This is a genomic window from Legionella stuttgartensis (genome assembly GCF_977063405.2).
Map to the genome: position 1 here is coordinate 173,015 of NZ_CDRUHA020000033.1, position 56,996 is coordinate 230,010.

The following is a 56,996-nucleotide window of genomic DNA, read 5'->3' on the forward strand; positions in this document are numbered from 1 at the left end:
ATGGACCGTGAGTGTGAAAAACATTTAAATCGATTACGTTATCATAATGACATCCTGGCCTATCATATTTGTGATCAAGTTGAGCTTTCTCCACCCAAACCACAGCAATATGCCATCACTAATGGGCAACAAGAGCTAATCCTTGATACCAGCTTGCGCTCTGTGAGCGCAGCCTATGAGCAGTATTGTCAACAACGAATAGAGCACTTGCAAACTCAATTGCAACGCTTACACATCCAGTATGTGCAGGTTACAGCAGATGTTGATTTAGCGCCACTCGTGCGCCAAACGTTTCCCAGGAGGTCCCGTGGTTAATACCGCTCCCCTGGCGCAGTTAAAAGACATTCACCTCCCCCCTCCAATTGGTTGGTGGCCAATGGCTCCGGGGTGGTATATTTTGACTGGGGTTATCTTATTTTTAGCAACGGTACTCGCATATGTTTTTTATAAAAAGCATCGAAATACTCTGGCTAAAAAGCAAGCCTTGCTTTTATTAAATCACTATCAGCATCAATATGAGCAAGAACAAAATGGCGCCCAGGCCAGTGCACATATTTCAGAATTATTACGCCGAGTTGCCCTTGTCTATTATCCAAGAGAGCAAGTTGCTAGTTTACATGGGGAAGAATGGCTTAAATTTTTAAATGAAACGAGCAAAAATATTGATTTCAATTTGGTAAAGGAATTACTACTTGATGCCCCGTTTAAAACACAAGAAAAGATGGATCTCAACCCCTTATTTAACGCAGCACAGCTTTGGATTAAACAAAGAGGAGTGCCATGTTCGAATTAGCTAACCCTTGGGTTTTAATTCTCATCCCTTTACCTTTGATCTTCTGGTTTTTAATGCCAAGAGCTAAAGTACAATTGCCTGCCGCGTTGAAGGTACCTTTCTTTGCTGACATGGTTCACATTGCAGATCAAGAAAAGCGTTCTGTTTCTGCCCAATATTCATTGCTCATCCCCGCCATAATATGGTTATTATTGGTGGTTGCTTTAGCAGGTCCTCGCTGGATTGGTGCTCCCAAACCCATCTCGCGTGAGGGGTTTAACATTATGATGGCTTTAGATTTATCTGGGAGTATGGAAATTCCTGATATGCTTTTCCACGGACGTCCCGTAAGTCGTTTAAGTGTTGTAAAAAGTGCTGCTGAACAATTTGTCCAAGACCGTACCGGTGACAAAATTGGTTTAATCCTCTTCGGTACTCGTGCTTATTTACAAACCCCTCTTACCTATGATCGACACAGCATTCTCTTAAGGCTTGAAGATGCTACTGCAGGACTTGCAGGTAAAACAACTTCTATTGGAGACGCCGTGGGTCTTGCTGTAAAGCGATTAAATAATGTTCCCAAAAAAGGAAGAATTCTTATTTTATTGACCGATGGGGCAAATAATTCTGGTGTACTCGCTCCGTTAAAAGCGGCTGAATTGGCTAAAGAAGAAGGAATCAAAATCTATACCATAGGTTTAGGATCTGAAGCAGATTCAAGAGCGCTTATTAGTGATTTTATGATGCAGAATGCTTCAGCAGATTTGGATGAAGAAACCTTAAGAAAAATGGCCGACATGACTGATGGTCGCTATTTCCGTGCTACAGATACTGAAACATTAAATTCAATTTATCAAACAATTAATCAGTTGGAAACTATAAATCAGGAACAAGCCACCGTTCGTCCCCAAAAGGAATATTATCCTTGGTTTGTCGGTCTTGCATTATTACTTTGTTTCTCTTGGCTACTGAGAAAAGCCGATTTGAGCTTCAGCATACGAGCTAGGATGACCGATCGGGAGGTCTTAAAGTCATGATTGCAACGTTTCATTTTTTAAGACCTTGGTGGCTGTTAGTGATCGTACCCCTACTAGGATTAATTTTGATTTTATGGCGACAGAAACCAAAACTACATGCCTGGTCGGAGGTGTGCGATCAACATTTGTTGAGTCATCTTCTGCAAAAAAAAGGGCAGGGACAACGGATGGGTTCCATGCTCTGTTTGTTTTTAAGTATTCTGTTTATGATTTTTAGTATTGCCGGTCCTGCTTGGTATAGGCTGCCTGTAGCAACCTATAAACCAATACAACCTAGAGTTCTAGTTCTGGATATGTCTGATAATATGATGGCTAATGATTTAACTCCTAATCGTCTAAGTCGTGCCAAATTTAAATTGCATGATTTATTTGCCCACAAAGATGTGGGTCAATTTGGCCTTGTGGTCTTTACTAGCGAGCCGTTTGTAGTTTCTCCGTTGACTGATGATGGGCATACTATTTCCTCATTACTTTCTTCATTAACTCCAGATATTCTGCCAGTTACAGGACAAAACCTTGATAGCGCCTTGGATGAAGCCAGTAACTTAATCAAACAAGCAGGTTATAACCAAGGACGAATTCTGGTGTTAACGGCAGACGCCCCCTCCAGCGCATCGATAGCTCTTGCGAAAAAATTGGCTGAATCAGGGATTTACTCATCTATTATCCCAGTCAAAGCAGATAAAAATTTAAATCCACTTTTTGAGCAATTTGCCGATGCAGGTAGTGGACAATTAGTCAAATACTCCCCCGATTCAAGTGATTTGGAGCAGTGGCTTAAATCCAGTAATAACAATGAATTTGCTCTAAGTGAAGAAAAAGATATCCCTCTTTGGCGTGATGAAGGTCGTTGGCTTTTAATACCTGCGTTGCTGTTACTCTTGCCGGTGTTTCGACGTGGTTGGATACAGAGGGTAGTTGTATGATACGTTTTTTTATTCTTTTATTCGTCTCATTTTTATCGTGTACTACTCATGCCTTTAGTTGGCAAGACTTATGGTCTACACCAGATCAACAAGGGCAAGAGTTGATGAAAAAAAATCAATTTAAACAAGCTAAAGAAACATTTACACGTAGCGATTGGAGCGCAGCCGCAGCATATCGTGCAGGCGATTATCAAAAAGCAGCCGAGTTATATCAAGATTTAAAAAATGAACAAGGTTATTATAACCAAGGCAATGCTTTGGCTCATATGGGACAATACGAAGAAGCAATCAAAGCCTATGATAAGGCACTGGCAATCAATTCAGCTAATCAAGATGCCATTTATAATCGTAAGTTAGTTGAAGACCTTTTGAAAAAAGATAAAGAAAAAAATCAAAACAAAGATCAGCAAAATAAAGATCAGCAAAACAAAGATCAACAAAACAAAGATCAACAAAACAACGATCAACAAAACAAAGATCAACAAAACAAAGATCAACAGAACAAAGATCAACAAAACAAAGATCAACAGAACAAAGATCAACAAAACAAAGATCAACAAAACAAAGATCAACAAAACAAAGATCAACAAAACAAAGATCAACAAAACAAAGATCAACAAAACAAAGATCAACAAAACAAAGATCAACAAAACAAAGATCAGCAAAACAAAGATCAGCAAAACAAAGATCAACAGAACAAAGATCAACAGAACAAAGATCAACAGAACAAAGATCAGCAAAACAAAGATCAACAAAATAGTGAAGCTCAATCTGAAGCAGAACGAGAAAAACAACAAGCTAAAGAACAGTGGTTGCGTTTGATTCCGGATGATCCAGGCGGATTGATGCGAGAAAAATTTTTACGTGACCATTTAAGAAGAGAACGCGGGTGGTATCAATGAAAAAAATAATAATTATTGGTTTCTTTTGTTTATTCAGTTCATTAGTTAATGCTGAAGTACAGGTACAAGTTAATCCTTCTCAAATAAGCATTGATGATTCATTCAGGTTAATTCTAACTCAAGATAATTTACAAAATGGGGGCATTCCGGATCTGACCCCACTACAAAAGAATTTTATGATTCTTGGCACTGAACGTCGTATGAATTATTCGATCATCAATGGCCAAGCCCAATCATCTAGCGAATGGACTATAACTTTAAAGCCACAAAAAGAAGGTAAAGTAACAATTCCTGCGATTAGAATAGGCAGGGACTATACTAAACCAGTGACAATAGAAGTCAGCTCAAGTACCACATCGCAAAATACACCTAGAAATGATTTCGCCAATCAGAACAATCAAAATCTTTATTTAACCACCGAAGTTATCCCCAAAAAACCTTATGTGAATCAGCAAATTATTTATAAAGTGACTTTATACTATTCAAAACATTTCTTAGATGCAGATTATAAAGGCCCCCAAGTCGAAAATGCCCTACTCGTTCCTTTAGGTGAGGAAAAACGATCTCAAATTCAAAAAAATAATATGACTTATCTTGTAGAAGAACAAAATTATGCCATTTTTCCACAAAAGAGTGGTACTTTAAAAATAAAATCACCTGTATTTACAGCAGTGATTTATGATTTTAATCCCGAACGAGTAAAAGCTCAGGACAAAACCACGAGCATCGATGTACAACCCATTCCTAAAGAGTTTTCCGGTAAAACATGGTTACCAGCCAAACAAGTTAAGTTAATGGAACAATATGAAAACTCCGAGAAAACTATTGCTCAAGGCAACACCTTAATTCGTACCGTAATTCTTGAAGGAGTAGGAATTCCAGCGCAACTCTTACCTACACTCAATTTTGCAGAAACAGATGGAGTAAATGTTTATCCAGAGAAAGGAAAAGATAAAAACCGGGTTACCTATGGTGAATTGATTGGCCGCACAGAAATCAAGGTGACCTATTTATTTAATAAAGCAGGAAAAATAACAATTCCAGAACTAAAACTCCCTTGGTTTAATACTGAAACAGGAAAAGAAGAAATAGCAACTTTACCTGCAAAAACTTTTGAAGTAACTCCTTCAAACACTGCACCAGCAACAAATACCACCCCCCAACCCACTATCTCTCAAAATCAGCCTATCACTCAACCCACCAAAGAAGGAAGCGAGCCTATTACTTCTTCAACCAAATTTAATTGGGGTTGGATAGTGGCCGCACTTTTCGCCTTGGCGTGGATCATTACTATTGCCTTATGGGGATGGCAAAAACGCAATAAAAATACGGGAAAAGGTCAATATAAAACCGCTTTAAATAATCTCCATAAAGCGTGTGCGCAAGCTAATCCACAACAAGCACGCGATGCCTTATTGAAGTGGGCAAATCTTTACTGGCCAGATGCACCCATACTAAATTTAACTGATTTAACGCGCCTAACGACCGACGTAACGTTCAAAAAACAAGTGCAAATTCTTTCGCAAGTTTTATATAAAAGCAAAGAAAAAATCTTGTGGCGAGGTGATGAATTATGGCGCAGTGTTCAGCAACTGAAAAAAAATCATCCGCGTAAAAAGGAAAATGAAAATGCTCTGCCGCCCATGAACCCCGCTTGATAAGTCAGTTGATTAAGATATCGTCAAAGTCGAGAAATAAGAACAGAGCACATCAACTTAATTGTAGCCTGGGTGTAGCGAAGCGAAACCCGGGTTTTCGGGACAAAGATTTCACGGGTTACGGCGTACGCCTCCACCCAGGCTACGCGGACACAGTACGTCCCGAACGCAGTGCTTCCAATTCACCTAAGTTTTACCTGACTTAAAGCCATACCCACGTCACGCGGCTTGTCCGCGGGATCCAGGGTTTGAGGCACTAAGCTCGCTTTTTCCTGGATGCTGCGAACAAGTCGCAGCACGTAGGCTCATTGGCGGTCAAGAAAAACTTAAGGTGAGTTGGAAGACGAAGTGAAGGATCTTCTGTAAATGGGATAACATTCTATGATTTTTTAGACTCACAATACTGCGTCGCAAACTCTTCAGATGCCAATCGGGAAACGATTAGATGCTTCTATGCTATGCTAGAATAAAAAGAAAATTGCTCTACTGCATTGATGGATGTTCATCATCTTCTTGTAGTTCCTCATCACTGTTTTTCTTTTTAGCGCCTGTAATTTTTAAACTGGGGGCTTGAGCAGTTGCTTCTGGTCGTTTGGGTGTTTCAATAATTGGAAAATCTGCGACGATTTGTTCTAATCGTTTTGCATCTTTTTTTATTTTATCCATATCATGTTTAACCTTCATAGACGAAGTCTCAAACTCTGTTTCAATCAAAACGTCTTCTACTCCTTTCTCTTCACTTTCTTTTTTAGCGGATTCTGGTTTTCTTGTAATAAGATTAGCTATTTTTCCCGCAAGAAACTTAAATAAAGGATAGGTAACACGTCCAACAACATAAACAACAGCCAATGAAGCAGCGGCTGCAAGTATTGGAAATCCTGCAGGAGGGAATACCAAACTGACTATAGCACCAATTAATGCCAGCGAAGCGAATGCAACACCTGCAGATTTATCCCAAGTAGCGATTGTACCCAGCTTTGCTAATTTTTGCTTACCAAGCTCTTGATCATCATATAGTTTTTGCAACTCGTTTAATTGTTTCTTAATTTCCTGTCGTCCCGTTTTGATGTTGTCCTCTAAGAGTTTAATGTTATCTCTTTGGCCTGCAACCTTCATCTTTTTTGCTTCGGCTTCTAATTGCTCCAAGTTATCAATTAAATGAGCTAGCTGATTTTTTTTAATATCAATATCTTTTTCTAATTGTGCTAACTTATCTTTTACCTCATAACGTTTGTAATAAAGCTTAGCGAGCGTGACGACACTTAAACCTAATGTAGCGATTGAAATAACCAAAGCAATAATAGGAGCTGAGGGAGGAAATGCTACTGCAGTTATCGTAAGACCTAAGAGCACTGCCGAATATAAAAAACGGGCATTACGTGACAAAGTAATCGGTGATTCTTGATTCGCTATATAGGCTGCAATGTAAATACCTGGAATTCGGATAAAATCAATGGCCGCATTCACGAATCTAATGATTAGAAAAGCACTACCTGCTACGTCTGAAGCATGAGTTAGATGTCCTTTGATTTGTACCATGCTGGTAATAGCACTCCCAGCTACCTCTGCAGACTCAATAAACCTGTTAAAAAACGGGAGCGTTTTCAGTATAGATTGCGTAATAGATTTTTTGGACGCTGTAGTCCCTTTCATTAGTTTTAATCTTTTTCTTAAATGCGTTATCGAAAAATCTTCGAGTTCAATTTCATTTTCATTTTCATCAAAAAACATCGCTTATCTCAAAAAAATTATCTATCTATGCATAGTATAACAATTTATTATGATTTAAATATGAACAACAGATATGAATTAATTTCGGTTTGCTTTTCCCATCCCTGCATCAGTTGTATGAGATGCAGTGAATGGTTGCAATTTTTCCACTTCCAAGTAGTTTTGTACAAAGGGTTGCTCCTCAGCCCAAGCAAAATACTCTTTTAGAGGAATAAAATTGCTAGGTACCCGTGTTCCTTCTGTATAAGGTAGAGGTCGCAAGAAATCTGCAACTTGGGTAAAATTATTAACCACACCTTTCTCATGAAGAAAACGAATCAACTGATAAAAATGCAGTGTATCCGGTTTATAGTGCCCGCTGCTGTTACTAATCATCGCCACTATCCCATCTTGGACCAACCACATTCCGGCACAACGCACCTTACGCCCATTAAAAAGTGACGAGTGATGGAAAATTCCAGCCTTATGTGGATGGACATGGAATAAATTGTCATTATATTTATCCCATACAAAAGCCACACCCCCAAATGCCATACCCTTTTTATAAGAAATATTTTTTAAGCGAATTGTATTTAGGGGAAGCAATTCTGCTGAAGTATCTTTGGGAATAATTTTCAATTTCTCATCATCTGTCTTAACGTGAACTTTGTCTCGTAACTCATAATCGACGGAAGTTATCTTCGTTTTATAAGAGTCTCGCCAATTATCACTTACCCCTTCTAATGCCGTTGTCAATGGATGCTCTTCTAACCACAAAAAAAAGGGCGGAGGATCGGTTTCTCTGACCCACTCATAGAATGCAGTATTCATCGGATATTCGGCACGATTTAAACCCTTTTCAATATCACTATAATTAAATTCGATTGTACGATGAGCAGGATCTAATCGCTCAATTAAAGTTGAACCAAAAAGACTTAATAAAGGGTTCTCTCCATGTGTTTTTTCTCGCTGCCTAATTGTTTCCAACATCGCATTTTTTGATAAGTGACGTGGTTTAACATCTTTATAATGATTTTTTAACTTCTCTAGATAGAGTATTTTATTTTCAGCTAGCTTTTGAATAACGCCTAGTGGTTCTACCGCTTTGGGTAATACCTTCATTAATTGAATGCTCATCTCATTTATCTGAGAAAGTAGTTCCATTCTTTTATCCAAGAACTCTAATTTGGTTTTTGGAATTGCATGATAGTCTTGCAAAACTTGGGTAATAGCTACAAGCAGCGTATTAACCTCAATTGCAGTTAGTCCATTCTTCCCACATAATTTTTCCCAATCTTCGAGACTAGGGACGTCGCGCCACATAAGAAAAAACCACAAAAAGTACAATTATTATGATCATAGGACATTATTTGAACAACTAACAAATTTTATGGTATTGAGTGGAAATAAAAATTGATCCACGGAAACGTACACAATGAATGAGTTTGTAAAACTTCAGAGATTATATGGGGTTGATAATGCTGAACTAATTCAGCAAATAATCGATGTGTCCCCATAGAACATCTGCATCTCATTCTTTAATATTGGGACAATGCACAAAAAAGTGTATAATTCCTCTTTTTGTTATACAAATATTGATCAGTCATGAATCTTGAAAAATTATATGATGTTATTGTAGTAGGTGGCGGACATGCAGGCACAGAAGCTGCTCTAGCAGCAGCGCGAATGGGGGCCCAGACGTTATTACTTACTCATAATATGGATTTGCTCGGTCAAATGTCATGTAATCCTGCCATAGGCGGGATAGGGAAAGGCCATTTGGTGAAAGAAATTGATGCCTTAGATGGAGCTATGGCCAAAGCTGCGGATAAGGCGGGAATTCAATTTCGTACTCTTAACGCCTCCAAAGGTCCTGCAGTCCGTGCTACGCGCGCACAAGCAGACCGAGTACTCTATCGCCAAGCCATTAGAGAACAATTACAAACACAACCCAACTTGACGCTGTTTCAACAGGCTGTTGATGATTTATTGATTGAAGGGGAACGAGTAACTGCGGTGGTTACCCAAATGGGCTTGGTCTTAAGAGCACGTGCGGTAGTACTGACTGTTGGTACCTTTTTGGGTGGAAAAATTCACGTAGGTATGAATCAATATGCCGGAGGTCGCGCAGGAGATCCACCTTCAGTAGCCCTAGCAAAAAGTTTACGTGATCTGGATTTACCCGTTGGCCGTTTAAAAACGGGAACACCTCCACGAATCGATCGTCGATCTTTAGATTATAGCCAAATGACGGTACAACCAGGTGATACACCGATACCTGTTTTTTCCTATTTAGGTCATGTGAGTGATCATCCCCAACAAGTACCTTGCCATATTACCCATACAACTGAAGCAACACACGAAATTATTCGTAATAATTTGCACCAATCACCGATGTATGCTGGCGTTATTGAAGGTGTAGGGCCACGTTATTGTCCCTCAATAGAAGATAAAATTGTTCGTTTTGCTGATAAATTATCCCACCAAATCTTTGTTGAACCGGAGGGATTAACTACTGAAGAAATCTATCCTAATGGCATTTCTACAAGCCTTCCTTTTGAGGTACAGGTGCAGTTTGTTCGCACGATTAAAGGTTTTGAAAATGCTCATATTACCCGACCAGGCTATGCCATAGAATATGATTACTTTGACCCTCGTGGACTCACTTCATTTTTACAAACCAAACCAATACCCAACTTGTTTTTTGCAGGGCAAATCAATGGCACAACAGGCTATGAAGAAGCTGCTGCACAAGGAATCATCGCCGGAATGAATGCGGCGCTGCAAGTACAAGATAAAGAACTTTGGTGTCCACGACGTGATGAAGCGTATATTGGTGTATTAATTGATGATCTGATTACATGCGGCACTCAAGAACCTTATCGAATGTTCACTTCGCGTGCGGAGTATCGCTTACTTTTACGTGAAGATAATGCAGATTTACGCTTAACCGCTAAAGGTAGAGAATTAGGCTTAGTTGGTGACGAGCGTTGGCAACATTTTGCTACAAAAAGTGAAGCAATAGAGTCCACGCAAGCATTGCTGCACCAAACTTGGGTTCGTGTAGGACATAATGAGATCTTAAAGGATGTATTACTCAATCCAATGCAGCATGATAATAGAGCCTCAGAATTCTTGAAACGTCCAGAGATTAATTATCAACACTTATTAATGCTCGAGGATTTAAATTTACCTGAACTAGTACCAGAAGTTAGCGAACAAATAGAAATTCAAAATAAATATGCAGGTTATATCGATAGACAACAACAAGATATAGAAAAAATGCGTAAACAAGAAAACACGGCTCTCCCCGAATCTCTCGATTATAGCGATGTCACAGGATTATCTAATGAAGTGATTCAAAAGTTAACGAAGATAAGGCCATCTACTTTAGCCCAGGCTGGCCGTATTTCGGGTGTTACTCCTGCCGCCTTGTCCCTACTTTTGGTGCATTTGAAAAAACAGCGAATTGAGGTATGAAGGAACAAATAACGCGAATACAATCGCAGCTTAAAGAAGGTTTGCACCAATTTGATCTGGATGCGCTTAGTGCTTCTTTGGCGGATTATTTATTCTTACTTAACAAGTGGAACTTAGCTTATAATCTCACGGCAATCCGTGACCTTGAGTCAATGGTTGGTAAACATATTTTAGATAGCCTGGCTATTTTACCTTGGCTTAAAGGCAAACAAATTATAGATGTAGGAACAGGGGCCGGCTTACCGGGAATCCCTCTCGCTATAGCTAGGCCTGATTTTAACTTTGTACTATTAGATTCTAATGGTAAAAAAACTCGATTCTTGAATGAGGTAAAGCGACAGCTCAGTTTAAAAAATGTAGAAATTGTACAATTTAGGGCCGAAAACTACCACCCAACTCAAGGTTTTGATACAGTAGTAAGTCGCGCTTTTAGTAGCCTGGAACAAATGGTTCAGTGGACGCAACATCTTATTGCCGATGATGGAATTTGGTTGGCAATGAAGGGACGTTATCCTGATACCGAATTAAATGAGATAAAGCAGGACTGCTCGATTGAGCGTTATACTGTCGCAGGTATTGAAGGCGAGCGTTGTTGCGTCATTATTGAAAATCAACCGAGAAAAAGTAGTTAACAAGAGCTGTTTAATTTCTCTGACTTGAGCGAAAATTAGAATAGTTTAGCCAATATAGTGAAATTTAATCAGTATTTACTGCTTATTCGGGTTTAACCAAGGAATAAATCATGGCAAAAGTTATAGCCATTGCCAATCAAAAAGGTGGAGTAGGCAAAACCACTACCGCGATTAATTTAGCTGCTTCTTTAGCAGCAAATCGACAACAGGTTTTACTGATTGACTTGGATCCTCAAGGCAATGCCACTATGGGTAGCGGTGTCGATAAAAGCCAATTGGTTCATACAACCAATGATGTGTTACTGCATGATTGTCTTGCAGGACAAGCATGCCTCGCCACAACCAGTGGTTATGATTTAATTCCAGGCAATGATGATTTAACCGTGGCTGAAGTAAGTTTAATGGAGCGTAATCACCGTGAAACCTTTTTGTTTAAAGCACTGCAGCCTATTCAAAATAATTATGATTTTATCTTGATTGATTGCCCACCCGCTTTGAATACGCTGACTATTAATGCTTTTGTTGCTGCTGATTCTGTGTTGATTCCTATGCAATGTGAATATTATGCACTGGAAGGGTTAGCTGCTCTTCTTTCAACAATTGAGCAAGTTAAAGCCTCTGTAAATCCTCGTTTACATCTTGAGGGTCTGTTACGAACCATGTACGATGCTCGTAACCGATTGTGTTCTGAGGTATCAAAGCAACTCATAGAACACTTTCCAAGTAAGGTCTACAGAACCGTAATACCGCGTAATGTCAGACTTGCTGAAGCACCAAGCCATGGATTGCCAGCTTTACATTATGATAAAACATCACCAGGTGCAGCAGCCTATATGGTACTCGCTTCCGAGTTGATAAATAAACAGACTGTAGCAGGATAAATGGGGTAATTTATGACAACAAAACGTAGTAGTTTAGGGCGTAACTTATCCGCGTTATTAAGCCAATCAAGCAGCACGCTTTTAAATGAGAAACCGCAAGTCGAAAGTCTCAAGCTCGCGGTCGACTGTCTGCAGCCTGGAAAATATCAACCCCGTGGTGAAATGGAAGAAGCGCCGCTAATGGAGCTTGCTCAATCAATTAAAAAACAGGGCTTGCTACAACCTCTTTTGGTCCGCGAACTAAGTGATGGCCGCTATGAAATCATTGCCGGTGAACGTCGTTGGCGTGCCAGCCAATTAGCTGGCCTGACAGAAGTTCCAGTGATTTTGAAGCAAGTTGATGATGAAACAGCGATGGCTATGGCATTAGTTGAAAATTTACAACGTGAAGATCTGAATGCTATGGATCAAGCACGTGCCATGCATAGGCTCACGAACGAGTTTTCTTTGACACATCAGCAGGTGGCCGATCTTTTATGTAAATCAAGAGCCGCTGTAAGCAATTTCTTGCGATTATTGGCTCTATCAGCTGGAGTCAAAAAGCTTTTAGAACATGGTGATTTGGACATGGGACATGCTCGCGCTTTACTCATGTTAGAAGAAGAACAACAAAATCAAGTGGCTCAGCTTATCATTGCCAAAAACTTATCTGTACGTGAAACTGAGAAATTGGTTGAGCGCATTAAATTAGGTAAAACAAAAGAACAACAACCTCATAGCGATCTTTCGCTCGTTTATCATGATCAATTAAAAAATATCTCCCAACATTTACAAGCTGCAATTAAACTTAAACCTGGAAAAGCGGGTAAAGGTTCATTAGTTATTCACTATGATAATGAACACAGTTTACAAAACATCATTGAACAGTTAATCGGTGCATCTTAATCATTTTACCTCAATTTGACGTTATGCCCCGGATGTAGCGAAGTAAATTTCCGGGGCAACAAGAACAATTCGATTGTGATGAGTATTTCTATAGCAACCAATTAAGTTATCCGGATCTCGCTTTCAATTCTTATTTTAAATTTAATCTATTGCTTTTTTTGATTTAACCAATAAGAATACACTGTACTTTCGATCACTACAGGAACTAATGATGAAATTAGAAAAAAAGGATTTTCCAAAAGAACTGCAAAAAAATAAATTTTTTACAGCTATTCCAGAAGATAAGGTAGCAAAGTCTATTCCTACTATGAGAGCGGTCATTATTGCTGATATCGAGGACCTAGAAGAAGTTGAATCAATCACTAACCGTTGCCCCTAATTTTGGAACATATTTCGATTTCGAAGGATATAGATTGGAGCGCTTTATCTGCTATTCCAGAGGATGGTGTAGCAGAAAAATTACAACAAGCGTATCAAAACCGATTTATTAATAACTTTCTTGCAGTTATTGACTATGCAGAGCAAGTGCTTGCTGAAGAGTATAACGACACTAAACAGCAATTTTTTTCACTCAAAAAAGAACCGCCTCGATTCATATCCCCGAAACTGTATATGTCCTATTTTAAATTACGTCAAGCAATGGAACAGGATGATGTATATACAGTAAAAACCATCATTTCTTCATTAAATGGGATAAACGCTCGAATTTCAACGTGCGCAATTGAAGCCGGACTTACCAATAAATTGGAGCTTGAGCTTTTTAATGAAGAAGTTCTGGTGTCCTTCGGACTGGATAAGTTTAAGGCATCAACTCCAAATACGCTAAGTCTTAATACGTTTAAAAATAGTGTATTACAAGCTCTTACTTTAATTAAAAACGCCGATCCTATATTTACTCAAGAAATTCAAGCATTAGTTGCGAACATTTATTTGGTAGAGAGTAATACAAATGTCGGGGCAACCTCACCCAAATTTTTTGGTGCTATTTATGCAACATTACCCCCTGACAAATTCCTGACCAATCGAATCCTATTACTCACTGACAATATCGTTCATGAAACGTCCCATTTATACTTAAATGCCATAATGATTCATGACCCTTTGATATTAAATGACCCCGATGAGCTTTATACCTCACCATTACGAAAAACCTTACGCCCAATGATTGGTATCTATCACGCAGCATTTGTGCTAAGCCGAGTCATTCGAGTTTTAAAAAGAATCTTGCATTTGAATTTGCACTCAGAGCAATTTTTTAATCAAACAATAATAGATGAAACCCTGAGGGTTTATGAAGATTCTTACCGTATTATTGATAACCATGCACAATTTACTGAGCTTGGAAAACGTATCCACGAATCCACTCGTGCTTGCCTATCCATAGTTTAGCGTCCCATAGATTTACAATGAATTCCTCATTAAACAAAGAATACGTAGTTGTTTTGGTACTCTCTTATCAGGAACTAACGAAATGTACTAGCGTATGAATTATCTTAAAAGTCCTACATTAAATTTTGAAAGATGTCCAATATTTATACTACAATTAAATTATAAGCTGGTTATGTTGCTTGGAGAACGCAATGTTAATTCAGCCCGTTCAACCAGTACATGTTCTAATGAAGATTGGCGAGATTGAATATATAGGCCAACTACTTAGTTTATCCGAAGAAAGCCTGGAATTAAGGTGTGAGGAATATATTGAAAAGGAAATTGAAGTTTCCTTTTTTGCCAAACATTTTCGCGGTCAAGCAGTTATCGAAGAAATTCAATTCGCTGACTCATTTTTTACCTATCAATTAACGATTCAAGAAATTCAATTTCAACCTGGTTTATTGATTAATACACGTTTGTGAAGTTCTACGCGAACAATCCTAGCGAAGTGCAGTGAACTTGAAATTGGGTTAACTATGAAGAAATCCCGGGTTCGCTTTGCTACACCCGGGTTACATTTTATATCGATTGATTTATAACCAATAAACAAAGACAAACAAGAACAACCAGACCACGTCTACAAAGTGCCAATACCAAGCAACACCTTCAAAAGCAAAATGCCGCTCTGGAGTAAAATGACCAAGCTTGCAACGAACTGCGATAACAATTAGCATAATTGTACCCAGGGTCACGTGCAAACCGTGGAATCCGGTTAACATAAAAAATGTCGTTCCATAAATACCAGAAGATAAAGTTAAATTCATCTCTGTATAGGCCTCATGATATTCATAGGTTTGTAAGGCTAAGAACAACAATCCCAATGAAATGGTTAAAACCATACCGATAAGGAGCTGCTTTTGCTTTCTTAGTTTTAAAGCCCAGTGTGCCCAGGTTATAGTGACTCCAGACGTCAATAAAATAAGCGTGTTCACTGCGGCTAACCCCCAGGCTCCCATTCCTTCATGGGCCCCAGCAAAAGCTTTGTTATTTGGGTTAACTAAGACAGGCCAATTTGCACTAAAATCAGGCCATAATGTAAAGTGGGTAATTGGGTGTACTTCACCGCCCAAAAGAGGAACTGACCACAGTCTGGTATAGAACAAAGCACCAAAAAAGGCACCGAAAAAACAAACTTCAGAAAAAATAAACCAGCACATTCCCCAACGAAATGATCTATCAACTTGTTCGTCATAGACTCCTTTCGAGTTTTCATAAATCACTTGGCCAAACCAACCAAATAACATAAAAATCATGATTCCCAGACCAATAGTGAATATGTAGGGTCCGTACCAATCATTATGAAGCCAAGAAGCAGCTCCTACAAGAGTAGTAGTTAACCCACATGATGCGACCAAAGGCCAATGGCTTGGCTTAGGGATATAATAAGTACCATGTGCTCCCATTATATTTTTATCTCCTGTAATTAATAGGGCCTATTTAGAATTCGCTAGATTGAGCCTTAAGGCTTTGTTCTTGAGCATCAAAGCAAAAAAATCAAACCCTTACGATCAAGGTAGTAGAATTGAAACAGGCATTAATCTGTTTTGACACGCCTCTGATAATCGGAAGCGTGTAACCTACTAAAATTGCCAACTTACATGACTACCCTACGACTATCGCCCAGTTGCCTTCAATCAGGATCGCCAGGTTTAAGCTAACCTTTATCCGTTACATCAAATAAAGTATAAGACAAAGTAACTGTATGCACTTTTTCGGGTAAATCAGCATCCAAATGAAATAATAGAGGCATATTCATTGCCTCGTGTCCATTTAAAGTTTGTCGTGTAAAGCAAAAACATTCAGTTTTTTTCAGATACTTAGCAGCAATTCCAGGTGTAACACTAGGTATTGCCTGTACTGTCATCGGATGATCCGTTTTATTTTCAGCATAAAATGCAAGTTTTGCTATTTCGCCCGGATGTACCGTTATTTTCCGAGTTTTGGGATAAAATGCCCAAGGTACTCCACTGTTATTTGTCGCAACAAACTCAACCGTGATTTCTCTCTTATTATCGACTTTCGCTTTAGCTGCATCATAGGCTACCGCTTCAGGATTTGTTTTTCCATTAATACCCAATGACTTACATAAACTATTATAAATAGGCACTAATGCAAATCCGAAAGCAAACATACCCAGCACAAGACCGGATAAGATAAGAAGTAGTCTGTGATGCCCTTTTTGTTTATTCATACAACAAACCTATAAATCGAGTTTGGGAGGAGTGGTAAAAGTATGATATGGAGGTGGTGAAGGCAACGTCCACTCTAAACCATATGCTCCTTCCCATGCTCTTCCAGCAGCAGTATCTTTTTTAGTACCTCTTTTTCTAACCGTGGCAATCACGTTATATAAGAATAAAAGTTGCGTAAAACCAAAGATAAATGCACCAATTGAAGAAATCATATTAAAATTAGTAAATTGCAATGCATAATCAGGGATCCTTCGTGGCATACCTGCCAACCCTAAAAAGTGCATTGGGAAAAACGCCACATTTACAGAAATAACAGATAACCAAAAATGCCATTTCCCTAATAGTTCATTATACATATGTCCAGTCCACTTAGGCAGCCAATAATAGGTGGCTGAAAATAGAGCAAAAATCACACCTGGGACTAGAACATAATGGAAATGTGCTACCACAAAGTAACTATCCTGGTACTGGAAATCTGCGGGCACCAATGCCAGCATAAGACCGGTAAACCCACCTATGGTAAATAGAAATACAAAAGCTAACGCAAATAACATGGGGGTCTCAAAAGTCATAGAACCTCGAAACATAGTACTTACCCAGTTAAATACTTTAATGCCCGTTGGAACGGCAATGAGCATGGTGGTGTACATAAAAAATAATTCTGCACCCAACGGGATGCCGGTAGTAAACATATGGTGCGCCCATACAATAAATGACAATATCGCAATACTGACCGTTGCATACACCATAAAGTAATAGCCGAATAATGGCTTACGACTAAAAGTGGGAATAACTTCGGATATCACACCAAAAGCAGGCAATACAAGAACATATACCTCAGGATGTCCAAAAAACCAGAATACGTGTTGGAAAAGGATCGGATCACCACCACCTGCAGCATCGAAGAAGCTGGTGCCAAAATGACGGTCAGCCAACATCATGGTTACGGCTCCAGCCAATACGGGCATGATAGCGATTAACAAAAAGGCAGTAATTAACCAAGTCCATACGAACATCGGCATTTTCATTAAGGTCATGCCTGGTGCACGTAAATTTAAAATCGTCGCGATAATATTAATCGATCCCATAATGGATGAAATACCCATCATATGAATCGAGAAAATCATAAAATCGGTACTGGGAGGAGCATATTTGGTAGATAAAGGAGCATACATGGTCCAACCGAAGTTAGGGCCACCTCCAGCATGAAATGTTGTTGAAATTAATAAAGTAAACGCAAAGGGTAATAGCCAAAAGCTCCAGTTGTTTAATCGGGGTAAAGCCATATCTGGAGCACCAATCATCATTGGAATTTGCCAGTTTGCCATTCCGGTAAACGCAGGCATTACCACACCAAATAGCATGATTAATCCATGCAATGTTGTCATTTGGTTAAAGAAATTAGGATCAACAAAACGATGACCAGGCTGAAATAACTCTGCTCGAATAACTAGAGCCATACCACCTGCCAAAAAGAAGCTAATCATTGCAAGCCACAAATAAAGCGTGCCGATATCTTTATGGTTTGTAGTAAACAACCAGCGTTTTATAAAGCCTAAGATGCCTTTACCCTGTTCTGGACCATGATCATCATGTTTTTCATCGTGCGCTAATGTATAACTACTCATTGCAAACCTCCAGCTTGAACTTTATTAACCATGGTTGGTTGTTGATTAGCTTTCTGACGTTGTGAAGCAACTTCCGCGGCTTGAACCACATCATTAGTATTGTTATTCCAGGCATTACGTTCATAAGTCGCAATCGCAGCTATTTCTTCATCGGTAAGCTGATCTTTATAAGGTTGCATTGCAGAACCAGTAATACCATTAAGTATTATATCCAGGTGCCGTGAAACAGGATGCCCTGTTGCCACTGAACTAGCCTTGAGCGCCGGATACATTGGTGGAATACCTTTTCCATCAGGTTGATGACACGGAGCACAGAATTGGTCGTATTTTTGTTTTCCAAATGCTAGTAACTCATCTCGGGTCATCGTTTTCTGACTAGGAGCATTCGCTTCTTGATTCGCATACTGATCTTCTTTTTTTGTTTGCGCTGCGACCCATTTATCAAACTCATCCTGACTGACCGCCTCAACTACTATGGGCATAAAACCATGATTCACTCCACAGAGTTCCGCACATTGACCTCTATATGTTCCTGGTTTGTCTATTGTCGCCCATGCTTCATACATAAATCCGGGTATCGCATCACGTTTAATACCTAACTCTGGAACCCACCAAGAGTGAACCACATCATTTGAAGTCACTAGAAAGCGAATTTTTTTATTAACAGGTACAACCATTGGCTTATCTACTTCGAGTAAATACCACTCATTCTTTTTTTGTTTATTTTGAATTTGTGCAAAAGGTGTAGACAGGGTACTGAAAAAACTAATTCCCTGATCAAGATATTCATACTGCCAGCGCCATTGGTAACCTACTATTTTTATTGTTACTTCGGATTGATTTGTATCATCCATGCGGATTAAAACCCGTGTAGCAGGTACTGCAAGTCCAACAAGAATTAAGAAAGGAATGATCGACCATACAATTTCTAATCGAGGATTATCATGAAATTTGGCTGCCTTATATCCTTTAGATTTTCTATGATGGATCATGGAATAAATCATCACACCAAAGACAACGACTCCGATAATGGCACAAACAGCCATACATACCATATGCAGGTAGTATACGTCTTTGCTGATCGGAGTAACCCCTCTGTGCATATTTAACTGCCAAAAATCCGCAGCAGCGAATAGTGGTCGGCTCGCAACCCAGGCCCCTAGCATCGTTAATAATCTACAGATCTTTAACCTGTTTAACATCCCCATTCCTCGTCTTGTCAAGAAAGCCAGTTTAAGCTGGCTCCAATTTAGTTTTATATATTTTTAATTTGGTCTCCCCTACTCGATGTAGGGGTTCTTGTTCAGCAATACGACACTACCACAATGAGTAATTTCCTTCAGTTTTAGATTTACTAACCATGTATTTAACTGCCTCGATTACTTCATTCGTGGTGCATTGATTACAGCCACCGTTTTTCGGATGATCTTTCCCATGTACAGTGTTTTCAATCAATACATCCATATTTTTTGCAATCAGTGATTTCCATGCCTCTTGATCGCCAATTTTAGGTGCACCATCTTTTCCATCATTATGGCAAGCTGAGCAATGCTCGTTATAAACGGTCTCCCCACTTGCAGGAAATTTTGCAGCGCCACCTGACTTGAGATTTATTAATTCGGTACGAGTTAATGACTCATTTAATATGTAATCCACAGCTGAAATGATGTCGTTATCAGAGCAAGTGACGCAGGCACCTTTTATAGGCATCGAATTATATCCATCAATGGCATGGCGATATAATCCCGTTAAACCGCTATTCTTTAATCGCTCGTACCAGCTCGGTGAACTCCCCAGCAATGGAGCACTCATCACGCCGTCTTGATGGCAAATGACACAAGCAGTGAAATAAACTTGCTTTCCGCGATCCAACGATGGTGGATCATTAGAAGCAGGTAACCCTAGGGGTTCTTCACTTACTACTGTTTTAAGGTATGTAGCTACAGCCATTCTATCTGCATCAGTTAAATACATCATGCTGTTATGATTTACTTCAGCCATAGGCCCTGCTACAGGACCTGCATTATTGAGAAGCTTATTTAATTTGAATACATCAGCGACTTCCTGATGAGTTCCTGACTCCAATCCATACTTTGTAATGTTTGGCGCCCAATATCCATCAATAAATCCACCCGTCAAATAATATTTATTTTTTGGTGCACCGAATACATTTAACGGTGTATGACACATACTGCAATGGCCTAAACCATCAACAATATATTTCCCACGATTCCACTCAGGAGATCTGCCTTTTTCATATTGAAATCCATGTCCTTCAGGGAAAAAGAATAATAAATTCCAGCCCCAAAGTGTAAAACGAGAACCTGGAACATTAAATGGGAAAGGCAATGATTTGTTCGCTAATTTAACCGGAGGCAGACTCATAAAATAAGCATACAGGGCACGTGCATCATCATCCGATATTTTAGAAAAATAAATATATGGAAATACCGGGAAGTAGTTTCTACCTTTTGGATCTCGACCTTCTTTAAGGGCGCGAATAAAGTCTTTTTCAGTCCAGTTACCAATACCAGTTTCTTTATCTGGAGTAATATTGGGACTATAAAATGTTCCAAAAGGAGTATCTATTGGTAATCCACCTGCATACGCAGGGGTGCGTGCATTAACATTGGTATGACAGGAAATACAATCTCCCATCTTTGCCAAATACTCTCCACGCTGAATTAAATTCTGTTGTTCACCGCTCGCTGGAGCAGTCGGTGGATAAGCAGGATAATATCCATTAATAATTGATAATTTCTCTTGAGCAGGTTCATTTTCTGCATGTAATAATTGACCTGCTAGGCCAAGCACCGCCACAGTTGCAGTGACGATTAGCTTTCTTAGTAACAAAGAGCCCACGCTCCCTCCTATTTGTTCTTATTTTGTACGCTTCTCTTGCGGAGACAGAATAATCGACGCATTTTATACTCCACAATGCATAAGTTGCAATGTTATAATCGCTATCTTTGATTATTTTTATATTGTGATTATGTTTGTTTATCTTAATGGCTTACTTTTAGGCTTATCTTTGATTATTGCCTTAGGGCCGCAAAACATTTTTTTGATTAAACAAGGTGCGCAAAAAAATCACGCGATGCTCTCCGCTGTTATCTGTTTTATCTGTGATTTTATTTTAATTTGTTCCAGTATTACAGGCTTACATGAATTGCTCCAACTTCGCCCTGTTCTGCAAATCTGGATGATGGTGTTAGGTACTGCTTTTTTACTTTTTTATTCCGCAAAAGCGCTAGCTAGTGCGCTTTCCAAATCATCCGATGCTGAAGAAAGTACATCTCACCAACCCCGTAACAGGACTCAAATCATTCTCCTAGCCTTAGGATTTAGCATTCTTAATCCACATGCCATTATTGATTCTCTAGTCATTATTGGTGGTGGCAGTAGTGGATATCCCGATCAAGAACATATTTTTCTGCTAGGAGTACTCACATCAAGCTTGATTTGGTTTAGTTCATTAACATTCACTGCGCGATATTTTTCTGATGTTCTGACCAAAGCAAACGTATGGAAAGGAATCGAATTACTCAGTGGTTTATTGATGGCTTTTATAGGTATTAAACTCGGAACAGACAGTTTGAGTTTAATTTCAGAATTAATTGGAAAGTCGATGTGATAGAAAGGGCCAATCAGTGTGTCGCCAATTGACCCAGTGGAATGACACATAGCAAGTCCAACCTCGCAAAACGAATATCTCATAACCATTTATCCATGTCAACCAAAGATAATGTAACAAAAACCGTTCCCATTGTTGTTCGAACATACTTCAGTTAAACTCAAACTTTTATAAATATTGAGCAGTACATGTTTTACGGCGATACCATTCAAGATACGAGACAAATGTTTTTTTCCAGTTGGGAAAAATACCAGCACAAAAAACTATTATCACCTTTAGAAAATCAGATTGTTCAAGTGATATTGGCTCATCCCGAATATCACAAGATGCTTGAAAACCAAAATAAATTTCAACAGCAATCTTATTTTGCTGAAGCTGGAGCCCCTAATCCCTTCCTGCACATGGGACTACATCTTGCGATTAGAGAACAGATAGCCACCGATCGCCCGGCGGGCATTAGTACAATCTTTCAGAATTTAATCAACAAATACCATGATCCATTAACAGTAGAGCATTTAATGATGGAGCAATTAGCTGAATGCTTGTGGCTTTCGCAAAAAAATAATCGGCCTCCTGATGAAACTAATTATCTACAAATATTAGAGGGTCTTTAACGTAGCTTTATACCCTCATCCCTACATGGGAGAGGGGTAATTTTTCCCAAAAGGAGAGACAGAGGATGTTTTCCTAATATCCCATCTCCCCGGTAGGGAGAAGGTGTCCATCAGGGCGGATGAGGGCGTTTCAGCTTAACATTTAATCTAATCCACTCTCCCCATCAACAATTCAGAGGAACGTTCTCTGTGCATTAAGTCCTCCTGCTGTTCCATTTGATATTCAAGGATATCTCCAGGCTGACACTTTAGATAAGAACAAATTGCTTCCAATGTCGCAAAGCGTATCGCCTTCGCCTTGCCATTTTTTAAAATAGACAAATTCGCCTCAGTAATCCCTATTGCCTCTGCTAACTCCTTAAGCCTGCATTTGCGTTTTGCCATCATGACATCTAAATTAACAATAATCGACACGTGCATATTCCTTAAATTGTTAATTGGGTTTCTGATTTCAGCTGATGCGCTTCTTGAACAATCCAGGAAGCAACCAAAATAATAAACGCTGTAATTAAAGTAGATAAATTCGCTGAGTTCAAGGTAATGCTGGCTATACGTTCGCCTTTAGGATTATTAAAAGTAAGCGCGGCCGTCATTAAAGGTTGATAAAATAGTTGTACCAACTCACCAAAAATCATAAAAATACTTACCTGTTTAATTAATTTGATGTTTTCTTCTTCAAATAAATCCCCTTTTTCAAAAAGCCCAAATAGCCTAGCTAATTTATTGCAGATTAAAATAGTAATCGTCATCGGCATCCATTCAATCACCAATAAGATGCTTCGATGCAGCCAAGAAAAATGTGATGGATCACGAATTTGTTCTGCAGAAATCAAAGAAGACCAAGCGCCAATATAACACATCCAATCAAACTTAAATAAAATCAAAACAGAGGTAGTTAATGGAATAAACCAACAAAGACTACGGAAAAGCAGATAAAGTATATGACTTGTATTTTTTATTTTTTGCATGATAAATATCCTTTAGTGTGTGTTCGGCAAGATTAAACCAATTATTATTGTTTTACAATAAATAAATATTAATTTTTAGATATTATTTGTTGATTAAGGATCAAATCAAACTAAGTTGCCAAACCCAACCAAACACCGGTGACTAATCCTTAATTGAAAAGTATCTATGCAGGGCTGGGTATCTTGGCAAAGATCAGTTAATATGGGGCATTCAATAATAAATCCGTGCCCCCTGATGACCGATCAAGAAAAAAAAACCCATTTTGGTTACTCTACTGTTGGTTGGGATGAGAAAGAAAAGAAAGTAGCTGAAGTTTTTCATTCCGTAGCAAAAAACTATGATTTGATGAATGATTTAATGTCTTTGGGCATTCATCATCTGTGGAAGCGTTACACAGTGGGACATAGTCAAGTACGTGCCGGACAGATTGTCTTAGATTTAGCAGGAGGCAGTGGCGACTTAACTCGGTTATTATGTAAAAAAGTCGGCGAAAAAGGCCGAGTTGTTCTCGCAGACATTAATTCAGCCATGCTCAATGTAGGACGTGACCGATTATTAGATGAAGGTTTATATAAGAATATTGATTACGTACAGGGTAATGCTCAATGTCTTCCTTTTGCTGATAATAGTTTTCATTGTATTACTATGGCGTTTGGCTTAAGAAACGTGACGGATAAGGAAGAAGCACTGCGTTCGATGTATCGTGTGTGCAAGCCGGGCGGAAAAGTGATGATTCTTGAATTCTCAACCCCCACATTTCCTGGTTTAAAACCTATTTATGACTGGTATTCGTTTAATATTTTACCTAAAATAGGGGGGCTTATTGCGCAAGACAAAGCCAGTTACCAATACCTTGCTGAATCCATACGCATGCATCCCAATCAAACCAAACTAAAAGAAATGATTGAGAATGCAGGATTCGAAGACTGTCACTATGATAATCTCAGTGGTGGTATCGTTGCCTTGCACATTGCCTACAAATATTGAGTGCATTATGTTAAAAAAATACTCCTTAAAGGCTCTCCAAATAGCCATTAACAAAGCGGCCAAACTGGATGAGCAAATGCCAGCCAAGCTCAAAGCGCTTGATAATAAAACCCTTGAAATAATTATAAGTCCTTTAAACGTTAATTTTTTCATTCATTTTAAAGATGGCGAAATTGTCTTACTTGATTGCTACGACAGCGAAGCAGACACAGTAATTCATAGTAATCCTTTAGGGTTGATCCGTTTGAGTTTATTACCCGCCTCTAAAGCGCGCTCTTTATTTAATGATAAAATTCGCATGACTGGAGATACGGAATTAGGACAACATGTAAAAAAATTATTTGACGAAATGGATATTGATTGGGAAGGGCATCTGGCTCATTTTACTGGTGATGTAGTTGCTCATCAAATTGGTTCTTTTGTGCGTAAAGGAATGGCATTCAAAAAGAAAGTGGATGATTCCTTTCACCAAAATGTGACGGAATATCTACAAGAAGAATTACGCGTTATGCCAACGAAATATGAACTGGAAGATTTTTTTGTTGAAGTCGACGAGTTGTCTTTAAGTGTCGAACGCTTGCAAGCTCATGTAAATCAACTAATAAGCCGCTATGAAATCCATTAAAAAACTCATTCGTCTTATTCATATTAATTATGTTCTAGCTAAAAACGGGCTAGACAATGTAGTCGTGTCCTTGAGATTATTTGCCCCACTACGCTTCATTGTTTATTTAAATCCATGGAATTGGTTTCGCAAAGAGCAGTTAACTCATGGAGAAGCACTTCGTAAATCATTGGAAGTATTAGGCCCTATTTTTATTAAATTCGGTCAAGCGCTTTCAACTCGCCCTGATATTCTGCCCCAGGATATAGCGATTGAACTCAGCAAATTACAAGATAAAGTCCCTCCCTTCCCTAGTGACCAAGCAATGGCCATTATTGAAAAGGCTTATGGCATGTCTCCATATGAAGTGTTTGCTGAATTTGATCCCATCCCCCTGGCATCAGCCTCTATGGCGCAAGTGCATGCAGCCACTTTGAAAACTGGCGAAGAAGTGATTGTCAAAGTGCTTAGACCCAACATGCGGCGCATCATTGAGCAAGATTTGAGTATTATGCATACTATTGCAAAATGGGCAGATCGCTATTGGCCAGAGATTAGACGCTTAAAACCAAAAGAAATTGTAACCGAATTTGAACATACCTTAATCGATGAGCTCGACTTATTAAGAGAGGCAGCTAATGCAGCGCAATTAAGACGTAATTTTGAGGGCTCCCCCATCCTGTATATTCCAGAAATCTATTGGGATTATTCACGCTCTAATGTGATGGTGCTCGAACGAATTCATGGCATCCCGGTGTCCGATCTCGCAAGCTTGCAAGCCCATGGAGTTGATATAAAAAAACTGGCGGAGCGTGGCGTAGAAATCTTCTTCACCCAAGTATTTCGTGATTGTTTTTTTCATGCAGACATGCATCCAGGAAATATTTTTGTTTCTTATAAAAATCCCAAAGACCCACAATATATTTGCATTGATTTTGGCATTATGGGGACATTAAATGACAATGACAAACGTTATTTAGCAGAGAACCTCTTGGCCTTTTTTAATCGAGATTACCGACGAGTAGCTGAGTTACATGTCGAATCCGGTTGGGTTGCTCGTAATACCCGTGTGGATGAATTTGAAAGCGGGATTCGTACGGTATGTGAACCTATTTTTGAAAAACCTTTAAAAGATATTTCCTTTGCGCAAGTAGTACTACGCCTTTTTCAGGTTGCTCGCCGTTTTCATATGGAAGTACAACCTCAACTGGTTTTATTACAAAAAACCCTACTTGCTGTAGAAGGCTTAGGACGTCAACTCTATCCCGACTTGGATTTATGGGCCACGGCCAAACCTTTTCTTGAAAAATGGGTCAGAGATCAAATTGGTCCTAAAGCTTTTTTCACCCAATTTAAACGAAATTTACCTTTTCTTGCGGAACAATTGCCGCATATGCCCAAACTGCTCTTTGATTTTCTAGAGCTTAAAAAAGAAGAATTAATAATAAATAAAGAGCGTGCGAATGCTCAGCCTGAAAATGAAAAACCAGCAGTCCATTGGAGTAGTATTGCAATCGGAGCAGGACTTTCTTTGCTTTTAGTAAGCCTGCTTGACTATGCGCATCTTATCCATCACAAACAGCTCACGCCTCTTGCCCTCACTGGAGCTATTTTGGCAGGACTGTTCGTGCTTATTAACCATAACACGAGGAACTAAACATGGGACTCAGTGGAATCAGCCCTCTTTCTTTATTGTTAATTTTAGTCATTATTATTGCTCTGTTTGGTACTTCCAAATTGAAAACTATAGGTACAGATCTTGGAGAAGCCATTAGAAATTTTCGCAACGCCTTAAATGAAAATCAATCTAATGAGCCCCCAAAAGAGGATAACAAGCACTCATGAGCAGTGGCGAACTTCTGGTTATATTTATTGTTGCCCTCATTGTGTTTGGCCCCAAAAAACTCCCTATGTTAGCAACTCATTTAGGGTTATTGGTAAGATCATTGAACAAACTGAAAGCACAAGCCACTGTACTTTGGCAACAACAACTTAATGCCCTACAATTGGAAGAAAATCAACGTAAGGCAAAAGAGGCAGACGAGCAATATAAAAAAGAACAACCTTCTTAAATTGTAACAATTCAGCCTTACTGTAACTTAGCGCCCATACTCTCTTTAGGTTCATCTTTTGCCGGTAGTGTAAAGCCATCTAAGTCAGGAAGATCCTTCATCGCTTCTTTACTTGGTATCAAAGGTCCCCCCTCGTAAGCTTTAGGTCCATCTTTACTCGTTTGATAAAGCTTGCCATCACCATTTGAATAGGCAATAACTTTATTGGTTTCCGCATCGACCATAATAAAACTTTGTCCTGCTTTTGCCTGCTTTTCAAAAAACGACGCCATATCCTCTTCTGACTTAAAGGATAAGGTTAACCTACCATCCTTGTCCTTCTCAGGCGGATGATCTTTAACCCATTTCGCCCCACAATGTTCTTTATAGGCCGCAAGGAGTGCTTCGGCTTGTTCGCTTTGAATACGAACGCTCTTCTTTTTGCTCTGCAGCTCCTCTTCTTCAGCTTGTATTAAACCGTCCATTTGCGTAGTACTTTGTACCGTTTGTTTCGGAGGAACTAATGGAATTTCTTCTTCACCTTTTGATTGAGACATAATACATTTCCTCTAAAATGTAGGTATTTTGAAAAATACTCATATGTATAAGTATAATTCAACTTTTACGCTTTAACTGTATCCCATACAGAATTTGTTATTTGCTTCAAACCATTAAAGTTGATGAGCCAATTTCCTCTATGAGTATCGTGAGTAGAGGCTAGTGACCCTCCTGTTTTACTGTTCAAATGTTACCATATTCTTATTATTTAAATCCTGCCACAGTTTTTCTGCGACTGGTCCTCTGGCTGGTTTTTGTAAGCGAATCGCGCCTAAAGTAATTAATCGTCTATCGAAATGATTTCCTTGTAAACACTGTAACCTGCCGTCTGCTAACTCTTGGGTTATCATATGCAAAGGTAGTCTACCCCAGCCAAGTCCCGCAACAATGATATCTTTCTTGGCCATGACATCGCTTACGGTCCATCGACGTCCATGTTCAATGACACCAAATGAAAAATCAGATTGTGAGGAGTCACGTAAAATCACTTGCATACATTCAGAAAGCGTATCCAAATCACCTAATTGTGTACTGTAATATTGGATGAATTCGGGAGATGCAACTGCGACCAGAAACTCCGAGCGAAGCGGGATCACTTCGACGGCCTTGTTAGTAATTAAATTTTCACTAATAATCAAGTCAGCTTGATTTCGCAATAGTCGCTCACAAGCCCCGCCAATTGATTCCGAGAAAAAATGAAATTGGGTATTAGGGAACGTATAAATCCAATGTCTTAAAAGATTTTTCAAACTCGATAAAGGAAAAAAAACATCGATGGCAATCGTAATATCGCTCTCGGCTTCGGATTGTAGCTGTTCAGCAAATTGACTAATATTCTTCCAATGACCAATTAAAGACTGAGCCCTTCTATATAGCTTTTCTCCTTCTGCTGTGAGGATCGGTCGATAATGACTGCGATCAAACAATACCAAGTTTAACTGTTCTTCTAATTTTTTTATTGATGAGGTGATTGCAGGCTGGCTTTTAAATAAAGCCCGTGTTGCAGAATTGAATCCCCCGCAATCGACTACCGCAACAAAAACTCGTAGCGCATTAAAATCAATGTCCATAATTTTTTTTTATCAAGTTCATTAAAACTTAATATTATCAATTTATATAGAGTTTACCTAATCTGTTTATTCCAATGGAGATGTAGAAATGTCACCTGGGCGTACTGAGACGAAACTTAATGAACATCGCTGGTTTGCTCCTGCGCCCGGACTTTTTAAAAGAAAAACTATTTGGAGGGTAAAGTATGTCCATAAATACGGTACAAAAAACAACAACGGCTCTATTAGACGTATTGCTCAATCAAAGACGAGTTAGCGAGTTAGCCGAGACAATGTGTAACGGAATTTTATGCCCAGAATGCATTCGTCATCCGCAAGAAAAAATTCAACAGGCAATCAGCGAACAACGAATGCTAACGCTGATTCTTCCTGCCTTCCCTGCAAAATCAGCCAATAGGCGGAAAACGCTATCAGAAAAGCCTGATCGAGGTGAAATCATTGGCTTGAGCAATTTGAATCTGCTTTGTCAAACCATGCAAGAAATTTATCCTGTGGGTATTAAGTTAATCATTTGCTCGGATGGTCGTGTATTTAATGATTTGGTTTTGGTGAGTGATCTTCATGTAGATGTGTACCAAAAAGGAATTCAACAAATCATCGAAGATTATCAATTAACTCATCTATCAACATTTTCGCTTGATGAAGTATATCCCTGTCATAACTATCTGGTCATGAGAGAGTTATTAATGATCGAGTTTGGCCAAACTTTAGATGAATTAAAACAACATATTGCAACCGATCCTATCGCTCGCTATCAATTTAATGGTATTCACCGTTTTATTGTTGAGGATCAACTCGCTTTAAAACCGGAGCAAACAAAAAACAAAACACGCCAGGAAGCCAAACAAATTGCTTATGAAGTAATCCGTCGCTCGAATGCATGGTCGCGATTGTTAGCGAATTATTTTCCACAGTCGGTACGGTTGTCGATTCACCCCCAACCTTGTGGCTCAGAGAAAATAGGGATCCACTTTCTTCCTACATCAAACCGTTGGAGCACGCCTTGGCACAATGTTTTACTTAAGAGCGCCGAAGGGTGGCAACTCATAAAAAGACAAGAGGCTGAACAATTGGGAGCCCGATTAAACCATGATCATTATGTATTGGAGGCCTGTTGATGAAGAACGCAACACAATTTAGTCCTTATCTTATCCAAGCCGATCATCATCGAAATCTGACAGACTTATCGTTGGAAATGCTTTTAAACGAAACGACGCAGCATAAAATTGTCCTTTTACGTGGTTTTAACCTTCTGGAACGTGATGATTTGCTCCATTATTGTCAAAAGCAAGCTCAATTACTTTCTTGGGATTTTGGTCCGGTAATGGAAATGAAAGTTGATCAACAACCCCAAAACTATCTCTTTACCGAAGGAGATGTCCCATTGCATTGGGATGGGGCATTTCATCAAGAACCTCGTTTTTTGCTTTTTCATTGTTTGCACGCACCACAGGCAGGAAGTGGTGGTGAAACCGTATTTGCGAACACCGAACGGGTTTGGCAAGCTGCTAGTGATGCACAAAGAAAAGAGTGGGATGATTACGCGCTTACCTTTCATACCGAAAAATTGGCACATTATGGAGGAACCATTACGCGTAATCTAATCAATAATCATCCAGATACTCAACAGGTTATCTTACGATTTGCTGAACCGGTAGGCGAAGACTATTTAAATCCAGTACACGTCAAAATAATTGATAAAAATGAGGATGAGTCCCATGCTATTTTATCCTCTTTAAGCCAGAGTATGCGGATGCCCGAACATCTGTATGAACACCAATGGCAACAAGGCGACTTTTTGCTTGCCGATAATTTTTCACTCTTACACGGTCGCAACGCCTTTCATCGCCATAGTCCAAGACATTTAAGAAGGATCCAAATATTATGAAGCCCTATACTATAATGCAGTTAAAACAAACAACTACCCCGGAACAATTTAGCCATCATTTACGAGAAATGGGTGAATTATTTTGGTGGGAAGCCGGGAAGTTCTTCGTGATTACTTCCTATAAATTAGCCAAGCAGATACTCACAAGTGAGGATTTTACTTGTGATCGCTCCCCGTTTTTTATTTCGCGCATGCCCGAAATGAACCTGTCATTAATTACTGAGTTTTTTAAGGTGGTTAGCAAGATGATGGTGATGAGTGATGCTCCAGAACATACTGATCGAAGACGAATTTGTTATCATGGCTTTAGCAACAACTGTCTGGAGCAATTAAAACCCTTAATTCAGCAGACTATTACAAAATGTCTGTCTGAATTTACTGCAGACAAGCCTTTTGATTTTGTTGCTCAACTTGCCCAACACATCCCATCGGTGACGCTTGCAGAACTGTTCGCAATTCCAGATAGTGAACGCCTTGATTTTTATCATTGGTCCAATAATATGACTCAATTTTTTGGTGGATCAACAAGTTATCAAGATGAAGATGGCATTAAGGTAAATCATAGTGCCAAACAACTCTATAGTTATTTTTCGAGTTTAATTGTCCAGCGTCGAAAAAAACCAGGAACTGATTTTTTAAGTATCTTATTGGCGCACCAAACCCATTTTGGATTAACGGATGATGAAATTATTTCCCAAGCCATTATGATGCTGGTTGCAGGTCAAGTAACAACAACCGATCAACTGTGTAATAATTTATTTATTTTGTTAAATCAACCAGGACTTTGGCAACAAGTACGAAATAATCTTCCCCGACTTGATGGATATATTGAGGAGTGCAACCGTCTTGATCCTGCAGTAACTTTTATTTTCCGAGTCACAAAAAATGAAACGATGCTTGGCAATCAATTGATTGAAAAAGGTAAGGTGATTTTCATATCGACACACGCCATTAATCGAGATCCCCATTATTTTAACGCTCCAGATGTCATCACCCTTGAGGATAAACAAACCCAACATTTCAGTTATGGTTATGGCAGTCATTTTTGCCTTGGTGCAAAATTGGCACGCATTGAAATGCACAGTATTTTTAAAGCATTGTTAGAGCAATTCCCTTCTTTATGTCTTGATGTCAGCAAACCGCCACAAAGAAAACATCATAGTTTGTCTTTTTCAGGATTTGAACATATGTATTTAAATACTCATTAAGATGTTTATAATAGATTTACCCTTCTCATCTCCGCAAAGGCGGAGATTCATTTTTAAAGTGGCTCGGTGCTGCATGTAGAAATAGATTCCCATCTTCGCGGAAATGACGAAAATCATTATCTTAATGGCAGCGCAGCCATATCTTTCACTTTATTCTTATCACGATGGCTTTATCCGCGCCCCCAAGACTTAGAAGTACATCATGATATCCTTGAAATTAGGGGCATGAGTATGAAACACCGGTTTGGACTATCTTGGTTTTTGGGTAGTGTATTAATGGGCGTACTCTATGATACGTTCATTCTCGCTTTAGTTATTTTTTCCAGTGCCATCCAATTGCTCGCATTTCCTTTCTTGGGAATCGTCATGAAAAAACTGAAATAAAGCCTCTATTTTTGTGCGGCTAATTTCTGCAAATGTTCGTCCGCTAAGCGAAATTGCAACAAATCCGTACGCGGATGAGCCCCTATAAATTCGAAAAATTCAATGCCTTTTTTATTCCAGGTAAACGCATGTCCTTCCATACGACAACATTCTTTCTCAAGTGCGAGCTGCGCAAGATTAGATAACAATGATGTACCCAAGCCATGATTACGATAAAGCTCATCTACAAATAGCTCTTCAATATAAAGAACGGGGGCTCCTGCGGGGACGGAATAAGTGAAAAAAAATAAAGCAAACCCGGCGGGTTTTTTCTGATATTCAGCTAATAATACATAAAAAAACTTATTTCGCCCAAAACCATGAGATTCAATTTTGTCCAGGGTCAAATGAATCTCTTCCGGTTTCTTTTTTTCATATTCAGCGTGTTTCTTGATTAAATTAAAAATCTCTTCTTTATCTTTTTTCTTAGCAATTCGAAAAGTAAATTCCATATTTGGACCTCCACAACCTAAGCCTAATCAAAACGATTTACGGGTTGATGACAATAAGGGGCTTTATGATGTTTGGCATAATAATCCTGGTGGTATTCTTCTGCCGGCCAAAATGTTTGTACAGGAAAAAGGCGAGTCGCAACCTGAAAGCCTTTTTTTTGCAACATTTGGATTAAAATTTCTGCTTCGGCTAATTGTTCCTGATCATAATAAAATACGGCACTTTGATACTGCTGCCCTATGTCAGGACCTTGTCCCGATTTTTGTGTGGGATCATGAATTTCAAAAAACCGTTTTAAAACGTGGTGATAATCAGTCTTGGCTTTATCATAAATAACACGTACTGCTTCATAATGCCCGGTGTTACCCTGACAGACTTGGTCATAGCTTGGTTCTAAAGTAATGCCCCCAGTATAGCCCACTTCAACACGCAGAACACCGGGTATTTGTTTTAAAAAATGATCGACCCCCCAAAAACATCCGCCAGCCATTATCGCTTCTTCAGTATCCAATACCTGACTGTCTGCAACAAAATCAATAGAGGCGGAATTGACGCAATGGCGTAAATTGTTTTGGGTAAAATACTCGCCGGTAAAGACATGCCCTAAATGAGCATCGCATCGCGAACAGAGGATTTCCATACGTTGACCATCAGGATCGGGAAGCTGCTTTACAGCGTGAACAATATTATCATCAAAACTTGGCCAGCCACACCCCGAGCTGAATTGGCTTGAGCCGCGAAATAAGGCTAAGCCACAACGCCTGCATAAATAAGTGCCATTGGTCATGACAAAATTATATGCCCCAGTGTGAGGATATTCTGTGGCTTTCTCACAGATTATCCTTTTAGCTAAAGGGGTTAAACTGGCTGTTTTATCAAGATAATCATCCATAATGCTACCTTTGTTGCCCTTGGCAAATTTTATCCGCTAAGTAACCTATAGCTCCCGCATAATATATTGAATTATTATAGTGTAAAATCATCTTATAGTTGGGGAACGTTAAGAAGGTCGGACCACCTAATGGCTGAACAATACTGGCTTGCAGATTTTGATAAGGCAATGCCTCACCATTTTCGGTACGCACACCCAGCGCACTCCATTCACTCACAGGCTTCACATTGTTTTTGCCTGCCATAGCCATATCAAATTTATGAGGTAGTTTGACTTGGATAGCCCAAGGCTCACCTGTTTGCCATCCATTTTGCTTCATGTAATTTGCAATTGAAGCAAAGACATCGGGCTTACTTCTCCAGATATCTTTTCGACCATCACCATCATAATCAACCGCATATTTCACCCAGCTTGAAGGTAAGAATTGGGGTTGGCCTGAGGCACCTGCCCACTCACCCTTGAAATCGGCTAAACTAACATGTCCTTCATCCAAGATATGCAAAGCAATAAATAATTCTTTTCGGAAAAATTCTTTCCGATTGGAATCATACGCTAAGGTGGCTAAAGCTTTCACTACCGGGAAATTACCCATATAAGTACCATAACTGGTTTCCATTCCCCAGAATGAAACAATGAAACAAGGATTTACCCCATATTTTTTGGCCACAGCCTCCAAAACCTCTTGGTTTTTCTTAAATTCTTTGCGTCCTATAGCAATTCTGTAACTATCAACGCGCGTGTTACGGTATTTGATGAATGTAAGTCGATGTTCTGGTTGCGAACGTAAAAACCCCTTAATTTGATGGCTTGGCTCATGGATACCTGCAAACGCCTCATCAAAAGTTTCAGAGGAAATCCCTTGTTGCAAAGCTTCTGCTCTAACCCCAGCGACCCACTCATTCCAATTCTGTTGTGCGAAGGCAACATGATGTACCAGAACGTATGCGATTATCGCAAGTCCCCATTTTTTCATAGCCTTTCCCCCTGATTTTTTTTGTTACCTGCTTGCCATCTCAAATTTAAGATAGACCATTTATCAAAACAAGTAGCCTGGTTGAACAGCGAATCCCTGAGTGTCTTGCTTATCTTGGAACTCAAGTTGCAACTGTGCTTCACTACCACTTACTTAAGAGTTGTTTGTCATTCCCGCGAAGGCGGGAATCTATTCTTGCAGTAGCATTGTGCCTGATTAGAAGTAGGTTCCCGTCTTCGCGGGAACAACAAAAACCTAAACCGTGGTAGTACAGGCCACCAACGTAAAAGGATTATACAGTGAGTATTAAAGCGCTTCCATAAATGCTGTTAAATCCGCTTTTTCTTCTTGGGTTAACTGTAATTGCAACACCAGGTTAAAAAACTCTACGGTATCGGCCAAAGTTAACAAGCGACCATCATGCAAATAGGGTGGAGAATCTTTAATTCCTCGTAAAGGAAATGTTTTTATAGATCCATCACCAACTGCTTTCATGCCATTAATCATTTGTGGTTGATAGAATCGTTCCGTCTGTAAATTATGCATGGTGTTGTCAGTATAGTAAGGAGGAGTGTGACAACTAGAACATTTTCCCTTACCAAAAAACACTTCTTGTCCGCGTAGCTCTGCTGGAGTTGCTTTGGCAGGATCAAGCTTTCCTTCCCACGTCAATTTAGGTGCTGGTGGAAAATCCAAAATTTCTTGGAATTCGGCCATAAAATGAACTTGGCTGCCACGCTCCAGAATGTTAACGCCTTTTTTAGTTGCAATAACCGGATCTCCATCAAAATATGCTGCTCTTTGTTCAAACTCAGTGAAGTCTTCTACTGTTTTTAGTGCACGTTGCGATCCAAATAATCTTTGGATATTTAAACCGCGTAAGGTTGGAGTATTGATGCGATGACGAAATTCTTGGGGTCTTATATCACCGACCAAATGCGTTGCCTTGTTGGTGTGACCATTCGCATGACAATCAAAACAAGCGACTCCCCGACTGGGTTTGACAGTACGTCGGTCTTCAGTTTGATTAAATTGTTGTTGAGGGAATGGGGTAACTAACAGGCGTAACCCTTCCAGCTGTTTAGGGTTTAATAAACCATTAAACAATTCATAATAATTCTCAATGGTAACCAATTTACCTTGAGAAACATCCCCAAGATCAGGCCGAGTAGTTAAAAAAATAGGCGCAGGAAAAGGGGGTAAAAAATGATCTGGGATATCAAAATCCAAATCAAACCGAGTCAAATCTCTGTCTTCTTGCTTCTTGATTTCATCAATAGCAAATTTCGGAAATAACATTCCCCCTTCTGGATGATTGGGGTGAGGTAACGGTAGGAAACCCTGTGGAAAAAGGCCTTGCTTCTTGACATCGTCAGGACTCATTTTGGCCAATTGCTCCCAAGTCACTCCCTCAGGAAGTTTCACGCGAACACCTTCTTGTATGGGTTTTCCATTAGACATTTTTGCCGTTTTAGAAGGATTATTACTCAAATCATAACGTTTTTTTAACAGCTCTTGTTGTCGATCATTAATTGCCTGTTTTTCACCGCTCATGCGTTGCAAAATACTTTGAAACGTCTCATTAATCACTACTGGCATGTAACTTGAAGGTACTGATGTATTCGCAGGAGTAGGTTGGGGCTGAGGAGTATCAGCAAAAGCAAAAGAAACAATGCCTGCTAGAGCCATCATCCCTAAAGATTTTTTTAACATATATAAGTCCGTTTAGATAAAAAGAATTTTTTCATCATAAAGTACTTATATATTCAGTGCAATAGAGACTGAATTCTAGGCATCTAACAGGGTAGCCTGAGTGCGGCAACGCGGAACCCGTGTTTCGCTTCGCTGCACTCAGGCTACATACTACTCACTACGCAGAGAAACTACGGGCTCTAACTTTGCAGCACGTCGTGCAGGATAAAAGCCAAAGAAAATTCCAGTGGCAGCAGATACCAAAAAGCCTGCAGCAGGGGGCAAAAGAAAGATTGAAAAATTCCAATCACTGAAATAGGCTAAAATACGGGTACAAACTAATCCTAAAATAACCCCAAGTATGCCGCCTAATAAAGAAAGCATGACCGACTCGACTAAAAATAAAGCTTGAATTTCACTATTTTTTGCCCCGACCGCTTTACGAATACCAATTTCTTTTCTCCGTTCACTCACAGAGACCAACATGACGTTCATTACGCCAATTCCACCCACCAAAAGTGAAATTCCTCCAATTACAGCCAGTAATAAGGTAAAGATTTGTCCCTGGTTTTCCATGCTGGCAATAATCTGCTTGGCGCTTCGTGAAAAAACACTTAATTTGGGCGCGATTGAACCAATAATTTGTTTTATTTCCTCAATTACCTCATCGATGGGACTATCTGGTTTCAATTCCAAGACCACATTATTTACCTTGGCTTCTTTGCTAATCATACTAATTCCTGCCAAAGGAACAATCGCCGCCTGGTTGATGTCTTCATTGAAAAACCCGTTTTCCTTCCAAGGTTCAGCTACACCGATGATGGTGTATAAAGATTTTCCTATACGTAATTGCTTTCCTATGGGGTCATCAAAACTGATCTCTTTGATTTGGCGTGCTAAGCCATCACCAATAACACAATAATGTTCATAGGACTCAACAAAAGAAACAAAATGTCCTGCAGCTAATTTAATATGAACAATTTTGGGCAAATGTTCATTGGCCCCGATAACGGCTCCTTGCATTAACTTTCCTTGGAAACTCAAGGGTTGATAGGCCGTACTATAGGGCGCCATATCGATAATATAAGGTATACGATCAGCCATTTGTTCCCATTGCGCGACGGAGATTGACTCCATACTGCCAGATTTTTCTGAAGTTTTTGGATAAACCGCAATTGCTAATAAGTCCGTGCCTAAAGCCTTAAATTGAGATAATGCTTTTTCTGTTGCCAACTGCCCACAGCTAATTAAAGCAACAACCGCAGCCGTACCCACTAAAATACCTAAAACGGCCAAAAAGGAACGCAACTTGGCGGCAGTCAAATTTACTAAAGCTTGCTGACAATGTCCGGAAAACTTCATGCGCCAGTCTCCGTCACAACAACCCCATCTACAAGAGTGATTTTTCGCTGACACAACGCAGCGATCTGTTCATCATGAGTAATCATAATGATACTACGCCCTTGGGCATGCAAACTTAAAAATAAATTCATTACTTCATTACCAGTACGTGAATCGAGCGCACCTGTTGGTTCATCGGCCAAAATTACTTGTGGCTCGGTTACTAATGCACGAGCAATGGCAACACGCTGTTGCTGTCCTCCAGATAATTGTGTAGGTCGATGCTGTGCATATTGACGCATTCCCACACGTTCAAGAGCAGCAAGTACCCTTTCCTTAATTTCAGCAGCTCCAACACCACGATAAATTAAGGGTAATGCCACATTTTGCATGGCACTAAATCTTGGTAATAAATTGAACTGCTGAAAAACAAAACCGATATTTTGATTACGTAATTCTGCTGCTTCATCATCTGTCAAAGCAGCAACATTCCTATTTTTCAATAGATAAGTTCCTGTGTCTGCTTTATCCAGTAGCCCTAGAATATTCATCAAAGTAGATTTACCAGAACCCGAAGCACCTACAATAGCGAGTAAATCTCCCTCATAAACGGTCAGCGATACTTCTTTTAATATAGTGGTGCTAATTCCTTCGAGATGATACGTCTTTACAATATCAGTAAGCTTCATAAGCGGTTGTTGTGTCTTTTTCGCAGGACTACGTTGCGATGTTATTGCGGGACTTAAGAGTCGCTCAAGAATATTTGGATCCTCTGTCACCTCATGAGAGGAGGTATTGCTTTTACTGGAATCAATGACAAGATCACTCATACACCACCACATCACCAGCTTTTAAACCGGTCTCGACGACCACTGAATCTGCCTGGGCGGCTCCTGTTGTAATGACTCGCTTCTCTAGAGCGCCTGACTTAGTTTGTAAACTAACAATACTTTGTCCTTTTTCGCGTTTAATTGCAGCAATAGGAATAATGAGCTGCTTGCCGTTATCCACACTTAACTCAATGGATGCACTCATACCCACTTTGATCCATTTCTGCTCCTCAGGGGTTAACTTTTTCACCTCAACTACCGCTGTAAAAAAGGGTAATCCATTATTATTCGAGGCTTGTGCATTCACTGCTACCAATTGTCCTTTTAATTGATATTTACCAAAGGCAACACCACTCACGATGGCATTCATACCTGCTTGGATTTGGGTTATATCGATTTCTGGAACATCAATTTCAATACTGATCCCGGATAAATCACCAATCAAGCCAATAACCTGACCTGATTTAACTGTCGAGCCTACGGTAGCACGCACACTTTTATCTTCTCCGGCTTTAGGAGGATAGAGTAGGACTCCATCTCGCGGTGATTTTAAATGAATCATATTATGATTAGATGCTAAAATTTTTTTAATTTTATCGAAATCAGCCAAACTTAATGCAGATAAATTTTTGGGGCTATTTTCATCCAGTTTTTCCAACATTTCCGTTAGTTTACGAGTAGATTGCATTAAAGTAACCCGCGCCGTGTCCACATTCGATTTCTCACTCATGTAATTATTTTTGGATAATAAACCTGCATCCCATAAATCTTGAGTCCCAACAAATTTAGCTTTAGCGATGGTGTAACTGTCTTTGGCTTTTAGATATTCCGTTAAGGTGTCATTAAATTGTCTCTGCAACTCGGTTGAGTTTAAAGTTAAAATCACATCGCCTTTGTTAATCAATTGCCCATAATGAAAATTCATTGTTTCGACCACCGCTTCCATTGGACTGGCTATCGTATTTTCATGTAAAGGCTGCACTGTTCCGGTAAAATGGAGCGTCTTATGCATGGTCTGTTCTTCGACTTTATGCTGATGTAACGCCACTTTTTTTTGCTCCTCATGATGCCCGCATGAAGACAAAAGCAACCCGATTAATAATAAAATGATGACTTTTGACGTGATTAAATACCTATTCATCCACCATACCTTAATTTAATTTGCCAATGATTCAGTGTGGTTCCCAAGATTCTTTGCAGGTTGGATATCTGATTTAGATATGCAATTTTTGCATTGATTAATCCAGATTGAGCCTGAATCAGCTGATTTTGAGTGTTATTTACATCCAACGCACTGGATATTCCCGCTTGTTGTTTTTTCTTCTCCAATGCATAAGATTGCTCCGCTAATTTCACTTGTTTTAGCGCTAATTGATAACGTTTTGCCAAACTTCTTATATTATTAATGGTATTGGTTACATTAGTTATTAATGCTCGTTTGGTAGCAAGTAAATTTAACCGGTCTTTTTCCAAGCGCACTTTAGCATTAATTAATTGACTGCGACGACTGATGTCATGCAAGGGAACGGTTAGGGTCACACGAGCTGCCTCGGTGATGTTATTTCCATTATAAATGCCATTAAATCCTCCATTTACACCCGTCACATCATTTACAACCCCACTTTGAATATTACCTGACACATCCAACTGCCATAATTGTTGATTTTTAGCCACTTTATAAGCACGCTCATCGGCGCGTAATGTCATCTTTTGTGCTAAATAAACTGTGTTATGATTCAACGCTTGCTCAATCGACTGTTGCAAATTAGGAACAGCAAGCTTTTCTAATGCAACGTCACTAGGAACGGATATATGCATCTCGGGATCCAAGCCAATAGTTTGCAAAAGATCTTGAGCTGACGTTTCAAAATCGTTTTCCGCTTGTTCCACCATCAAACTTAAGGATTCTATTTGGTAAGACTGCTGAATATTACCGGTGGGTTCTAGTTGACCTGCCTTTATTTTTTTCTCATTAATTTCATACGATTTTTTGGCTTCTTTTAATTGCAAACGCTGATTCTGCAAATTGTTTCCACTTAAAATAAGCATCCGATAAGCCACAATAACTTGGGTGACTTGATCCGCCACCGATTGCTGCAAGTTCAATTTGTTCAGCCATTCGTTGTCCTTAGCATCTAAAAGCGCAGCTTCATTTACTGCCTTTCCAAAACCGCGTAATAATGGCTGGGTCAAAGAAAAATTCAATACGGGATTGTAATTGTTATTTTCATTGACGTTATTATTTATTGATAAATTAGCTTCCGTGCCTAACTTTGTTTTCAAATTAAACTCAGGACTACCTAGGAGCGTACGCGTTGTATCACTACCCACGCCATTAAACCTACTTTTTTGGATTACTCCAGAAGCACCCAAAGCGTATTGCAATTCAAACTGATTATTTGCCAAGCGCAATTGATAACGTTGTACAATTCGATCCAATTCAGCATTTTGAATATTGGAGTTATATCGTAAAGCCAACAAAATTGCTTCTCTTAAACTCAAGTGATGGATGGTTTTACTTCGCGATGCAGGAGAGGTTGGCAGCTCTATCCAATTGTGCAACATAAACTCTGGATTCTCTATTGCTTTTTGTAGCCGTTCCTCTGCTTGTTTTACGTTTACATCTTCTGTAGTAGAGAGACACCAAGCTTTAGATCCAAACAGGCAACAGAGGAAGAACAACATAACTGCTCTCCCCAAAACATGCATATAGGATAAACGTATGGAGCTAAATTTATTTAGTAACATCATTTTTTGTTCCACACTGCAAATCGTTGCATATCCTGCAAGCGCAATGCAGTTAATTGGCCGCCCCACAGACATCCGGTATCTATTGCATGAATTTTAGGATGAGGACATTCCCCCATTAAAGCAGCCCAATGCCCAAATACAATATCCGCATCAATTTCTTTACGATGAGGTACTTCATACCAAGGATAAAGATTTGCTGGCGCTTGAGCAATAGTTCCTTTATAACTCAACTCGAGTTTTCCTTGGGCATCACAAAAACGCATGCGTGTATAATAGTTAGTAATTAACCGTAGCCTGTCCATGCCTTGTAAATCACCAGACCACCTATCCGGCTGATTACCATATAAAAGCGATAAAAAATCGCGATAGCTATCCCCCGCAAGCACTTCTTCAAGTTCTTGGGCACATTGTATTGCTTGTGATAAATCCCATAAAGGACAAATTCCAGCATGACACATCACCACATTAAGTTCTGGTGAGTAATACAAAATGGATTGCATTCTCAACCAATGACCTAGAGCTTCTCCATCACTAGCCTGCATCACTTCGTGCAAGGTATCATCATGACCTTTCCATGGCCTATCACCAAATAATGTAGCTAATAAATGTAAATCATGATTGCCTAAAGTCACTCTTGGCGTAACAGGTAAGGAACTAACAAAACGTAAGACCGCTAAAGAATCAGGACCACGATTCACCAAGTCACCAACGAACCATAAACGATCCGCTTTATCATCAAAATCGATTAACTCCAACAGTCGTTGTAATGGCTCGTAACAACCCTGCACATCACCAATTGCATAATCAGGCACCGTTTTTTGCTCCCGGCCTTAATGCACTCCCTTCGTTTTCAATCGCATGCCATTTTCCAGTGGCATCTAATTTGTGCAACGAGTTGGTCAAACCAATATTTTGTTGCTGGGTAAGTTGACTGCTAAATTGTGCTTTATGAATCAATTCTGTTGCAGACATGGACTCTACTTTTCCTGTATTCGGATTAGCCACTTTTACTGATTCAGGCAAAGCGAGCGCATACTTGGAAAATACAACGCCCCCCTCCATTTTTCCTTTAATATCAAATCGACTTAATACACCACCATCAGCAGCACGATTATGCAAGCCCAAAGATAAAAATCCATTTTGAGCCGCTTGCCAATTTTTATATTCAGGATGTTCGCGTACGAATAATTGAAACATTTCCGCACACATCAATAGACCTCCGGGAACCATAAATAATGGGGCTTTATTGATCATAATCCGGCCTGCGTCCAGAGCCTTAATCATCCATTGAATAAACTCCATGCCTACAGCCTGTTCTTTCTCTAACAAGGTTTCTGGCTGGCCACCAGAAAATGTACCCGCGCGGTAACGCCCGCCCCCATAAGCAGCGGCAAGGCCTCGCGTCATAAATTCAAGTAAATAACGCTGAATCGCAATAGCTTCCGCGCGAATTAATATGGCTCCCAAAGTACCCGCAGAGCGCTCGTCTTCATTTAATAAGGCCAGCCACACTTCAAGAACGTCAGAGTTAGAGGCGATCCAAGCAAAACCACTACCTGGCATTATTGCTCTTGCTAACAATAAATTCAGACGACGTCGAAATTCAATTTCAGGTTCTTTTTGAAACTCATAAAAGTAATAAATCCCCGTGCTGGTCATACTTTCAAGCAAGGGATTCCATTCCTTTAAAAATTGACCATTTGTATCATAGAAGCTAACACGGAAATCAACAAATAACTTGCCTATGCCTTGAAGTAGTGCAGCTGAAAAAAGAGCATATTGCCAAAGTTTTTGCTCCTCGGATAATAATTCTGGCTGATCTTGTACCATAAATTCTTGAAAAAGACTCAACGCCGCTTCCGTACGGTTCAGTGCATGATCCACTAAGCCGCCCTGCTGCGAATAATAACTGTTCGCTGTCTCAGGTAAATTTTGGCAATAGTGAACTAAATTATCGATAAGAATGCCGCATAAGCTATCATATCGTGCCGTTTCCAGACCCGATAACATCCGCATCTTTTTTAATAAGATCTGTCTCTTGTCTTCCGACAAAAGAAGATTCGAATTGACGATGCGTGTTAAATCTTTTAAAGATTTACCTTGTGAAGACAAAGAACCTTTACGCTGACGTTGACGATGAAACAAAGCCATCTCCATAATAATTTAATAACTCCAAGTTGAAAAAATTATATCCATGATGATTAATTTTACACTAATTGGAAATAAATTTCGCTAGTTGAACGTATTCCGAAATGGAAATTTGTTCTGGACGTTTACTTCCATCAACACCTAAAGTGCATAATTGCTCAGCCGTGATGATTCCCTTTAAGTTGTTATTCAACGTTTTACGACGCATGGAAAATGCATTAGCCACCAAACGCTCTAACTGCGCCATAGAAACCTTTTCAAAGGGTGAAACGCGATGGGGTACAAGACGAACCACCGCGGAATCTACTTTAGGCTGTGGATCAAAAGACTCAGGGGGAACGTCAAACAAATGCTCCACAGCACAATGATATTGCAACATTACCGTTAGTCGTCCATAAGCCTTACTACCCGGTTCTGCTGCCATTCGTTCTACTACTTCTTTTTGCAACATAAAATGCATGTCGTCGATACATGAGGCAAACTGCAATAAATGAATGAGCAAAGGAGTGGAAATATTATACGGTAAATTACCTACCACCCGTAAGCGAGGACCAAATTGGCTGTAATCAAGAGTCAACGCATCTGCACCAATCAAATGCAATTTCCCCTGAGCAATAGCTAGTTCCGAAAGATATTTTTGTAAATCGGTATCGATTTCAACTGCAGTTAGATGATTTAAACGGCGCAACAACGGCTCAGTTAAAGCACCAAGGCCAGGGCCAATTTCCAGTATATTATCTTCTGTTTGCGGATTAATAGCACGTACAATGCCATCAATAATATGTCGACTTTGTAGAAAATTCTGGCCAAAGCGCTTACGCGGGCTATGCCTCACCATTTATCCCCATAAAGTAAAAGCCAATTATAACGTGCATCCTCAATAAAAAGTAGCCTCCAGAAAGGAAAGGAACTCTCCCGGTTTACCACTACTAGACGCAATATACGTGGAATCCAAGTAATCAAATTTATATAGCATAATCTTCAAAAATTGGTGTAAAATTCGCCCACTATGAACAAGGCTGGAATCACTATGGCTTATAGAAAAATGTTAAAATCCAAAATCCATCGTGCTTGTGTCACGGAAGCTGATTTGGATTATGAGGGAAGTATTACTATTTCCCCTGAACTGCTTAAGGCAGCAAACATATTACCTTACGAAGCAGTCAATGTCTGGAACATCACGGCAGGAACGCGATTTGAAACTTATGCGATTACCGGCAGACCAGGGTCTACTGAAATTTGTGTTAATGGGGCAGCAGCACATTTAGTAACTCCAGGAGATTTAATTATTATTGCTTCCTTTACTCAAGTACTAGAAGAAGAATGTGAAAGCCTAGTTCCTACGGTTGTTTTTGTCGATCAATTTAATCGTTTAAGAGAAATTCGACCCGAAAAAATCGGAATTAAAAACAAAGGAATTAAAGAGCTTGCCGAGGCTTAAAAAACGTCCCTCTCTCAATTTGGGAGAGGGTGAAGAACAGTTTCTATATTCATAAAGACCCCATGTTAAATCATCTTTTAGAACTACGACGTCGTGGATTGCAAACTCTCATTTGGTTTGGCAGCTTATTTTTTATTTTCTTCTTTCTTGCTAATGATTTATACCAAACCCTAGTTAACCCACTACTGCGTACTCTTTCGGCTCAAGAAAGTTTAATTGCTACCCATATAACATCCCCTATATTTACGCCACTAAAACTTGCTGCTGATGCAGCCATGTTACTTAGCGCCCCCTTTGCTTTATTTCAACTTTGGCGTTTTATAAGTCCCGGCCTTTATCAAAGAGAACAAACCACTCTACGTATCACCCTAATCTTTAGTCTTTTGTTGTTTCTTGCCGGAGTCTTGTTTTGCTTTTATCTGGTTTTGCCATTCATGTTTCATTTTTTCGCACATGCCTTACCTAAAGGAGTGCGTTATATGCCTGACATGGCCTATGCTCTTGATTTTATCACTAGGATGCTCATGATCTTCGGATTTTGCTTTCAGGTACCCTTGCTTTGTTTTGTGCTTGTGCGCTTAAAAATTATTGAGGTAATCACCTTAAAAAAAATCAGACCTTATGTCATTGTTGGCGCTTTTATTGTAGGCATGCTACTTACTCCTCCCGATGTTTTTTCTCAAATAATGTTGGCGGTCCCCCTTTGCCTTCTTTATGAGATAGGCATTATTTTAGCTGTTTACTTTATTTAACTCTTTATGAGTTTATTTTAAACATAATAACTGTTTCTTAATAATCAGTTAATAAATGCGCTCTATAATGCGCACGATTTTATCATTTAGATGTGAGTATAAGAAATGATCAGTAAAGAAGAATTAATCCTCCAGCATCAAAATAAACAAAAACAAATTGAAGAACGAAAAGAAATAATCGTGGGGTTACAGCAGCAAATAGCTGAAAAACAAAAGACATTACAAACACTGAATCAAAAAAACATTACACTTATAGAACAAGACGTTCCCTCCGCTTTAACTCTAGCAAAAACCCTTTTGAACCCATCAGTACGATTAAATACAGACGTGAAACAAGACGTCTTGGATTATATCCAAGAACTAGTAACCACGCTAAGCAAGGAAAAACAACACAATCAAGAACTCCTAGAAAAATCAAGAAAGTTAAATACGTTATTAGAACAAGTCAATGAACATCTAAAAAGCGGCTATAACAAAAACACACTTGTAGATCTTACCGATAAAGCAGAGATTAAAAGTGCACAACATCCGAAAAACACTGGATTTGCCTTATTACTGGAAATACTGGAAGAGAATCCTAGCAAATACAAATGGACTTGGGACAAAACAGATAGAGAGAACTTATTGCAAGTTGTGCCCCAAAAACTTTACCAAGTTGCTTATATGCTTGAAGTGGACCAAGAAACTGCAAAAGACATAACTTTGGGTTTAGAAAAATTAGAACAAATTAAAACAAAATTAGTTAAAAACTATGAGGAACTCGATACAATCCCCGAGGAAATTGTTCAACTTAATAATGAAAGTAGGATACAAACAGAAGCCGTTGAAGAACTTAATGCACAACTTGAAGTACTGGAACGACAAATTAAAGAACTCGAAGAGCGAGAAAGACAGGAACAACAAGAGAAACTAAAACTGGAACAACAAAGACAAGAACCTGAGAACGAAAGGCGAAAACAAGAAAGACCGATTCACGTAAGGAAAGACCATCCGAGTCACATAAAACGGCAAAAACCAAAAGTAGACGAGGTAAAAAAAGAGCGAGAAGCACTAGTCCTTGAGCTTAAAAAGGAACTCACCACGTACGTCAATGGCCGAAATCAACATTATTATCCTAAGGATTTTTTCCTTCCTAGAGATAAAAAGACTCGCGATCAATTTATAGAACTTCTAGTTAATGAAAAAAAGGGGTTATTTAACAAATACATTGCATCCGGCAATAGTCAGGAATTGCTCAAAATAATTACTACTAAAATTGATAAATTTCATGGCATCAAAATGCAAGCCGCCCTTAACCGAATTGTGGTGAAACTTATAGAAGCAGACCTAAAACCGCCAATAATCAACGATCCCGCTGCAAAACCAGAAAATGTGATTTCCTTCTTTAAGAAAAAAGGGGGCAAATATGCACAATATGCTGCAAAAATGGTAGAACTATATACAAATATTGACGGCATGAGGGTTTATGCAAAAACTTTACCTCCCGAAGAACAGAAAGTAATTTCCCAGCTTATTGATGCGCTTAAAAACGATGTCGATCAATTTATCAGTCACAACCCGGAACAACTTCCAAGCAATGTATCCTATCAAAAATTTAAAATGACAGTTAAAGCAAGATTACATAGTCATGATGACCTCATGAGTGGGCACCGCTCATGGCAAGATACCATCCTTAATGTTTTGCTTAGTGTCATTACCATTGGGAAATTACTCTACTCAAAAGCAATAACAAAGAGAGCCTCTTTATTCTTTGATAAGGCTGAAGACCAAAAAGGAATAGAAGCTCCAGTTGATGGGACCCTTGAAGATCTCGGCACCATTTTAACGGCGGGCTAATGGAGCCTAAACTTATATTGTTTTAAGTAATTTATTATCTTAACCCGGGACTCGCTGCCTACCTCGAATTGGGCAACCCGGGTTAACTACACTCTATACCAATTAAAATTTACTGATTCCATTTTTTGATCTTAAGCTTCTTTTATTTTTACCGATATATTATTCAAGACGCCCAACAAAGAGGCTTATATGAATAAAATTGCACAATTCAACATCGGAGATTTAGTGATTCACAAACACAGTCGCTACAGAGCAATTGTAGTGGATGTGGATCCCTTATTTCAGGCATCAGGACGCTATAATCCACAAGCACCAAAACGTGAATTTGCCACTCGAAACCCTTGGTATCGTTTATTAGTTGATGACAGCAGTCAAATTACATATGTTGAAGAGTGCATGCTAATCGCAGACACAAGCAAAATGCCAATTAATAATCCCCATATTGGATATTATTTAAAAGAAAAGGAAGGACATTATAAAAATGCAAATCCTCCCCATTAGTACTAATTGTAACCTTGGTGACGTAAAGCAGGTCAGTGTCACTAGGATACGTCATCTCAAACGTAGTGCTTCCAAATTCACCCTATGTTTTCCTTGATAGCCACTATGCCCTACGTGCTGCGACTTGTTCGCAGCATCCAGGAAAAAGAAAGCTTAGTGCCTCAATCCCTAGATCCCGCGGACAAGCGGCGGGACGTGGGTATTGTTATAGGTCAAGTAAAACTTAAGGTGAATTAGAAGACGTAGTAAGGGATCTTCAGTTGGGTGTGTTAAGAGTACCAAAGCGAAACCAGTTATCTTCTGTACACCCGAGTTCCGCTTTTAGCTCATGTTTCTAGGTGTTTCTTAAAATTAAAACTAAGAGCGCTATGAAACCAATTAAAACAAGCGCCAAAACCCCCATGGTATAAAAACTTTTATTTAGATTTTCCTTACTAAATTGCTCAGGCCTTCCTTTGACTGTGCGGTACAAAATAAAAATGATCATTCCGGCACCAATAAGACCTAGAATTTGATATAAAGTCTCCATAAAAATCTTCCTTATTTTGCTTCAAAACTAAATGCATCTGAAAATAAATATGTAGGTGAAACGCCACTATTTACTAATGCATCACGCGTGCTATACACCATATCAAAAGGCCCGCTAATGACGATTTGCCATTCGCCAAGATCATGCGGATGTTTTGCAAGCACAAGCGAAACAAGAGGCACCGTATTGTCTTCTGAGACTGAAGAAACATAAGTAAACCGACTAACATGTGCCTGCCAGCTCGTTACCTTCTCATCCATATATAAATCATTTTGCAAACGAGCCCCCCAAAATAACTCAAAAGGTCGAGTATCGGAAGTAGATAATAACTGCTCGATCATCGCTTTTACCGGTGCAAAACCAGTGCCACCCGCGATAAATAATATAGGAGGTTGCGGATGTAAATGTTCAATGGAACACTCACCAAAAGGTAAACGAATAGTTACAGAACCATACTCCTTTATATGAGCAAATAGTCGCTGGTTATAAGGGTTGTCCAAACTATGACGAATGTGCAATTCATACTTATGCGATCCTAATGGAGCATTCGCAATGGAATAGCTAAATGCTTCCTCACCAAAAAGAATTTGCAGATATTGACCCGCTTGGTAGGGTATGTATCGTTCAGGTGCTAAAATCAAACGCATTATGCTGTCAGTAAGCGGGGAAATATCCTCTACATGAGCTTTAATTGTTTTTTCCTTCATTCATCTAACCCCAGAGAAGACCAATATCCATTAACCTTTTTTAGAATCTCTTCATCCATCACAATAGGCTCACCCCATTCTCTTTGTGTTTCGCCTGGCCATTTATTAGTTGCATCCATTCCTATTTTTGAACCCAAACCAGAAACAGGTGAAGCAAAATCCAAATAATCAATTGGTGTATTTTCCATCATTACGGTATCTCGTGCAGGATCCATACGCGTAGTCATTGCCCAAATCACATCCTGCCAATTGCGTGCATTAATATCATCATCACAGACGATTACAAATTTGGTATACATAAATTGTCTTAAAAAAGACCAAACCGCCATCATAATTCGCTTCGCATGACCAGGATACTGCTTCTTCATTGTGACTACTGCCAAACGATAAGAACATCCTTCTGGTGGCAAATAGAAATCAACAATCTCTGGGAATTGTTTTTGTAACAAAGGAATAAATACTTCATTTAATGCAACACCTAAAATTGCTGGCTCATCAGGTGGTCGACCAGTATAGGTACTATGATAAATGGGATTATCTCGATGAGTAATACGTTCTACAGTAAACACAGGAAACGATTGGACTTCATTATAATAACCTGTGTGATCTCCGTACGGTCCTTCAGGAGCTTCTACCCCAGGCTCTAAATAACCTTCTAAAACAATTTCCGCACTCGCTGGAACATGGAGGTCATTCCCAATGCACCGCGTTAATCGAGTCCGTTGGCCGCGCAATAAGCCAGCAAAGGCATACTCAGACAAAGTATCAGGTACCGGCGTCACAGCAGCAAGTATCGTTGCAGGATCGGCCCCTAAAGTCACGGAAACTGGAAAACGTTCACCCGGATAAGCCTGTTGCCATGCGAAGTAGTCCAATGCTCCCCCACGATGGGATAACCAACGCATAATCAATTGATTCTTATTCAACAATTGTTGTCGATAAATCCCCATGTTTTCACGGGTTTGATGAGGTCCTTTGGTAGTTACAAGCCCCCAAGTTATTAGGGGTGCTGCATCTTTAGGCCAGCACGTTTGAATAGGTAAAGAAGTAAGATCTACTTCATCTTTTTCCCAAACATGAGTTTGGCATTCTGCACCGCTTACATATTTTGGTGCCATATTTAATGCTTGTTTTAACAACGGAAGTTTATTAAACGCGTCTTTAAAGCCTTTGGGGGGATCGGGTTCTTTTAGAGCAGCCAATAATTTGCCTACTTCCCTTAATGCACTAATACTGTCCTCCCCCATTCCCATTGCTACACGTTCAACGGTACCAAACAAATTGGTTAAAACCGGCATTTTATGATGCGGAAGATTGGTAAAGAGAAGCGCTGGGCCGCCAGAACGTAGAACCCGATCACTCACTGCGGTCATTTCAAGATACGGCGATACAGGGTAGGTTATGCGTTTTAATAAATTACGTGATTCCAATTGTGCAATAAAATCTCTTAGATCAGAGTATTTCATTAATTATCCCCTAGAGTAGCCTGGGTAAAGGCGCAGCTGCATTCCATTTAAGTTAGTAGCTTTTGACTTATCCCTGCGGCGTGTCCTCGGGATATAAAACATTTAGTCCTTGAACTTGATGGTCGTAAGGACAGCCATAACCTGGAGAAAGTTTATAGCAAAACTAAAAAATAAACCTTCTTTCAAAGCTCAAAACTGCTTTGTGAATTCAGTTTTTATCTTACTTATTTTTCAAATGACAGTTCTAAAAAGAATGAAACCATTCCCGGGCTAGGCTACGCCTTCACCCAGGCTACAATTTTTATAACAGATGCTATTCTTGACGTTTCATTGCATCAAAGAATTCAGCATTGGTTTTATGGTTCTTCATGCGCTCAAGCAAGAACTCAATCGCATCGCACTCATCCATAGATTGCAGAATTTTACGCAATATCCAAGTACGTTGTAGATCTTCTGGACTTAATAATAGATCTTCACGACGTGTACCTGAGCGATTAATATTAATCGCAGGGAACACACGACGTTCAGCAATATTACGACTCAAGTGAATTTCCATGTTACCGGTTCCCTTGAATTCTTCGTAAATCACTTCATCCATTTTTGAGCCAGTATCCACTAGAGCCGTAGCAATAATAGTCAGGCTGCCACCCTCTTCTATATTACGTGCAGCACCATATAGACGCTTAGGTCTTTGCAATGCATTCGCATCGACACCACCAGTCAATACCTTACCAGAAGAAGGAATCACGGTGTTGTACGCACGGGCTAAACGAGTAATTGAGTCAAGTAAAATAACCACATCACGTTTGTGTTCAACTAAGCGCTTGGCTTTTTCAATCACCATTTCAGCAACTTGAACGTGGCGGTTAGCGGGCTCATCAAAGGTACTGGCAACTACCTCACCTTTTACAGAACGCTGCATTTCGGTTACTTCTTCAGGACGCTCATCAATCAGTAATACAATGAGGTAACATTCTGGGTAATTCTTTTCTATAGAACGTGCAATATTTTGCAACATTAATGTTTTACCCGCTTTGGGTGGAGAAACAATCAGACCACGTTGTCCTCGACCAAATGGAGCACATAAATCAACAACTCGTGCGGTCAAATCTTCAGTGCTGCCATTTCCTTGTTCCATCACCAGGCGCTCTGTAGCAAACAGAGGGGTAAGGTTTTCAAATAAAATTTTCCTTTTGGCACTATCAGGTGAATCATAGTTGATTTCATCAACTTTCAACAAAGCAAAATAACGTTCGCTGTCTTTGGGAGGACGAATTTTACCGGAAATAGTATCTCCAGAACGCAAACCAAAACGTCTGATTTGGCTAGGTGATACATAAATGTCATCAGGGCCTGCCAAATAAGAACCATCGGCAGAACGCAAGAAACCAAAACCATCCGTCAGGACTTCTAAAACACCATCACCGTGGATGTCTTCACCCTTTAAGGCATGAGCTTTAAGAATGGCAAAAATAATTTCTTGTTTGCGCATACGGGAAGGATTCTCGACACCAATCTCTTGTGCGATGTTAAAAAGATCGGCAATAGGCAATTGCTTAAGTTCACTAAGATTCATACTTCTCACTTGATTTGTTGATTAATCGAATTGGGTATCCGGGAAAAATATTATTAAGAATAGCAGCTAAGGATTCTGCTGCCTATGTGATATATTCAAAATTATATCACATATTGCAGACAGGCTATCACAGCTTTAGTAAAAGATACAACATTTTTTATATAGAAAAATAAAAAATTAAACGTGACTCTCAACAAAAGCACTTAATTGAGATTTTGAAAGCAAACCCATTTTAACTGCTTCAACTTGACCATTTTTAAATAAAATCAATGTAGGAATACTCATCACCCCAAACTTTGCAGGAGTTTGTGGATGTTCATCAATATTGATTTTGGCAAAAGTTACTTGCTCTCCATGAGTAGCAGCTACTTCTTCCAATATAGGGGTCAATGCACGGCATGGACCACACCACTCAGCCCAAAAATCAACTAATACAGGCTTATTTGCATTGATTACATCGTTTTCGAAGCTTGCATCTGTTATCGTTTTAATAAGATCACTCATGTTCAACCTCTGTTGTTTAAAATTCGTTAATTGCCAACCCTCACTGCATCATGGGTAATGGCATAGTTTGAATGAAAAATTTTCTGAATCGATCACATCATCTTAACTATAGTCAAAAGATTTGTCATTCAAACTGCGCCTAAACTCACCATTTTTCACGGTTTTTGCTGCAAGAGAAACTGGCCCACAAATTCTATTATAGATCACCACCTACGGCTTGCAACACACTTAACGCAGTAATCGCAGCAGTTTCCGTTCGTAAAATTCTTGGGCCTAAGGATAGAGGCTGAAACCTGTGCTTACAAGCAAATTGGACTTCATGCTCACTTAGCCCTCCTTCAGGACCAATAAGCAAATCAATCGCAGACGAACCAATCGCATAATCGCGCCAATTTTTATTTTCACCTGGATGTAAGATAAACCGTAACTCTGCTTGCGCCGCATGCATATAATCATCTAGGGACATTGGGGTATGTACTAGGGGAACTGTATTACGCCCGGATTGTTCACAAGCAGCAATGACAATCGCTTGCCATTGGTGCAGTTTTTTTGCCATGCGCTCCTTATCTAGCTTGACGACACAACGCTCAGTAATAATAGGAGTAATGCTCGCTACGCCCAATTCGACCGCCTTTTGCATTACAAACTCCATACGCTCCCCCTTGGAAATGGCTTGCGCTAAATGAATGGCTAAGGGCGACTCTCGGCTTACCTGTTTGCTCGGGCCAATACGTACAATAACCTGTTTCTTCTTAACTGATTCTATGGTAGCAGCAAATTCGTAATCATCACCACAAAATAAAGTAAGCGGCTCACCAGGCTGCATGCGCAAAACAACGCCAACATGCTGACTGGCTTCGGGAGATAATTCTAAATGCTGACCTGGATGATAGTTTCCAGACTGATAAATGCGTACTGCTCTCATGTGTTTATTGATTCTCTTACGTACCCTGGGTTGCGCTTGTTGCATCCAAAGTGCGTATCTGTAATTGCCAATACTATAACAAAAATTACTTATTTTTGCCCCATGTGATAGAATTTTTTATTTCATCAAACGCATTAAGGAAATTAAAAACCATGAGCAAAACACGCATAGAATCTGACAGCATGGGTGAAATTGCTGTTCCTGCCAATAAGTATTGGGGAGCACAAACCGAACGATCATTACATCATTTTAATATAGGCAAGGACATTATGCCGCGCGAAGTCACTCATGCCTTTGGAATCTTAAAAAAGGCTGCTGCATTAACAAACTTAGACTTAGGAAAATTACCTAAAGATAAAGCTGATTTAATTATTCAAGCTGCCGATGAAGTCAGCAAAGGGATGTTAGATGATCATTTTCCTTTGCATGTATGGCAAACTGGAAGCGGCACCCAATCCAATATGAATGCGAATGAGGTCATCTCGAATCGTGCTATTGAATTGGCTGGCGGAACCATGGGAAGTAAATCACCTGTTCATCCTAACGATCATGTGAATATGTCTCAATCTTCAAATGATACATTCCCAACCGCCATGCATATTGCAGCGGCTATTGCGTTCAATAAGAAACTAATCCCCGCAGTAAAAAACTTACGTGATGCCTTTGCTGTCAAAATGGCTGCATTTAAAGATATAGTCAAAATAGGCCGGACTCATTTACAAGATGCAGTTCCTATCACGTTAGGCCAGGAATTTTCGGGGTACGTTGCCCAGCTTGATGCCTGCCTCCATCGCCTTGAAGGGGTATTGCCCGAATTATATGAATTGGCTGCGGGTGGAACGGCAGTAGGAACAGGGTTAAACACCCATCCTCAATTCGCAACCAAAGTAGCCCAACATATTGCGCAAATAACCCAATTACCCTTTGTAACCGCAGATAATAAGTTTGCAGCACTAGCATCCCATGAACCTCTGGTGAATGCGCACGGCGCGATGAAAACACTGGCTTGTGCCTTAATGAAAATTGCAAATGACATTCGATGGTTAGCCTCCGGTCCACGTTGTGGTATTGGTGAATTAGTTATTCCAGAAAATGAACCAGGCTCTTCTATTATGCCAGGAAAAGTCAATCCTACTCAATGTGAAGCCATGACTATGGTTTGTGCGCAGGTTCTGGGAAATGATACCACTGTGGGTATAGCCGACAGCCAGGGTAATTTTGAACTGAATGTATTTAAACCTGTGATCATTTTTAATGTACTTCACTCGCTTAATTTGCTCGCCGATACTTGCCATTCATTCCAAGAGTTTTGCGCTGAGGGGATTGAGGCCAATCACAAGGTCATTGATTATTACTTACATCATTCCTTAATGCTCGTCACAGCGCTCAATCAACACATAGGCTATGATAAAGCAGCGAAAATTGCTAAAACTGCGCATCATGACAATTCTTCCTTACAAGAGGCAGCAGTCAAGCTGGGGATCTTAACGGCAGAACAGTTTGCGGAATGGGTCAGACCAGAAAAAATGATTGCCCCCGAATAATTCTTTTAGATAATCGCTTGAAAAAACTATGTGAATCTATTACATAGTTGCTCTGCTAATTTGGGGTATGTCTCCTTTATGAAGAAAACAGGCATACTCCTTGATAATCATTGGCTTATTCGAAGCAAAAATGGATTTTTTTGCTTCTAAAAATGCAAGGAGGGCTTATTAAAATATATAGGAAAATAAGGTTCAATAATGAAAGAAAAAAGTATTATTCATGCGCAAACTGTACTGCGGGATCATAAAAACGCAAGAACATCTCATCGCGGTCTTGAAAAAGATGGAAAGAAAATGAGTTTCTTTGGAGATTATGCTTCTCGACAATTTGTGCGAGATGAGATGATTAAAGATGGACTGGATTCAATGGAAATACAGAGAGAACTGGAAGAGGAACGTTTAGCCAGGGATGAAGGCTATAGTTTTAAATAGGAAAATTGCTTTCCCGCTTAGCAGCGGGAAAGTTAGATGCGCAACATTATTGTATTACAGGTATTTGTGGTGCAGCATTACGTTTTGGACCTGGAGTTGCTTTTTGAGTAGGATCTTTTGAAGCGTAGGTCTTTTGCGCTTTAGGTTTATTCGCCGTTTGTTGCTTGTTCTGAGTATTCATTTGTTCATAGCCTTGAGAATTCATTTGCTCTGAACGTTGCATATCCATACATGCACATAATCCCAAAGATAAAGCAATACCCAAACACCACTTAAGTGACTTTAAATTAAACATATTTTGCTCCCTGCTTTTGTTGTTCGAAAAATAAATATAAATTAAAAAATTTAAAATCACCACCTAAATCCAACAAGAATTTTTTTTTTTGATTAAAAATCATATAATCAGAATCAAACCACTTTCAATAAAGGACTAAATATGATTTATCCCAACATACTCGCCACCATTGGACAGACCCCTGTGGTAAAAATTAATCGTCTAGGTCGTGATCTCAATTGCGGACTGTATGCAAAATGTGAGTTTTTTAATCCAGGCGGTTCTGTTAAAGATCGTATTGGGTATGAAATGGTTGTTCATGCTGAGCGCGAGGGCCATATCAAGCCTGGTGACACGCTCATTGAGCCTACCTCTGGAAATACAGGAATAGGCATTGCGTTAGCAGGCGCTGTACTCGGCTATAAAATAATCATCACCATGCCCGAGAAAATGAGTCAGGAAAAACAGTCTGTACTTGAGCGCTTGGGAGCCAAAATTTATCGTACCCCAACAGAAGCCGCTTATGACGATCCGGAAAGCCATATTTCTTTAGCGAAACGCTTGCAAGCAGAAATTCCTAATTCTCATATCCTTGATCAGTATGCCAATCCCAATAATCCCAATGCCCATTATTATGGTACTGCTCAAGAAATTATTGAGGATTTTGGCAAAGACTTACATATGGTTGTTGCAGGGGTAGGTACTGGGGGTACAATTACGGGTATTGCCAGACGTCTTAAGGAATATAATCCCGAGATTAAGATTATTGGTGTGGATCCCGAAGGTTCCATTCTTGGTGGGGGTACTGAAATTAAATCCTATGACGTGGAAGGGATAGGTTATGACTTCTTCCCACAAGTTCTAGATAATAGTTTGATTGATAAATACATTAAAACGAATGATCTGGATTCATTTCGCACTGCAAGAGATTTAATTCGTGAAGAAGGTTTACTGGTAGGGGGCTCTTCTGGTGCGGCAATGTGGGCAGCGCTCCACGCGGCAAAATCCCTAAACAGTGATCAAAAATGTCTGGTTATTTTGCCTGACTCAATTCGGAATTACATGTCGAAATTTGCTAATGATGAATGGATGAAAGAGCACGGATTTCTGTAATTTCACAAATCTAGAAGGTAACCGTTCAGGGAATTGCTTGCATCTTGGGGAACGGTTGGATTTGAGTGAGTTGCGCGAAAATAATGTGAGATTTGCGAAGTGTTATTGTCGCGCAAGATATACCGCTCAGTGGATAGGGTGAACGCATACCTTAGGAGCAGAAAAGGGAATGTAGC

60 protein-coding genes (1 of these 60 cut by a window edge) are annotated in these 56,996 nt (G+C 39.5%); 31 read left to right on the forward strand and 29 right to left on the reverse strand.

Going from position 1 to position 56,996, the window contains the following annotated elements:
* The 6 genes in view from ACWTEW_RS09405 to ACWTEW_RS09430 are tightly spaced (each overlapping or abutting the next) and all read left to right on the forward strand, a layout consistent with a single transcriptional unit that may run on beyond the window.
* On the forward strand, window positions 1-315 hold the end of the coding sequence (locus ACWTEW_RS09405; protein WP_454781425.1) for a DUF58 domain-containing protein. 597 nt of this gene lie to the left of the window's left edge; the window shows 315 of its 912 coding nt (coding positions 598-912); its start codon lies beyond the left edge, outside the window; the stop codon is at window positions 313-315.
* On the forward strand, window positions 308-793 hold the full coding sequence (locus ACWTEW_RS09410; RefSeq protein ID WP_454781426.1) for a DUF4381 domain-containing protein: 486 nt from the start codon (window positions 308-310) through the stop codon (window positions 791-793). The genes ACWTEW_RS09405 and ACWTEW_RS09410 overlap by 8 nt, the downstream gene beginning before the upstream one ends.
* A complete protein-coding gene (locus ACWTEW_RS09415; RefSeq protein WP_454781427.1) occupies window positions 781-1,809 on the forward strand; it encodes a VWA domain-containing protein in 1,029 nt (342 codons plus the stop codon). Before ACWTEW_RS09410 ends, ACWTEW_RS09415 begins: the two co-directional genes overlap by 13 nt.
* Window positions 1,806-2,735, forward strand: a complete 930-nt coding sequence (locus tag ACWTEW_RS09420) for a vWA domain-containing protein (protein WP_454781428.1) — start codon at window positions 1,806-1,808, stop codon at window positions 2,733-2,735. Before ACWTEW_RS09415 ends, ACWTEW_RS09420 begins: the two co-directional genes overlap by 4 nt.
* Window positions 2,732-3,637: a tetratricopeptide repeat protein gene (locus ACWTEW_RS09425; RefSeq protein ID WP_454781429.1), complete on the forward strand. Its 906-nt coding sequence runs from the start codon at window positions 2,732-2,734 to the stop codon at window positions 3,635-3,637. The genes ACWTEW_RS09420 and ACWTEW_RS09425 overlap by 4 nt, the downstream gene beginning before the upstream one ends.
* Complete coding sequence (locus ACWTEW_RS09430) at window positions 3,634-5,295, forward strand: protein BatD (RefSeq protein WP_454781430.1); 1,662 nt, start codon at window positions 3,634-3,636, stop codon at window positions 5,293-5,295. The genes ACWTEW_RS09425 and ACWTEW_RS09430 overlap by 4 nt, the downstream gene beginning before the upstream one ends.
* A gap of 483 nt (window positions 5,296-5,778) precedes the next feature.
* Here ACWTEW_RS09430 and ACWTEW_RS09435 read toward each other — a convergent pair whose 3' ends face one another.
* A complete protein-coding gene (locus ACWTEW_RS09435) occupies window positions 5,779-7,026 on the reverse strand; it encodes a hypothetical protein (protein ID WP_454781431.1) in 1,248 nt (415 codons plus the stop codon).
* A 78-nt stretch (window positions 7,027-7,104) separates the two neighbouring features.
* Window positions 7,105-8,328 (reverse strand): hypothetical protein, encoded by a 1,224-nt coding sequence (locus ACWTEW_RS09440; RefSeq protein WP_454781432.1) that lies wholly within the window; start codon window positions 8,326-8,328, stop codon window positions 7,105-7,107.
* 282 nt (window positions 8,329-8,610) lie between these two features.
* On the opposite strand from ACWTEW_RS09440, the gene mnmG reads away from it, so the two are divergent.
* From mnmG to ACWTEW_RS09475, 7 genes are all read left to right on the forward strand, one after another.
* Window positions 8,611-10,485 (forward strand): tRNA uridine-5-carboxymethylaminomethyl(34) synthesis enzyme MnmG, encoded by a 1,875-nt coding sequence (gene mnmG, locus ACWTEW_RS09445; RefSeq protein WP_454781433.1) that lies wholly within the window; start codon window positions 8,611-8,613, stop codon window positions 10,483-10,485.
* Window positions 10,482-11,117 (forward strand): 16S rRNA (guanine(527)-N(7))-methyltransferase RsmG, encoded by a 636-nt coding sequence (gene rsmG / locus ACWTEW_RS09450; RefSeq protein WP_454781434.1) that lies wholly within the window; start codon window positions 10,482-10,484, stop codon window positions 11,115-11,117. Before mnmG ends, rsmG begins: the two co-directional genes overlap by 4 nt.
* Window positions 11,118-11,227: 110 nt before the next feature.
* Window positions 11,228-11,998 carry a ParA family protein gene (locus ACWTEW_RS09455; protein WP_454781435.1) on the forward strand — a complete coding sequence of 257 codons (771 nt, stop codon included), beginning with the start codon at window positions 11,228-11,230 and terminating at the stop codon, window positions 11,996-11,998.
* A 12-nt stretch (window positions 11,999-12,010) separates the two neighbouring features.
* Complete coding sequence (locus ACWTEW_RS09460; RefSeq protein WP_454781436.1) at window positions 12,011-12,883, forward strand: ParB/RepB/Spo0J family partition protein; 873 nt, start codon at window positions 12,011-12,013, stop codon at window positions 12,881-12,883.
* Between the two features lie 208 nt (window positions 12,884-13,091).
* Window positions 13,092-13,262: a hypothetical protein gene (locus ACWTEW_RS09465; protein ID WP_454781437.1), complete on the forward strand. Its 171-nt coding sequence runs from the start codon at window positions 13,092-13,094 to the stop codon at window positions 13,260-13,262.
* Between the two features lie 2 nt (window positions 13,263-13,264).
* Window positions 13,265-14,272 carry an aKG-HExxH-type peptide beta-hydroxylase gene (locus ACWTEW_RS09470; RefSeq protein ID WP_454781438.1) on the forward strand — a complete coding sequence of 336 codons (1,008 nt, stop codon included), beginning with the start codon at window positions 13,265-13,267 and terminating at the stop codon, window positions 14,270-14,272.
* Window positions 14,273-14,463: 191 nt separating this feature from the next.
* Entirely contained in the window at window positions 14,464-14,736 is a 273-nt protein-coding gene (locus ACWTEW_RS09475; RefSeq protein ID WP_454781439.1) for a hypothetical protein, read from the forward strand.
* 111 nt (window positions 14,737-14,847) lie between these two features.
* Here ACWTEW_RS09475 and ACWTEW_RS09480 read toward each other — a convergent pair whose 3' ends face one another.
* From ACWTEW_RS09480 to ACWTEW_RS09500, 5 genes are all read right to left on the reverse strand, one after another.
* The gene (locus ACWTEW_RS09480) at window positions 14,848-15,717 is read right to left on the reverse strand and encodes a cytochrome c oxidase subunit 3 (RefSeq protein ID WP_454781440.1); all 870 of its coding nucleotides are present in this window, start codon (window positions 15,715-15,717) and stop codon (window positions 14,848-14,850) included.
* Window positions 15,718-15,968: 251 nt separating this feature from the next.
* Window positions 15,969-16,505 carry a cytochrome c oxidase assembly protein gene (locus ACWTEW_RS09485; RefSeq protein ID WP_454781441.1) on the reverse strand — a complete coding sequence of 179 codons (537 nt, stop codon included), beginning with the start codon at window positions 16,503-16,505 and terminating at the stop codon, window positions 15,969-15,971.
* 9 nt (window positions 16,506-16,514) lie between these two features.
* On the reverse strand, window positions 16,515-18,134 hold the full coding sequence (ctaD, locus tag ACWTEW_RS09490; protein ID WP_454781442.1) for a cytochrome c oxidase subunit I: 1,620 nt from the start codon (window positions 18,132-18,134) through the stop codon (window positions 16,515-16,517).
* Window positions 18,131-19,336, reverse strand: a complete 1,206-nt coding sequence (coxB, locus tag ACWTEW_RS09495; protein ID WP_454781443.1) for a cytochrome c oxidase subunit II — start codon at window positions 19,334-19,336, stop codon at window positions 18,131-18,133. Before coxB ends, ctaD begins: the two co-directional genes overlap by 4 nt.
* Before the next feature lie 115 nt (window positions 19,337-19,451).
* Window positions 19,452-20,996 carry a c-type cytochrome gene (locus ACWTEW_RS09500; protein WP_454781444.1) on the reverse strand — a complete coding sequence of 515 codons (1,545 nt, stop codon included), beginning with the start codon at window positions 20,994-20,996 and terminating at the stop codon, window positions 19,452-19,454.
* A gap of 130 nt (window positions 20,997-21,126) precedes the next feature.
* Here ACWTEW_RS09500 and ACWTEW_RS09505 point away from each other — a divergent pair, with 130 nt between their 5' ends.
* Window positions 21,127-21,768 carry a LysE/ArgO family amino acid transporter gene (locus ACWTEW_RS09505; protein WP_454781445.1) on the forward strand — a complete coding sequence of 214 codons (642 nt, stop codon included), beginning with the start codon at window positions 21,127-21,129 and terminating at the stop codon, window positions 21,766-21,768.
* Between the two features lie 188 nt (window positions 21,769-21,956).
* Window positions 21,957-22,382 carry a DUF1841 family protein gene (locus ACWTEW_RS09510; protein WP_454781446.1) on the forward strand — a complete coding sequence of 142 codons (426 nt, stop codon included), beginning with the start codon at window positions 21,957-21,959 and terminating at the stop codon, window positions 22,380-22,382.
* Between the two features lie 147 nt (window positions 22,383-22,529).
* On the opposite strand, the gene ACWTEW_RS09515 is transcribed toward ACWTEW_RS09510, so the two are convergent.
* Window positions 22,530-22,796 (reverse strand): helix-turn-helix domain-containing protein, encoded by a 267-nt coding sequence (locus tag ACWTEW_RS09515; protein WP_454781447.1) that lies wholly within the window; start codon window positions 22,794-22,796, stop codon window positions 22,530-22,532.
* A gap of 11 nt (window positions 22,797-22,807) precedes the next feature.
* A complete protein-coding gene (locus ACWTEW_RS09520; protein ID WP_454781448.1) occupies window positions 22,808-23,350 on the reverse strand; it encodes a DUF2975 domain-containing protein in 543 nt (180 codons plus the stop codon).
* Window positions 23,351-23,585: 235 nt separating this feature from the next.
* Between ACWTEW_RS09520 and ubiE the strand changes: the two genes are divergently transcribed.
* Genes ubiE through ACWTEW_RS09545 form a run of 5 tightly spaced genes read left to right on the forward strand, consistent with a single transcriptional unit; the run spans window position 23,586 to window position 27,014 of the window.
* Window positions 23,586-24,338, forward strand: coding sequence for a bifunctional demethylmenaquinone methyltransferase/2-methoxy-6-polyprenyl-1,4-benzoquinol methylase UbiE (gene ubiE / locus ACWTEW_RS09525; RefSeq protein ID WP_454781706.1), 753 nt, complete (start codon window positions 23,586-23,588; stop codon window positions 24,336-24,338).
* A gap of 7 nt (window positions 24,339-24,345) precedes the next feature.
* Window positions 24,346-24,963 carry a ubiquinone biosynthesis accessory factor UbiJ gene (locus ACWTEW_RS09530; RefSeq protein ID WP_454781449.1) on the forward strand — a complete coding sequence of 206 codons (618 nt, stop codon included), beginning with the start codon at window positions 24,346-24,348 and terminating at the stop codon, window positions 24,961-24,963.
* Window positions 24,950-26,599, forward strand: coding sequence for a ubiquinone biosynthesis regulatory protein kinase UbiB (ubiB, locus tag ACWTEW_RS09535; RefSeq protein WP_454781450.1), 1,650 nt, complete (start codon window positions 24,950-24,952; stop codon window positions 26,597-26,599). The genes ACWTEW_RS09530 and ubiB overlap by 14 nt, the downstream gene beginning before the upstream one ends.
* Window positions 26,600-26,601: 2 nt before the next feature.
* The gene (gene tatA / locus ACWTEW_RS09540; RefSeq protein ID WP_454781451.1) at window positions 26,602-26,787 is read left to right on the forward strand and encodes a twin-arginine translocase TatA/TatE family subunit; all 186 of its coding nucleotides are present in this window, start codon (window positions 26,602-26,604) and stop codon (window positions 26,785-26,787) included.
* Window positions 26,784-27,014: a Sec-independent protein translocase subunit TatA/TatB gene (locus ACWTEW_RS09545; RefSeq protein WP_454781452.1), complete on the forward strand. Its 231-nt coding sequence runs from the start codon at window positions 26,784-26,786 to the stop codon at window positions 27,012-27,014. The genes tatA and ACWTEW_RS09545 overlap by 4 nt, the downstream gene beginning before the upstream one ends.
* 17 nt (window positions 27,015-27,031) lie before the next feature.
* Here the strand turns inward: ACWTEW_RS09545 and ACWTEW_RS09550 are convergent, their stop codons facing one another.
* Together ACWTEW_RS09550 and ACWTEW_RS09555 are read right to left on the reverse strand one after the other, a co-directional pair.
* Window positions 27,032-27,550, reverse strand: coding sequence for a hypothetical protein (locus ACWTEW_RS09550; RefSeq protein ID WP_454781453.1), 519 nt, complete (start codon window positions 27,548-27,550; stop codon window positions 27,032-27,034).
* 177 nt (window positions 27,551-27,727) lie between these two features.
* Window positions 27,728-28,621: a LysR family transcriptional regulator gene (locus tag ACWTEW_RS09555; RefSeq protein WP_454781454.1), complete on the reverse strand. Its 894-nt coding sequence runs from the start codon at window positions 28,619-28,621 to the stop codon at window positions 27,728-27,730.
* A gap of 185 nt (window positions 28,622-28,806) precedes the next feature.
* On the opposite strand from ACWTEW_RS09555, the gene ACWTEW_RS09560 reads away from it, so the two are divergent.
* The 4 genes from ACWTEW_RS09560 (at window position 28,807) to ACWTEW_RS09575 (ending at window position 32,101) form a co-directional block, all read left to right on the forward strand.
* Window positions 28,807-29,739 carry an L-tyrosine/L-tryptophan isonitrile synthase family protein gene (locus ACWTEW_RS09560; protein ID WP_454781455.1) on the forward strand — a complete coding sequence of 311 codons (933 nt, stop codon included), beginning with the start codon at window positions 28,807-28,809 and terminating at the stop codon, window positions 29,737-29,739.
* Window positions 29,739-30,509, forward strand: coding sequence for a TauD/TfdA dioxygenase family protein (locus ACWTEW_RS09565; protein WP_454781456.1), 771 nt, complete (start codon window positions 29,739-29,741; stop codon window positions 30,507-30,509). Before ACWTEW_RS09560 ends, ACWTEW_RS09565 begins: the two co-directional genes overlap by 1 nt.
* Window positions 30,506-31,717 (forward strand): cytochrome P450, encoded by a 1,212-nt coding sequence (locus tag ACWTEW_RS09570; RefSeq protein WP_454781457.1) that lies wholly within the window; start codon window positions 30,506-30,508, stop codon window positions 31,715-31,717. The genes ACWTEW_RS09565 and ACWTEW_RS09570 overlap by 4 nt, the downstream gene beginning before the upstream one ends.
* Before the next feature lie 66 nt (window positions 31,718-31,783).
* On the forward strand, window positions 31,784-32,101 hold the full coding sequence (locus ACWTEW_RS09575) for a hypothetical protein (RefSeq protein ID WP_454781458.1): 318 nt from the start codon (window positions 31,784-31,786) through the stop codon (window positions 32,099-32,101).
* A gap of 5 nt (window positions 32,102-32,106) precedes the next feature.
* Here ACWTEW_RS09575 and ACWTEW_RS09580 read toward each other — a convergent pair whose 3' ends face one another.
* From ACWTEW_RS09580 to rsmA, 11 genes are all read right to left on the reverse strand, one after another.
* Complete coding sequence (locus ACWTEW_RS09580; protein WP_454781459.1) at window positions 32,107-32,592, reverse strand: GNAT family N-acetyltransferase; 486 nt, start codon at window positions 32,590-32,592, stop codon at window positions 32,107-32,109.
* A 23-nt stretch (window positions 32,593-32,615) separates the two neighbouring features.
* Entirely contained in the window at window positions 32,616-33,485 is an 870-nt protein-coding gene (locus ACWTEW_RS09585) for a bifunctional methionine sulfoxide reductase B/A protein (protein ID WP_454781460.1), read from the reverse strand.
* A 4-nt stretch (window positions 33,486-33,489) separates the two neighbouring features.
* Complete coding sequence (locus tag ACWTEW_RS09590) at window positions 33,490-34,458, reverse strand: lytic murein transglycosylase (RefSeq protein ID WP_454781461.1); 969 nt, start codon at window positions 34,456-34,458, stop codon at window positions 33,490-33,492.
* Between the two features lie 306 nt (window positions 34,459-34,764).
* Window positions 34,765-36,171: a cytochrome B6 gene (locus ACWTEW_RS09595; protein WP_454781462.1), complete on the reverse strand. Its 1,407-nt coding sequence runs from the start codon at window positions 36,169-36,171 to the stop codon at window positions 34,765-34,767.
* A gap of 150 nt (window positions 36,172-36,321) precedes the next feature.
* The gene (locus ACWTEW_RS09600) at window positions 36,322-37,512 is read right to left on the reverse strand and encodes an ABC transporter permease (RefSeq protein ID WP_454781463.1); all 1,191 of its coding nucleotides are present in this window, start codon (window positions 37,510-37,512) and stop codon (window positions 36,322-36,324) included.
* Window positions 37,509-38,180, reverse strand: coding sequence for an ABC transporter ATP-binding protein (locus tag ACWTEW_RS09605; RefSeq protein ID WP_454781707.1), 672 nt, complete (start codon window positions 38,178-38,180; stop codon window positions 37,509-37,511). Before ACWTEW_RS09605 ends, ACWTEW_RS09600 begins: the two co-directional genes overlap by 4 nt.
* Window positions 38,181-38,313: 133 nt before the next feature.
* The gene (locus tag ACWTEW_RS09610) at window positions 38,314-39,462 is read right to left on the reverse strand and encodes an efflux RND transporter periplasmic adaptor subunit (protein ID WP_454781464.1); all 1,149 of its coding nucleotides are present in this window, start codon (window positions 39,460-39,462) and stop codon (window positions 38,314-38,316) included.
* Window positions 39,459-41,072 carry a TolC family protein gene (locus tag ACWTEW_RS09615; RefSeq protein WP_454781465.1) on the reverse strand — a complete coding sequence of 538 codons (1,614 nt, stop codon included), beginning with the start codon at window positions 41,070-41,072 and terminating at the stop codon, window positions 39,459-39,461. Before ACWTEW_RS09615 ends, ACWTEW_RS09610 begins: the two co-directional genes overlap by 4 nt.
* Entirely contained in the window at window positions 41,069-41,884 is an 816-nt protein-coding gene (locus ACWTEW_RS09620) for a symmetrical bis(5'-nucleosyl)-tetraphosphatase (RefSeq protein ID WP_454781466.1), read from the reverse strand. The genes ACWTEW_RS09615 and ACWTEW_RS09620 overlap by 4 nt, the downstream gene beginning before the upstream one ends.
* Complete coding sequence (locus ACWTEW_RS09625) at window positions 41,877-43,229, reverse strand: conjugal transfer nickase/helicase domain-containing protein (RefSeq protein ID WP_454781467.1); 1,353 nt, start codon at window positions 43,227-43,229, stop codon at window positions 41,877-41,879. Before ACWTEW_RS09625 ends, ACWTEW_RS09620 begins: the two co-directional genes overlap by 8 nt.
* A gap of 55 nt (window positions 43,230-43,284) precedes the next feature.
* Window positions 43,285-44,055: a 16S rRNA (adenine(1518)-N(6)/adenine(1519)-N(6))-dimethyltransferase RsmA gene (gene rsmA, locus ACWTEW_RS09630; RefSeq protein ID WP_454781708.1), complete on the reverse strand. Its 771-nt coding sequence runs from the start codon at window positions 44,053-44,055 to the stop codon at window positions 43,285-43,287.
* A 195-nt stretch (window positions 44,056-44,250) separates the two neighbouring features.
* Here rsmA and panD point away from each other — a divergent pair, with 195 nt between their 5' ends.
* The 4 genes from panD to hspQ all read left to right on the forward strand — a co-directional run bounded on the left by panD (window position 44,251) and on the right by hspQ (window position 47,750).
* Entirely contained in the window at window positions 44,251-44,661 is a 411-nt protein-coding gene (gene panD / locus ACWTEW_RS09635) for an aspartate 1-decarboxylase (RefSeq protein WP_454781468.1), read from the forward strand.
* A 62-nt stretch (window positions 44,662-44,723) separates the two neighbouring features.
* A complete protein-coding gene (gene tatC / locus ACWTEW_RS09640) occupies window positions 44,724-45,413 on the forward strand; it encodes a twin-arginine translocase subunit TatC (RefSeq protein ID WP_454781709.1) in 690 nt (229 codons plus the stop codon).
* A 105-nt stretch (window positions 45,414-45,518) separates the two neighbouring features.
* On the forward strand, window positions 45,519-47,249 hold the full coding sequence (locus ACWTEW_RS09645; protein WP_454781469.1) for a hypothetical protein: 1,731 nt from the start codon (window positions 45,519-45,521) through the stop codon (window positions 47,247-47,249).
* Window positions 47,250-47,438: 189 nt separating this feature from the next.
* Window positions 47,439-47,750 carry a heat shock protein HspQ gene (gene hspQ / locus ACWTEW_RS09650; protein ID WP_454781470.1) on the forward strand — a complete coding sequence of 104 codons (312 nt, stop codon included), beginning with the start codon at window positions 47,439-47,441 and terminating at the stop codon, window positions 47,748-47,750.
* Window positions 47,751-48,084: 334 nt separating this feature from the next.
* Here hspQ and ACWTEW_RS09655 read toward each other — a convergent pair whose 3' ends face one another.
* From ACWTEW_RS09655 to ACWTEW_RS09680, 6 genes are all read right to left on the reverse strand, one after another.
* Window positions 48,085-48,279 (reverse strand): hypothetical protein, encoded by a 195-nt coding sequence (locus ACWTEW_RS09655; protein ID WP_454781471.1) that lies wholly within the window; start codon window positions 48,277-48,279, stop codon window positions 48,085-48,087.
* A gap of 11 nt (window positions 48,280-48,290) precedes the next feature.
* On the reverse strand, window positions 48,291-48,986 hold the full coding sequence (locus ACWTEW_RS09660; RefSeq protein WP_454781472.1) for an NAD(P)H-flavin reductase: 696 nt from the start codon (window positions 48,984-48,986) through the stop codon (window positions 48,291-48,293).
* The gene (gene ubiD / locus ACWTEW_RS09665) at window positions 48,983-50,452 is read right to left on the reverse strand and encodes a 4-hydroxy-3-polyprenylbenzoate decarboxylase (RefSeq protein ID WP_454781473.1); all 1,470 of its coding nucleotides are present in this window, start codon (window positions 50,450-50,452) and stop codon (window positions 48,983-48,985) included. Before ubiD ends, ACWTEW_RS09660 begins: the two co-directional genes overlap by 4 nt.
* A 313-nt stretch (window positions 50,453-50,765) precedes the next feature.
* Window positions 50,766-52,028 carry a transcription termination factor Rho gene (gene rho / locus ACWTEW_RS09670; protein ID WP_010652211.1) on the reverse strand — a complete coding sequence of 421 codons (1,263 nt, stop codon included), beginning with the start codon at window positions 52,026-52,028 and terminating at the stop codon, window positions 50,766-50,768.
* Between the two features lie 177 nt (window positions 52,029-52,205).
* A complete protein-coding gene (gene trxA / locus ACWTEW_RS09675) occupies window positions 52,206-52,532 on the reverse strand; it encodes a thioredoxin (protein ID WP_454781474.1) in 327 nt (108 codons plus the stop codon).
* A 196-nt stretch (window positions 52,533-52,728) separates the two neighbouring features.
* A complete protein-coding gene (locus tag ACWTEW_RS09680) occupies window positions 52,729-53,457 on the reverse strand; it encodes a 16S rRNA (uracil(1498)-N(3))-methyltransferase (protein WP_454781475.1) in 729 nt (242 codons plus the stop codon).
* Between the two features lie 152 nt (window positions 53,458-53,609).
* On the opposite strand from ACWTEW_RS09680, the gene fumC reads away from it, so the two are divergent.
* Window positions 53,610-55,001, forward strand: a complete 1,392-nt coding sequence (fumC, locus tag ACWTEW_RS09685; RefSeq protein WP_454781476.1) for a class II fumarate hydratase — start codon at window positions 53,610-53,612, stop codon at window positions 54,999-55,001.
* Window positions 55,002-55,199: 198 nt separating this feature from the next.
* A complete protein-coding gene (locus tag ACWTEW_RS09690) occupies window positions 55,200-55,433 on the forward strand; it encodes a hypothetical protein (protein WP_454781477.1) in 234 nt (77 codons plus the stop codon).
* Between the two features lie 46 nt (window positions 55,434-55,479).
* Here the strand turns inward: ACWTEW_RS09690 and ACWTEW_RS09695 are convergent, their stop codons facing one another.
* On the reverse strand, window positions 55,480-55,728 hold the full coding sequence (locus ACWTEW_RS09695; protein WP_454781478.1) for a hypothetical protein: 249 nt from the start codon (window positions 55,726-55,728) through the stop codon (window positions 55,480-55,482).
* Between the two features lie 141 nt (window positions 55,729-55,869).
* Between ACWTEW_RS09695 and ACWTEW_RS09700 the strand changes: the two genes are divergently transcribed.
* The gene (locus tag ACWTEW_RS09700; RefSeq protein ID WP_454781479.1) at window positions 55,870-56,820 is read left to right on the forward strand and encodes a pyridoxal-phosphate dependent enzyme; all 951 of its coding nucleotides are present in this window, start codon (window positions 55,870-55,872) and stop codon (window positions 56,818-56,820) included.
* The last annotated feature ends 176 nt before the right edge of the window (window positions 56,821-56,996 follow it).

What these genes read in the sequence shown, in the direction of transcription:
- ACWTEW_RS09625 (WP_454781467.1), bottom strand. Translation starts at nt 43,229, where the DNA reads ATGGAGATGGCTTTGTTTCATCGTCAACGTCAGCGTAAAGGTTCTTTG.
- ACWTEW_RS09570 (WP_454781457.1), top strand. Translation starts at nt 30,506, where the DNA reads ATGAAGCCCTATACTATAATGCAGTTAAAACAAACAACTACCCCGGAA.
- ACWTEW_RS09565 (WP_454781456.1), top strand. Translation starts at nt 29,739, where the DNA reads ATGAAGAACGCAACACAATTTAGTCCTTATCTTATCCAAGCCGATCAT.
- ACWTEW_RS09480 (WP_454781440.1), bottom strand. Translation starts at nt 15,717, where the DNA reads ATGGGAGCACATGGTACTTATTATATCCCTAAGCCAAGCCATTGGCCT.
- ctaD (WP_454781442.1), bottom strand. Translation starts at nt 18,134, where the DNA reads ATGAGTAGTTATACATTAGCGCACGATGAAAAACATGATGATCATGGT.
- ACWTEW_RS09430 (WP_454781430.1), top strand. Translation starts at nt 3,634, where the DNA reads ATGAAAAAAATAATAATTATTGGTTTCTTTTGTTTATTCAGTTCATTA.
- ACWTEW_RS09435 (WP_454781431.1), bottom strand. Translation starts at nt 7,026, where the DNA reads ATGTTTTTTGATGAAAATGAAAATGAAATTGAACTCGAAGATTTTTCG.
- ACWTEW_RS09555 (WP_454781454.1), bottom strand. Translation starts at nt 28,621, where the DNA reads ATGGACATTGATTTTAATGCGCTACGAGTTTTTGTTGCGGTAGTCGAT.
- ubiD (WP_454781473.1), bottom strand. Translation starts at nt 50,452, where the DNA reads ATGAAATACTCTGATCTAAGAGATTTTATTGCACAATTGGAATCACGT.
- ACWTEW_RS09585 (WP_454781460.1), bottom strand. Translation starts at nt 33,485, where the DNA reads ATGGATGATTATCTTGATAAAACAGCCAGTTTAACCCCTTTAGCTAAA.
- ACWTEW_RS09600 (WP_454781463.1), bottom strand. Translation starts at nt 37,512, where the DNA reads ATGAAGTTTTCCGGACATTGTCAGCAAGCTTTAGTAAATTTGACTGCC.
- ACWTEW_RS09610 (WP_454781464.1), bottom strand. Translation starts at nt 39,462, where the DNA reads ATGAATAGGTATTTAATCACGTCAAAAGTCATCATTTTATTATTAATC.
- ACWTEW_RS09530 (WP_454781449.1), top strand. Translation starts at nt 24,346, where the DNA reads ATGTTAAAAAAATACTCCTTAAAGGCTCTCCAAATAGCCATTAACAAA.
- ACWTEW_RS09655 (WP_454781471.1), bottom strand. Translation starts at nt 48,279, where the DNA reads ATGGAGACTTTATATCAAATTCTAGGTCTTATTGGTGCCGGAATGATC.
- ACWTEW_RS09485 (WP_454781441.1), bottom strand. Translation starts at nt 16,505, where the DNA reads ATGAATAAACAAAAAGGGCATCACAGACTACTTCTTATCTTATCCGGT.
- ACWTEW_RS09690 (WP_454781477.1), top strand. Translation starts at nt 55,200, where the DNA reads ATGAAAGAAAAAAGTATTATTCATGCGCAAACTGTACTGCGGGATCAT.
- coxB (WP_454781443.1), bottom strand. Translation starts at nt 19,336, where the DNA reads ATGTTAAACAGGTTAAAGATCTGTAGATTATTAACGATGCTAGGGGCC.
- ACWTEW_RS09550 (WP_454781453.1), bottom strand. Translation starts at nt 27,550, where the DNA reads ATGTCTCAATCAAAAGGTGAAGAAGAAATTCCATTAGTTCCTCCGAAA.
- hspQ (WP_454781470.1), top strand. Translation starts at nt 47,439, where the DNA reads ATGAATAAAATTGCACAATTCAACATCGGAGATTTAGTGATTCACAAA.
- ACWTEW_RS09680 (WP_454781475.1), bottom strand. Translation starts at nt 53,457, where the DNA reads ATGAGAGCAGTACGCATTTATCAGTCTGGAAACTATCATCCAGGTCAG.
- trxA (WP_454781474.1), bottom strand. Translation starts at nt 52,532, where the DNA reads ATGAGTGATCTTATTAAAACGATAACAGATGCAAGCTTCGAAAACGAT.
- rsmG (WP_454781434.1), top strand. Translation starts at nt 10,482, where the DNA reads ATGAAGGAACAAATAACGCGAATACAATCGCAGCTTAAAGAAGGTTTG.
- tatA (WP_454781451.1), top strand. Translation starts at nt 26,602, where the DNA reads ATGGGACTCAGTGGAATCAGCCCTCTTTCTTTATTGTTAATTTTAGTC.
- ACWTEW_RS09520 (WP_454781448.1), bottom strand. Translation starts at nt 23,350, where the DNA reads ATGCAAAAAATAAAAAATACAAGTCATATACTTTATCTGCTTTTCCGT.
- ACWTEW_RS09420 (WP_454781428.1), top strand. Translation starts at nt 1,806, where the DNA reads ATGATTGCAACGTTTCATTTTTTAAGACCTTGGTGGCTGTTAGTGATC.
- ACWTEW_RS09605 (WP_454781707.1), bottom strand. Translation starts at nt 38,180, where the DNA reads ATGAAGCTTACTGATATTGTAAAGACGTATCATCTCGAAGGAATTAGC.
- mnmG (WP_454781433.1), top strand. Translation starts at nt 8,611, where the DNA reads ATGAATCTTGAAAAATTATATGATGTTATTGTAGTAGGTGGCGGACAT.
- ACWTEW_RS09645 (WP_454781469.1), top strand. Translation starts at nt 45,519, where the DNA reads ATGATCAGTAAAGAAGAATTAATCCTCCAGCATCAAAATAAACAAAAA.
- ACWTEW_RS09510 (WP_454781446.1), top strand. Translation starts at nt 21,957, where the DNA reads ATGTTTTACGGCGATACCATTCAAGATACGAGACAAATGTTTTTTTCC.
- ACWTEW_RS09615 (WP_454781465.1), bottom strand. Translation starts at nt 41,072, where the DNA reads ATGATGTTACTAAATAAATTTAGCTCCATACGTTTATCCTATATGCAT.
- ACWTEW_RS09660 (WP_454781472.1), bottom strand. Translation starts at nt 48,986, where the DNA reads ATGAAGGAAAAAACAATTAAAGCTCATGTAGAGGATATTTCCCCGCTT.
- fumC (WP_454781476.1), top strand. Translation starts at nt 53,610, where the DNA reads ATGAGCAAAACACGCATAGAATCTGACAGCATGGGTGAAATTGCTGTT.
- ACWTEW_RS09425 (WP_454781429.1), top strand. Translation starts at nt 2,732, where the DNA reads ATGATACGTTTTTTTATTCTTTTATTCGTCTCATTTTTATCGTGTACT.
- ACWTEW_RS09695 (WP_454781478.1), bottom strand. Translation starts at nt 55,728, where the DNA reads ATGTTTAATTTAAAGTCACTTAAGTGGTGTTTGGGTATTGCTTTATCT.
- ACWTEW_RS09440 (WP_454781432.1), bottom strand. Translation starts at nt 8,328, where the DNA reads ATGTGGCGCGACGTCCCTAGTCTCGAAGATTGGGAAAAATTATGTGGG.
- tatC (WP_454781709.1), top strand. Translation starts at nt 44,724, where the DNA reads ATGTTAAATCATCTTTTAGAACTACGACGTCGTGGATTGCAAACTCTC.
- ACWTEW_RS09475 (WP_454781439.1), top strand. Translation starts at nt 14,464, where the DNA reads ATGTTAATTCAGCCCGTTCAACCAGTACATGTTCTAATGAAGATTGGC.
- ACWTEW_RS09415 (WP_454781427.1), top strand. Translation starts at nt 781, where the DNA reads ATGTTCGAATTAGCTAACCCTTGGGTTTTAATTCTCATCCCTTTACCT.
- rho (WP_010652211.1), bottom strand. Translation starts at nt 52,028, where the DNA reads ATGAATCTTAGTGAACTTAAGCAATTGCCTATTGCCGATCTTTTTAAC.
- ACWTEW_RS09595 (WP_454781462.1), bottom strand. Translation starts at nt 36,171, where the DNA reads ATGTTAAAAAAATCTTTAGGGATGATGGCTCTAGCAGGCATTGTTTCT.
- panD (WP_454781468.1), top strand. Translation starts at nt 44,251, where the DNA reads ATGGCTTATAGAAAAATGTTAAAATCCAAAATCCATCGTGCTTGTGTC.
- ACWTEW_RS09460 (WP_454781436.1), top strand. Translation starts at nt 12,011, where the DNA reads ATGACAACAAAACGTAGTAGTTTAGGGCGTAACTTATCCGCGTTATTA.
- ACWTEW_RS09465 (WP_454781437.1), top strand. Translation starts at nt 13,092, where the DNA reads ATGATGAAATTAGAAAAAAAGGATTTTCCAAAAGAACTGCAAAAAAAT.
- ACWTEW_RS09590 (WP_454781461.1), bottom strand. Translation starts at nt 34,458, where the DNA reads ATGAAAAAATGGGGACTTGCGATAATCGCATACGTTCTGGTACATCAT.
- ACWTEW_RS09545 (WP_454781452.1), top strand. Translation starts at nt 26,784, where the DNA reads ATGAGCAGTGGCGAACTTCTGGTTATATTTATTGTTGCCCTCATTGTG.
- ACWTEW_RS09700 (WP_454781479.1), top strand. Translation starts at nt 55,870, where the DNA reads ATGATTTATCCCAACATACTCGCCACCATTGGACAGACCCCTGTGGTA.
- ACWTEW_RS09455 (WP_454781435.1), top strand. Translation starts at nt 11,228, where the DNA reads ATGGCAAAAGTTATAGCCATTGCCAATCAAAAAGGTGGAGTAGGCAAA.
- ACWTEW_RS09580 (WP_454781459.1), bottom strand. Translation starts at nt 32,592, where the DNA reads ATGGAATTTACTTTTCGAATTGCTAAGAAAAAAGATAAAGAAGAGATT.
- ACWTEW_RS09560 (WP_454781455.1), top strand. Translation starts at nt 28,807, where the DNA reads ATGTCCATAAATACGGTACAAAAAACAACAACGGCTCTATTAGACGTA.
- ubiE (WP_454781706.1), top strand. Translation starts at nt 23,586, where the DNA reads ATGACCGATCAAGAAAAAAAAACCCATTTTGGTTACTCTACTGTTGGT.
- ACWTEW_RS09505 (WP_454781445.1), top strand. Translation starts at nt 21,127, where the DNA reads ATGTTTGTTTATCTTAATGGCTTACTTTTAGGCTTATCTTTGATTATT.
- ubiB (WP_454781450.1), top strand. Translation starts at nt 24,950, where the DNA reads ATGAAATCCATTAAAAAACTCATTCGTCTTATTCATATTAATTATGTT.